Genomic DNA, 51676 nt, shown 5'->3' on the forward strand with positions numbered 1-51676 from the left:
TCGGCGTTCCACCACTTGGTGTCCACGCGCCGGTCCGGATACTCGTAGCCCTGGAACAGCATGAGCACCGAGCCGTCGGGCAGCCGGCTCGTGGTGCAGGCGTCGTGCGGGACGAAGACCTCGTCCGGGCAGGTCGTCGTCTCGCGGGCCTGCTCGCTGCCGGGCTCGACCCGGCCCAGGCCCACGGCGATCGCCGCCGCGCCCTGCCCGTCGTCGTACACGAGGCGCACGGCCGGGCCCAGCCGCTCCTTGGACCCCCGGGCCGTCTCCTGGCTGAACCGCCCCTCGGGGAGCAGGCCCTTGAGCGTACGGACGAGGTCGTCGCCGGAGAAGCTCTTGGGTGCCTGTGCCGGCGAGGCGGTCGGCGCCGAGGCGGTGGACGACCGCTGAGGACCGGCCGCGTCATCCCCGGGCAGGAGGAACACGCCGCCCACCCCCACCATCGCGATACCGGCGACACCCCCGGCCACGGCGGCCCGGCGCCGCAGCCGGAGCCGTCGCCCACGGGTCCGGCCGGCGGCGGTGAGGGCGTTCTGGTCGGCGTCGAATCCGGCACCGGTGTCGCGCAGGGCGGCGGCGAGCCGGTCCTCGAAAGGATCACTGTGCTGGTCAACGGGCATGGCGGTACCACCGTTTCCGCGAAGTGTGAGGTGAGGTGAAGGGGCCGTCGTGACGGGGCAGAGGACGGGATCGGGGTGCGGGGACAGGACATGGGGTCAGGGCGCGGCGTACTCCGCGAGCTCCTCGCCGAGCAGCTCCCGCAGCCGGGCGAGCGCACGGACGCAGCGGGTCCGCACCGCGGCCGAGCTGACGTTCATGACGTCGGCGGTCTCCTCGACGGACCGGTCCTCCCAGTACCGCAGGACGACGACGGCCCGGTCCTTGGCGGACAGCCGGGCCAGCGCCGCCAGCAGCGTCAGCCGCAGGGACGCGTCCCCGTCGGCGGCGCCGGGCAGGTCGGGAAAGACGTCGGTCGCCCGCTCGTTGCTGCTCCGGCGCCGCTGGTGGGCGAGGAAGGCACGGGTGAGGACGGTCTGCGCGTACCCGGCCGGGTTGCCGACCCGGGCCATGCGCGGCCAGCGGACGTACAGCCGCCCGAGGGTCTCCTGGACGAGGTCCTCGGCCAGGTGCGTGTCACCGGCGGTCAGCAGGCACGCGGACCGGTACAGATGCCCGGCACGCGCCGCCGCGAACTCGGCGTACTCGTCCGCGCGGACCTGTCTCATGTGCTCCCCCTGGGCCGGTCCCGCTCTGTCCTGTCGTCATCTCCTTGATGCGGTGGGCCCGGGGAAATGTTTCACTCCGCGCCCCGAGCCACGGAGTGACGCCCGTCACAGCAGGTGATCGGCTTTGCCCGCCTTGATGCCGAGGATCATGCGGCGCAGGGCCTCGCGGCTGTCGGTGAGGTAGGCGTCCTCGGCACCGGCTATGGCGATGTAGGCGTTGCCTTCGGGGTCGGTGCCGAGGCGGAAGCAGCTCGCGCCCTCACCGCAGAAGGGCTTTTCCCACGTGATGCCGTCCATCGGACTTCTCCTCACGGGCTGTCGATGATGCCGTGGATGAAGGCGCGCGAGTCCTCGGCCGAGAGGGCGATGCGCTCCATCCAGTCCAGTGGGGCACGGTACTTGGCCAACTGTGCCTCGTCCCCGAGGAAGTCCGGGCCGTGAGAGTTGTCGATCTGCACGGTATCGAGCCGGGGCACGGGTCCCTGGAGATAATTCACGGTCTGTCCAGCCCCCGGGAAGGTGCCGGCGGCGAACGGAATGACGTGGAGCCGCACGGCAGGCCGTTCGGAGAGAGCCAACAGGTGTTCGAGTTGGGCCCGGGCGACTTTCGGTCCGTCGAACTGCATACGCAGGGCCGCCTCGTGCACGAGGCCGACGTACTCGGGCGGGTTATCGCTCGCCAGCACCTGCTGCCGCTCCGCGCGGAACGCGAGCCGCAGGGCGATCTCGTGCTCGGGCAACGGCGGCAGGACGGCCCTGAACAGCTCCAGGGCATGGTCGCTGGTCTGTAGAAGCCCAAGGATGTGGGCGATGTGCGCCGTCCGCATCCGCACCGCGTGGGACTCCAGCTCGGCGATGTCCAGCAACCCGGGGGCGAGTGCGCCCCGGTACCGCTCCCACCAGCCGCGGCCGTTCGAACGGGCCATGCTCACCAGGGCTTCGACGTACGCCTGGTCCGAGCAGTCGCAGTTGCAGGCGAGCGTGCGCAGGCGCTCCGGGCCGATGGTGCGGATCCCCGTCTCGATATTGGAGATCTTGGCCCGGTCGAGGCCGAGCAGCCCGGCGGCCCCCACCCCCGAGACTTTTTTCTACAGCTTCACGCTCCCGGCCGCTCTGGCCACTCCGGCCCTGGCCAGAGCCGCGACGCGCGAGGTGCTGAAGGTGCACGGCCTGTCCGACATCACGGACCCGGCCCTGCAAGCCGTATCCGAACTCACCGCGACCGCGGCCCGGTTCACCGGCTCCCCGGACATCTACCTCTCCCCCCGCTACCGCGCCGCCACCCTCCGCGTGATCGTGTACGTCAGCCACCCGCGACACACCCACCCCCGCCTGGCCGACGCCTGCGACGCCCGCCGCGCGCGGCCCTGCGCGTCCTGGCCTGCGTCTGCCGGGCCTGCGTCTGCCGGGCCTGCGACGGGGCGTGGGGCTTCGGCGAGTCCTGCGAGCCGGGTGGCGGGACGCGCTCGTGGGCGACGCTGCCCAGGGCGAGCGCGGCACGGTACGGCGCGCCGTGACGGCGCCGGCGACGGACAGCGCACGACGCCCCACACGCGACAGGTGACACGCGCCCGCCCCACGGAAGCGCCCCCCACGGAAGCGCCCCCCACGGGAACGCCCCCCACGGGAACGCCCCGGCCCGCGACGAGCGGACCGGGACGGGGACGGGGACGGAGACGGAGATGGGGACGGGGACGGGGACGGGGACGGGGACGGTTCACCTAGGGAAGCGCGTGCACGTGCGGCCCCACCGCGTTCGACCAGGCGTTGCCGGTCGCCGCGTCCCAGTTGGTCGACCAGGTCATCGCGCCCCGCAGACCGGGATAGGTCTTGGCCGGCTTGAAGGAGCCGCAGCCGGTCCCCTTCGTCAGGCAGTCCAGCGCGTTGTTGACGACGCTCGGTGCCACGTACCCGCCCCCGGCGGCGCGGGTGGAGGCGGGCAGTCCGAGGCCGACCTGGGACGGGGCGAGCCCGCCCTCCAGCTGGATGCAGGCGAGGGCGGTCAGGAAGTCCACCGTCCCCTGGCTGTAGACCTTGCCGTCGCAGCCCAGCATGGAACCGCTGTTGTAGTACTGCATGTTGACGACCGTGAGGATGTCCTTCACGTTCAGCGCGGTCTGGAAGTAGGAGTTGGACGTCGACTGCATGTCGATGGTCTGCGGCGCCATGGTCAGGATCATGGACGGCCCGGCCTTCGCGGACAGCGCGCGCAGGGCCTGCGTCATGTACGTCGCGTTCAGCCCGTTCTCCAGGTCGATGTCGACGCCGTCGAAGCCGTACGTCCGCATGAGCGCGTACACGGAGTCGGCGAAGGCGGTCGCCGAGGCGGCGCTGTTCACCGTCACGGTGCCCTTCTCGCCGCCGACCGAGATGATGACCTTCTTCCCGGCGGCCTGCTTGGCCTTGATGTCGGCCTTGAACTGGTCGACGGTGTAGCCCTTGAGCCCCGCCGTGTCCAGGTTGAAGGTGACGGCGCCCGGCGTGGAGGTCGCGTCGGCGAAGGCGACGGCGATGATGTCGTAGTGGGCGGGCACGTCGGAGAGCCGCTGCACCGTGGCGCCGTTGTCGAAGTTCTGCCAGTAGCCGGTCACGGCGTGCTTCGGCAGCGTCCCGCCGCCATCCCCGCCTCCGTCCCCGGACTCCGCCGTCCGCCCGGTCACGGCCGCCGACTTCGCCGACTCGCCGGCCGCGTTGGTGGCGGTGACCTGGAAGGAGTACGAGGTGGAGGCCGCGAGCCCGGTCACGGTCGCGGACGTGCCGCTCACGGCGGTCACCTTGGTTCCGTCCCGGTAGACGTGGTAGCCGGTGGCCCCCGACACGGCGTTCCACCGCAGCGATACGGAGGAGGCGGTGACCGACGACACGCCCAGGCCGCCCGGCGCGGCCGGCACCGACGGCTCCGGTTCGCCGCCGTCCCCGCCGCCCCCGTCGGGGCCGTACACGGACACGTCGTCGGCGTAGTAGGCGGCCTGCCCGTACCAGCCGTGCGTGTACAGCGTCACGGACGTGGTCGACGGCCCGGTGGTGAAGCTGGTCCGCAGCTCCTTCCAGCTGCCCGCGTCCGGGGTCCACGTCGACACGTCCGTCGTACCGGTCCCCGAGACGCCCAGGTAGACGTACCCGCCCTGCACCCACGAGCTCAGCGTGTACGTCGAGTTCGGCTTGACGGCGACGGCCTGCGAGCACCGGGCGTTGTCCTGCCCGGACGGCGTCGCCTTCAGCGCGGCCGAGCCGCCGTGCACGGGCGAGGAGACGGTCGTCCCGCTGCCCGCGGAACACGTCCAGCCGCTCAGCCCGGCCTCGAACCCGGCGTTCCTGACGTTGTTGACGTCCGCGGCGGCCGCCTGCCCGACGGCCACCGTGCCGGTGAGCGCGAGAGCGGCGGCCACGGCACCCGACCAGACCCTCGTCCGTCTCGGGGTCCGTCCTCGGTGCCGTCTGTGTACGGGGTCCAGGTCCACTGGGGCCTCCGGTGGGGGAGTGGGGATGGGGGACGGTGGCCACCGCTGGAGGTACAAGTTGGTCCAGACCAATCGGCTTGTCAAGGCTTCGGTCCGGGCCAACCGCCCGAGCTGGTGGGGCATATGGTCGGCCGGTGCCAGGCGGAAGATGATTCGGGGCCCGGAAGGGTGGAGGGGATGAACAAGGAAATCCATGATCAGGTGCAACGGCACCTGCAGCCCGGAGAGCGACTCCATGTGGTCTGCGAGTGCGGTATGGCACCGGGGCCCGGGTACTTCCCTCACCTGCGCGCCCTGTGACCCGAGCGCCGGATGCTCGGAAGCCGGTCGATGCTCACCGCGTACGGGACCGCGGGAGTCTTTTCCTCACCTGGAACCCGTTCTGGGCGTTCTTCGAGGCAGTCTTAGGAGCGCCTTCCCACCTTGAGCTGAGACAGGGAGGTGAAGGACGGAGACGGCCTTGACCGCCTCGGCGATACGGGTGGTTCTGCAACGGAGCTTGTGTGGCAGCCGTCAGGACGTCGATTCGTCACGGCCCGCTCATCCGGCAGGTGCGAGCGGTTGTGGGCATGCTGCCCGGCTGGCAGTTCCTCTCAGTGCTCTCAGCAGGGCACACGGACGGAGTCGCCAGTGTGTTGCTACTCCTCGATTCACCATGAGCCGCAGCAGTTTCGGTCAGGATGCCGATGAGGTCGTGGGCGAAGGACATCTTGATGCCGTACGTCTCCCACCTCGTCTTGCCATCGCCTCACCTCTGCGTGACAGGCCGTGCTCCGGTGGGCGCGCGCCGTGTGTCCTGCCCTCGCGCGATGTGGTGGTCTGGTCGTCACAGGATCTCCAGAATCCAAACGGTAATCTGGCGCTCCGCGACCGGTACGGGGAGCCTATTCCGTCTCTTCCGTTCCGCTCGGTCGCTCTGTCGCGGCCAGGAAGGGGGCCCTCGTTGGGTGGGGAGTTCAAGGTCGATCTCGATCACCTGTAGTCGTTCGGTGACACCTTGAAACGGCCGGTCGAGGAACTGGAGGGGGCGCGCAGGGCGCTGGCGCATGTCCGTGCCGACCAGATCGGGACGGCGCGGTTGGACGCGGCCTGTGACACGTTCCAGGACCGGTGGGAGCACGGGACCGAGCAGCTGAAGGAACTGATCAAGACGGTCGGCGAGGGCGTGGAGACGACCATGCTCAGCTACAAGAAGTTCGAGGAGGAGCTGTCGAAGGCCCTCCGGCAGATGGGGGACACGGCAGCCGCGAACGCAGGGGGGACGCGCTGATGGCGGCCAACCCGTATCCGCATCTCGGCTGGAACCCGGTGCCCGGAGTACCGGAGGAAGTGTCCGCGCTGCACCGGAAGGTGAAGTCCGCAGCCGAGACGCTGGACAACTGCCACCGCCAGATCGAGCGGCTGCTCGCGGCCGGCTCCTCCTGGCAGGGCGACGCGGCGAGCGCCTTCCGGGACTCCCTCGACGGCGACCTCAGGGAATACATGAGGAACGCCGGACGGTCCCTGGGCAAAGCCGCGAGCTGGCTGGGGACGTGGGAAGGCGACCTGGAGTCCCACCGTGACCTGGCGAAGAAGTACGACGACGCCGCACGCGAGAAGAAGTCCGACGTCGACAAGGCCCGGCACCGCCATGACGAGGCCGGCAGACACCCCGACCTCCAGCTGGCCGGCAAGCAATTCCCCAGCCAGGAGGAAGCCGACGCCGCGACGGCGCGTCTGCGTGCCGCCGAGCGCGCGCTGAACGAGGCCGCGACCCAGCTCGACAACGCCACCACCGCGTACAACGACGTCATCGCCAAGGCGCGCACGCTGGAGGAGGAGCACTCCCGGCGAGCGGACTTCATCGCCGGCAAGCTGGACGAGGCCGACGACAAGCTGGCCCCCAAGGAGCCCGGGTGGCTGAGCGAGACCGTCCAGGCCATCGGCGACGGCATCGCGTGGGCCGGCGAGAAGATCATGGAGCACGCCGGAACCATCGGGGCCATCGCCGGCCTGCTGGCTCTCCTGCCGACACCGGCCGCACCGGTCTTCCTGGCGATCGCCGTCGGAGCGAGTGCCCTGTCCATGTCCAAGAATCTCGCGAGCGAAGATTTCAGGGACGCCCTGATGGGTGACTACGGGTGGAAGGAAGGTCTGACGGCAGGAGCCTCCCTGCTCGGTGACACCCTCGGCATGGTTCCTGGAGTCGGTGCTCTCGCAAGAGCCGGGAGCGAGGCAGGGCTCGCGGCGGCCGTTGCCCGAGAGAGCGGAGAGGCGATGTCGCTGGGCTCCAGGTTCGCCAAGTTCGGCAGTGAGATCGTGCCGGCCTTCTGTTGGCACAGGTTTCCTGATCGAGACCGAACGGCGCACGGTGGCTCCAGGTCTTCCACCGGAGGGACAGGAAGGTCCAAGGGAAGGAACGGTCTGGCAAGGTACCGTGGCGATACCGGACAGTCGTTCGTCGATCATCACCGTCCAGTTGGTGACGCCGTCTGTGGCGCTTGCCGATGAATACCGCGGTGTGCTGCTCGGTGTCGCGCGTACGGTGACCTTCACCGATCCGTCTGAGCCACCCGAAGCGAAGCGGGCTCCTGGGTTGTTCACGTCCTTCGAGCCGGCCTCAGAAGAGAGGAATCCCTTCGGGTGAGCACTTCCCACGTGCCCTACGCAACCGACGGAACAGACTTCCGGGGTGCATTGAGGTTTCACTATGTCACAGCATTGAAAAGATTCGCGAAGTACTTCGTGATCTTCGCGCCCTTGTGGCCCTTGGTCATCGTGACGAATCTCGGTTATCTGCTGCCGTTGGCGCTTGTGGGGATCGTCGGCTCTGCGTTCACGATGGCTTTCTTCTGGGGCCGTGTGCTGTGGATCTGGAAGTGCTCGCGGGTCTTCCGCGCGTATCCCTTGAAGTTCCGCGGGCCCGTCACCAAGGTGGCGATGGACGGCCACGATCTCTTCCTGCGTTTCCCCGGGCAGGGAGACAAAGCCACGATGCGGGCACGTAACCCCTTGATGCGAAGCGGGTGGCCCGAGGGCATTGCAAAGGGAGTCTGGTTTGCCGGTGACGATCCGTTCGGTGGTGCGGCCATCGTTCCCGGCACGGGGGAGTTGCTGTTCATGCAGCCGAAGGAGTGGGGACTTTTCGCGGAGGAACGGGGCCGTGCCGGGGCCGAACGCATCGGGCGGGCCAAGCGTGGCCGGATCAAGCGGGCGACTCGCTGGCGTGGCATCCGTATCGGGTGAAAGCGAACTCGTAGCCGACACCGCAGGCACGGGCGGAGGTTCAGCAGGCTTTCGGGCGGTCATCGCGCGTACCGCTCTGCGGCCGTCCCCGGCCACCCTCGCCGGCCGGGTACCGGCGCCCGGTGCCCCGGTCGGCAGGGTGGAGCCGGATGGTCTCAGCCGTCGATGGCCGGGGTGACGGCAGCGGTGGTGCGCGCATAGGTCAGGACGACCGCGCCGCTGTCCAGCATCGTGCAGTCGGTGCGCCGCCAACTGCGCGGATCGAACGTGGCCTTGTGGGAGAAGAGAGGGATTCCGGCACCGGCGGTCAGCGGTGCCACCTTCAGGATGAGCCGGTCGATCTCGCCGTACAGAGCGCCGGCCAGTTCGGCGCCGCCCACCAGCCAGATGTCCTTGCCGTCCTCCTGCTTCAGCTTCCGCACCGTGTCCACGGGGTCGTCGGCGACCAGTTCGACGGCGGGGGCCGGACTCTTGGTCAGAGTCCGGGAGAAGACCAGGTGGCGCAGGTGGGGATAGGCGTCGGCAACACCGGCCTTGAGACCGATCTCGTACGAGCGCCGCCCTTCCAGGACGGTGTCGAAGTGGGTGCCTTCCCCGGTGACGGACAGCGCCGCCCGGGCCTGGACGGGCAGGGTCTCCGGATACCGCTCCACGATGTGCCGGACGTAATCCTCGGGGATCGGCCAGAAGCCGTTGGGGCCTGTGGGGTCCGCGCCGTCCGGACCCGCGATGAAACCGTCCAGGGTGGTGCCGACGTAGTACACGAGCTTTCGCATGCGGTGCTCTCTCTTCTGGGCCGCGCTGTTCGGTGAGCGTGCCGGTGTGCAGAGGGTCGGCGCAGGTGCGGGGTGAGGAGATCAGGCGGGTGCGGTGCGGCCGTGCGGCGTACCGGGCGATCGCCCCCGCCAGGGACGAATGTCTGCGACGCGGCTGATCGAGTCGCGCAGCGGCGCGGCAGTCTCCCCCCTCCCGCCATGTGCTCGCGGCGCCTTACAGGTCCTGGCCCCGGCGGCCCGTCGCGGAGGCGAAGCCCAGCCAGGTGTGCCGGTTGCCGGCCCAGCACCAGCCGACCTTGGGGGCGTTGCGGCGCTCGCGGCCGTCCCGCCCCGTGCCGTTGCTGATCCAGATTGCCGGTGTACGGGCGTCCAGGGTGCCGTTGGCCTTGCGCAGCCGGGAGCCGATGGTCATGAAGCAGTGGTTGCGCTCCAGGGCGGCGGGCTGCTGCAGCACCCAGTGGATGCCCTCGGTCAGCAGCAGCGGGGTGCGGGCATCCGCCGTGAGGGCGGGCAGCGCCTCGTCCGGGCTCCAGTCGGCCATGTGGTCGCCGCGGTCGATGCCGGTGAGGAGGTAGAGCGAGGAGTCCGGCAGCGCGATGGTGTCGAGCGGGGTGAAGAGATCGACGTCGGACATGTCGGTGACGACGAAGCCCGGCTTGTCGTCGCGGCGGAGCAGCGGCGCGAGAGCGGACGCGGGCACCCTGTCCGGGTGAACGGCGAGCAGGGCGCCCTCGCCGCCCGCGGCGGCCTCACCGGCCGCGGCGAAGGAGCGGACCTCGGCGGTGGACAGCCCGGCCCGCTCGTGCACCCCCAGCTCGATCAGCCGCTCGGCCTGAGCGCTCAGGGCCGGGAGCCCGGGAAGAACGGTGGTGTCAACAGGCTTGATCTCGGTCACGATGCTCCAAGAGGCGCAGGGACGTTGAGGGGCGCAGAGCCAACGAAGCGGCCCGCCGGATCGTTCCCCCGGCCCCGGCTCCCGTTGCCGCCTTCGCCTCGGGGTGCCGGCGTCGGTGGGTGCCCCGGCCGGTCGAAGTACCCCGCCGGTCGCCGGTCTCTGGCCGGTCAGGACGCGGCCACCTTCCGCAGTCGCTCGTAAAGACGCCACCAAAGGGACCTGGAGAACCTCTGCCATTCACCGGTGCACCCCTGGGCTCTGCGTCACGGGCGGAACCGACAACTGATGCGGGGGTAGCATCATGAGACCGATCTGAAAGGTCATACCGCGGCGGACTCTGCAGACAGTCCGCCTCTGCCTCTCTCGAGAAACACGTCATGTCTCAGGTTCGCTTCTCCATCGCCCACAACAAGGCATCCCTTGAGGAATCAAAGCACTTGCCGTACAGCGTCTGGCACGCCGTTCTGCACAAGAAAGGCCGCGAACCTGACACAGTCGAGGCGTGGGTGGCTTATGGCGATCCCCTTACTCCTGCCCAGGCGGAGGCAGTACGAGACAAAAGTCGCTCCGCCGACGCAGCCGGCAACGCTCATCCGCTGCTGGCACAAGCCGCCAAGGCTCACCGTGACCGTATCGACGGAAAGCCTCCGACGTTTACGATCTACTCGCAGGAAAAGCCGCTGCGGCCGATGTGTGTCGTCCAGCCCGAGGCTCCGGCCGGGGAAAAGCGGGAGACATATGTGGTGAAGGACGAGCGTGGTCAAGCTCTGGCCCGTATCTCCAAAGGCCGGTCGCCGCTTGGCTTGCGCCGCGCCTGGCGTATCGAGCTCACGGGTGCGGGGGACGCTTTCGTCGGGTACCGGGGTACCTGGCACGGCTGGCTGTGGTTCCTTGTGTTCCTTCCGCTGTGGATTCCACTGACACTTGTGAGTATCGTGGTCGGCATCCTGGATTCGGGGAATTGGGACGATCTTACGTGGGAGCCTCCCAAGCGCACTGTCTGGCGTCAGCGTTCCGGCGGCCTTCTGGCTTCGGCTGTCCTCGATCGCCGCAGTTCCTCGTACCGTTGGGATTCCGCGAACCTCGATGCACGGGTCGCGTACGCCCAGGCCGTCTTGCGTCAAGCTCGCTGACCGAAACGTGGAGCATCCTTCCTGCCCCGGGAAGCCGCTCGTCCAGCGGTGACGGACGAGGAAACGCCGACCTCTCTTTACTCCAGTTGTAGATCGTGATCTTGTGTCGGCGAAGGTTGAGCGCGTGCCTTCCGGCAACGGGAGCGCCTCGACCTGGCCAAAGGCACCGTAGCGTTACATGTTCTGGCAGGCCCTGGCTTTGAACTCCGCTATGGGGAGGGTGACTTCGGATGCGTCACCCTTGTCGGAGATCTCTTCGTAGCGGACGTTTCCTGGGGTGAGCCGGTCCCGGTCGCTTAGGGTGAAGGAGACGCTGTTCGCTGACCACGAGTTGTCCTTGGTCCAACCGTAGAGGGCATACGTCGTCTTGGCGGTGAGCGGAGTCAGCGGTCTGGTCGCGGTCCAGCCGGGGGCAGGTGAATCGAGGGTCCAGGTGGCGAGACCGGGTGCGAGGGGGCGGTCGGCGGTCCATGAACCGATGGTCACCTCCTTGTTGACGTCGTCGCTGTCCACGTAGAGGGTCGCGCCATCGATGTGATGCCCGCAGACCATCATGACGCCGAGCAGATGGCCGTCACCGGTCACGGAGATGCCGGCGACGGCATCGACGGGAACCGTGCACCCCGAGGTTGCGGCCAGGGCCACGCCGACCGCGACGGTACCGACGAAGCGCCGGAACACCGGCCGCGAAGTGGTCGATCGCATGCTTACCCCTCTGCCCGGAGGCGCGCGTGAGCCTCTTGCCCCGAATGGTAGGCGGCGAGCGGTGTCGGGCCGCAGCTCGCAACTCATCCGTTGCGCGCTTGTTGTTTCCTTTGATCGGCGGCATGCGAAACGGGCGCGGCCACCGATGATCATCAGTGTGCGAAGACAGAAGATCAGGCGGTGGCCGCAGGTCGCAGCATAGATTCTGCCCGCTGGCAGGACATGTTCGAGGTTCTGATGGGCCGTATCGCGGGACGGTTCGCCAGGGTGGAACCGCGGCGGGGTGCGCGGGAGTTCGTGCTCGGGCTCCTGCCGGATCTGCCACGCAGGAACTGCTGGACGCTGGCCGAGCACGCCGGACATGCCACTCCGTACGGTCTGCAGCATCTGCTGTCGAGGGCGAAGTGGGATGCCGATGCGGTCCGGGACGATCTGCGCAGCTTCGTCGTCGAGTGACTGCATGATGAGGAGGCGGTGCTGGTGGTCGATGAGACCGGCGACCTGAAGAAGGGCACCGCCACGGTGGGCGTGCAGCGCCAGTACACCGGCACTGCCGGACGCATCGAGAACAGCCAGGTCGTCGTCTACCTCGCCTATTCCAGCCGACGCGGTCACGCGGCGATCGACCGGGAACTGTATGTGCCGCGTTCGTGGATCACGGACGCGGCCCGCTGCCGGTCGGCCGGGATTCCCGAGGAGGTCGGCTTCGCCACGAAGCCCGCCCTCGCCCTCCGTATGATCGACCGGACCCTGGATGCCGGGATCCGTGCAGCCTGGGTGACCGCAGACGAGGTCTACGGCGGCAATCCGCAACTGCGGAGCGCGCTGGAAGACCGTCAGGTCGGCTACGTCCTCGCGGTCGCCTTCGATCACCGGATCGCCACCCAGGCGGGCAGAGTGCGGGCCGATGCACTGGCCAAGAAACTGCCGAAGCGTGTCTGGCAGAAGTTCTCCGCAGGCCCCGGCGCCAAGGGACGCCGCTACTACGACTGGGCCCTGGCCGACGTTGCCGACGACCAGCCCGGTCACCGCCATCTACTCGTGCGCCGCAACCGCAACAGCGGCGAACTCTCTTTCTACCGCTGCTACTCGGCGGCCCCGGTGCCGCTGGCCACACTGGTGCGGGTGGCCGGGCACAGGCGGACCGGTTCCGGCCTTCCCTGATCGATGAGCGCATTGCCTTCGCCCAAGCGATTCTGGACCTGTAGATGCGCCGGTGGTGAAGGGGTGGGTCGAGGTGGCCGGCGTCCGGCGGAGCGGTGGGTGCCGCGTCGGCGTTGCACCTCCGGCGCCGCGCGGCCACGCCATGGGCGGGTGACCGGTGCCTCCCGCGCGGCCGGTGCCGTGCGCGCCCGCGTGGGGGCGGGGAGAACCAGAAGCTGGGCGGCGCCCGGGAGGCGGTGCCGTGCGCGCCCGCGTGGGGGTGGGGCGAGCGCCGGGACGGCCGCCCTGTCCCGTTTTGATGCACCTTGTGCAACAGGAGTTCCTCCAGAGGTACACAAACGCTGTTCTCCGGCCACAGACGCGTGGATACAGTGCTGAGGTAGTCACGCAGTGAAGTCGTCCGGTTGTGCCGGAGTCACGCCCGGCCGACCGACGGGCGTGGGGGGAATGGGGAGCTGCGCGTGCCAACTGCCATTGCCGTGACCAGCGCCGACATGGCGCTGCCGCCGCAGGACGAGCGGACCCTGCCCGCTGCCGTGCTCCGGGACGTCGACAGACGGCCGCTGGAGCAGGTGCTCGCCGAGATGCAGACGCTCGTCGACCAGCACGGGTATGTGATCGTCGTGTGCTCGCAGGCCGTGCCCGTCGCCGTGGAGCGGCGCCTGTACACCGTGCGGTCCCTGCTGGAGAGCGACCGTATCGCCGTGTTCCGCCCGCCGCTGCCGCCGCTCGCGACAGCCGTCCTGGCCCGGCAGTTACGGCAGCTGGCCTCCTGCGACCTCGGCCCCGGCGTCCTCGCCTCCGCCGGCCGCCTCCTCACCCACTATCTCCACGCCGGGGCACTGCTCGGCTCGGTCGCGCGGCTGGACCGCGTGCCGGTGGGGCTGAAGGCGCACGCCAAGTCGTGGGTGCCGGGCAGCCAGTTCGGCGTCCTCGCCCATCCCGAACCGCAGCTGGTGAAGGTCGCGCCGGGGGCGGCCCTGACCGGGCCGGAGTTCGGGACGTGGCTGCTGGTTGCCAAGGGGCAGTTCCAGTCCGACTGGGTGACCGGCACCCTCGCGCCCTCCTGGCGGACCCTCGGACTGCGCGAGGCCCCCCTCCCGGCCGAGTCCTCCGCCTGGTGGGGGACCGGCAAACTGATCGAGTTCTGCGCCTTCCTGCCGGACCTGTCGGTCCTCTACCAGCTCGTCACCTCCGTACGGCAGAGCGCCTGCCGCTGGTGCGGCATCGACCTCATCGGCGACCGCTGCGTGTTCTGCTCCGTCGCGCCACCGGTCCCCGACCACCTCCCCGACGCCCGCCGTGACGGCCACCGCGACGGCCGTCCCGCGGAGTACCACGGGAGCCGCGACCGCATCCGCCGGGCGAGCCGCGCGGGCGCCGGGTGAGCCCCGGACCGCGGACGGCGCACGGCTCGTCCGGGACGGCGCGCGGTCCGTGCGGGTTCGGCTCACGGCCCGTCCGGGACGGTGCGTGGTCCATCCGGCCCCGGCCCACGGGCACGCTGTACGCCGCCTGCCCCGCGGCCGCCCACCGCCCGCCCCCCGGCCCCTCCGCTCCCCCCGCCCCCGCTCGCCCGACACCCCCAACGAGGTTGCACGGCTCATGAACTCCCGTCAGCGCCGCGGCGTGATCCTGCTGATCCTGTCGGTCGTCTGCGCCCTCGGTGCCTTCGCCGGCGTGCTGTCCGTCATCAACGACGTGAAGTCCAAGGTCGGGCCCGAGGTCACCGCGTACCGGCTGAAAGCGGACGTCGAGCCCTACACGGAGCTGAACGCGGGCCAGTTCGAGAAGATCACGATGCCCGAGCGCTGGCTGTCGGAGACCGCGGTCACCGATCTCCGCCGGATCCAGGGCAAGATCGCCGTGACCACCCTCAAGGCGGGCTCGCTGCTGCAGAGCGACATGATCGTCGACCGGCCCGCCCTCAGACCCGGTCAGCAGGAGGTCGCCATCATGGTCGACGCCGCGACCGGGGTCGCCGGCAAGATCACGCCGGGCTCCTCCGTCAACGTGTACGCCACCTTCGAGGGACAGCGCGAGGGCGACCCCGACCAGTCCAAGATCATCGTGACCAACGCCAAGGTGCTCGACATCGGGGAGATCACCGCGCTGGAACCCGACGAGAAGAGCCGGAGCCGGCAGCCCGCCGACGCCGTGCCCGTCACCTTCGCCCTGTCCGCCATCGACGCCCAGCGCATCACCTACGCCGAGTCGTTCGCCCAGCGGGTCCGGCTCGCGCTGGTCGCGCCCGGCGGCGACGCCACCGTGCCGGACGAGGACCGGACGTACGAACTCGCGAAGGACAAGTGAGAGGCCCGCATGCCCACGAGGATCCTCCCGGCGGTCGGCGACGCGGACGCCGTCCGGTCCATCACGACCCTGCTCAGCCAGCTCCCGGACGCCGAACCGGTGGCCCCGGTCACCGACTCCACCCAGCTCGTCGACACCCTCGCCCGCCTGGCCGCCGAGTCGGTCGACGAACTGCCCGAGGTCGTCGTCGTCCACGAGCGGATCGGCCCCGTTCCCGCACTGGAACTGATCCGCGAGGTGGCCCTGCGCTTCCCGGCCGTCGGCGTCATCCTCGTCACCTCCGACGCCGGCCCCGGCCTGTTCCAGGCGGCCATGGACTACGGCGCCCGCGGCCTGGTCGCCCTCCCTCTCGGGTACGAGGAACTGGCCAGCCGCGTCCAGGCGGTGGCCCAGTGGTCGGTGGGCGTACGGCGCCACCTGGGCACCGGCGGCGACGTCTTCACCGGCGCCGGCGGGACCGTCGTCACCGTCAGCGGCGCCAAGGGCGGGGTCGGGGCGACCCTGACGGCCGTCCAGCTCGCCCTCGCCGCGCAGGCGTCCGGCCGCACCGCCGCCCTGGTCGACCTGGACCTCCAGACCGGGGACGTCGCCTCCTTCCTGGACGTCCAGTTCCGCCGCTCGGTCGTCGACCTGGCCGCCGTCGACGACATCTCCCCGCGCGTCCTGGCCGACGCCGTCTACCGCCACGACACCGGCATCGCCCTGCTGCTCGCCCCCGGCGAGGGCGAACGCGGCGAGGACGTCACCGACCGCGCCGTCCGCCAGATCGTCAGCGCCCTGCGCTCCCGCTACGAGGCCGTCGTCATCGACTGCGGCGCCCAGCTCAGCGGCGCCGGCGCGGCGGCGGTGGAGATGGCCGACACCGCGCTGCTGGTCACCACCCCGGACGTCGTCGCCGTCCGCGGCGCCAAACGCGCGGTGCGGATGTGGGAGCGGCTGCAGATCCGCAAGGCGCAGGAGACGACCGTCGTCGTCAACCGCCACGGCAGGAACGCGGAGATCCAGCCCCCGCTGATCCAGAAGATCACCGGTACGGCGGTCGCCGCCACCACCGTCCCCGCCCACTTCAAGGAACTCCAGAGCGCCGTGGACGCGGGCCGCATCCACGAGCTGGACGCCAAGAGCACGGTGAAGCAGGCGCTGTGGACGCTCGCGGGCGAGCTGGGGCTGGCGCGGGCCGCCGAGGGCGCCCACCGGGCGGGCGGCCGGCTGCGCGGCGACCGGGGAGCGGTGAGTTTCCGGCGTCGCAGGGACGGAGGGGGATGAGGGTGCCGGCGGGCCGGAGGGGGTTGAGGGTGCCGGCGGGCCGGAGGGGGTTGAGGGTGCCGGCGAGGCGGAGGGGAACGAGGGGGACGAGGGGGATGAGGGGGACGAGGGGGATGAGGGTGCCGGCGGCCCGGGCGAGGCGGCGGGACGACGGCCAGGTCACCCTCGAATTCCTCGGCATGACACCGGTGATCGTCGTGACGCTGGTGGTGCTGTGGCAGCTCGTCCTGGTGGGCTACACGTTCACGCTCGCGGGCAACGCCGCCGACGAGGCGGTGCGGGCCGGGACGGCCGCGTCCCCGGGGGAGCGGCAGGGGGCGTGCCGGCAGGCGGGCCTGGAGAAACTGCCGGGCGCCTGGGAGGGGAAGGCCGACGTGGCCTGCGCCACCGCGAACGGCTACGTCACCGCCGACGTGGACCTGAGGGTCCCCCTCCTCTTCCCGGGCACGGTCAGCTTCCCGTTCGACGTGCACGGTCACGCCGGCGCGGTGGAGGAGGAGACGGACTGAGATGCCGTACGACCGACAGCGCCGACGGCGCCCCCCGGGCGGGGCGGGCCGTGACCGGGGGCAGGTCGCCCTCGAGTACCTCGGCTTCCTGCCGATCCTCGTCGTCGTCGCCCTGGCCGCCGTACAGCTCGGCCTGATCGCCTACGCCGCCCAGCAGGCGGGCACCGCCGCCCGGGCCGGTGCGCGCAGCGCCTCCCTCCAGGAGAGCGCCCAGGACGCGTGCGCGGCGGCCGTCAGCAGCTGGCTGGCCGACGGCACCGACTGCCCGCCGTCGTACGGCGGCGACGAGGTGAGCGTCACCGCCACCGTGGACATCCCCTCGATCGTCCCCGGCTGGGACTTCGGGGACGCGACCAGGACCGCGACCATGCCGCTCGACCACTGAACGACCCACGCGGACAAGGAGCGAGGAGCACCGGACCATGAGCCTGCGCGCACGCATCCACACCCCCGACGAGCACGTCGGCGGCCGGGGTGAGGACGGTCACCTGGTCGCCTCCTACCGGGCCAAGCTGCTGGAGGAGATCGACCTCGCGGAGATGAGCTCGCTGGCCGCCGCCGAGCGCAGGGCGCGGCTGGAGCGGGTGCTCGGGCACATCATCAGCCGCGAAGGCCCGGTGCTGTCCACCGTCGAGCGGTCGCAGCTGATCCGCCGGGTCGTCGACGAGGCCCTCGGCCTCGGCATCCTCGAACCCCTCCTCGAAGACGCGTCGATCACCGAGATCATGGTGAACGGCCCCGACGCGATCTTCGTCGAGCGCGGCGGCCGGGTCGAGCAGCTCCCGCTCCGCTTCGCCTCCCACGACCAGCTCATGCAGACCATCGAGCGGATCGTCTCCACGGTCAACCGCCGCGTGGACGAGTCCAACCCGATGGTCGACGCCCGCCTCCCCTCCGGCGAACGCGTCAACGTCATCATCCCGCCGCTGTCCCTGACCGGCGCCACCCTCACCATCCGCCGCTTCCCGCGCTCCTTCACCCTCCAGGAGCTGATCGGCCTCGGCTCGCTCGACGAGCACATGCTGTACCTGCTGGCCGGGCTGGTGCAGGCCCGCTTCAACATCATCGTCTCGGGCGCCACCGGCACCGGGAAGACCACCCTCCTCAACGCCCTGTCCGGCCTGATCCCCGCCCACGAACGCATCATCACCATCGAGGACTCCGCCGAACTCCAGCTCCAGCAGGCACACGTGATCCGCCTGGAGTCGCGGCCCGCGAACGTCGAGGGCAAGGGCCGCATCACCATCCGCGACCTGGTCCGCAACTCCCTGCGGATGCGCCCCGACCGCATCGTCGTCGGCGAGGTCCGCGGCGGCGAGTCCCTCGACATGCTCCAGGCGATGTCGACCGGCCACGACGGCTCCCTCGCCACCGTCCACGCCAACAGCGCCGAGGACGCCCTGACCCGGCTGCAGACCCTGGCCTCCATGTCCGACGTGGAGATCCCCTTCGTCGCCCTGCACGACCAGATCAACAGCGCCGTCGACGTCATCGTCCAGCTCACCCGCTTCGCCGACGGCGCCCGCCGCATCACCGAGATCGCCCTGCTCGACAGCCACGGCGGCGAGCCGTACCGCCTGGCCACGGTCGCCCGCTTCCACGCCCGGCCGATGACGGCCGACGGCCGCGTCCACGGCGTCTACGAGCACCACCCGCTCCCGCGCCGCACCGCCGACCGCCTCCACCTGGCCGGCCAGCCCGTCCCGCAGGCCTTCGGCGTCGCCCAGTCCGCAGACCAGCTCGCCACCCGAGAAGCCAGGTAGGTAGGTACCGCCCATGGAGCTCATGGACCTCACGGATCTGCACACCCTCGTCCCGCTCACCACGGGCGTCACCCTGCTGACCTGCGTCCTCGCCGTGCTCGGCGTGCACTCCTACGCCGCGGGCAAGGCGCAGCGCCAGGCCCTGGTGGACCGGCTCACGGCCACCGGCCAGGCCCCGGCCGGCGGCCGCCGGCGCCGCTTCTCCGCCCTCGACCGCCGCCTGCGCCGCACCCGGGCGGGCAGGAAACTGGAACGGCGGCTGGCGGCCACCGGCCTGGACATCACCCCCGGCGAGTTCTCCGTCGCCCTGCTCGCCGCGGTCGCCGGCCTCTGGCTGATCGGCCAGGCCGCCCTGGCCCCCTTCTTCGGCCCGATCGCCGGGCTGCTGGGCGTGTGGGCGGCGGCGCAGTTCCTCGACTGGCAGCGGCAGAAACGCATCGAGAAGTTCATCAACCAGCTCCCCGAACTCGCCCGCATCCTCGCCAACGCCACCCAGGCGGGCCTGGCCCTGCGTACGGCGATCTCGATGGCGGCGGAGGAACTGGAGGCCCCGGCCGGTGAGGAACTCGGCAAGGTGGCCGCCCAGCTCGCCGTCGGCGCCTCCCTGGACGACGCCCTCGGCGAACTCGCCGACCGCCTCCCCTCCCGCGAACTGGTCGTCCTCGTCACCACCCTGGTGCTGTCCAACCGGGCGGGCGGCCAGGTGGTCAGCGCCCTGCGCAACCTGACCGAGACGCTGGAGGAACGCAAGGAGACCCGGCGCGAGATCCGCACCCAGCTCGCCCAGGTGAGCATGACCTCGTACGCCGTCCCCGTCCTCGGCGTCGGCTCCCTGTTCCTGATGAACGGGGTGAAGGACGGCGCCCTGGAACGCATGACCGGCTCACCGGCCGGGCAGGCCGCGGTGATCATCGCGTTCGCGCTGTACGCCGTCGGCTTCGTCCTCATCCGCCGCCTGTCCCGCATCGACGTCTGACCGCCCGCGCAGGAACCACGCGGGAATTACGCAGGAACCCGCGACGAAAAGGAGGGAAACGGACCGTGGCACTTCTCCTCGCCGCCCTCATGGGCCTCGGCGTCTGGGGCGTCTTCGCCGGCATCCGCATGTACCGGGCCGACGCCAGACTCCCCGCCGACCTCGCCCTCGCCCTGGAGGTCGGCGCCACCCGCACCGGCACCGTCGACTCCCTCGTCGACCGCCTGGGCATGCGCTACGCCCCCGCCGTCCTGCGCCTGATGGGCCCCGGCCTGGTGGCCAGGTACCGCCGCAAGATCGACCTGGCGGGCAACCCCGGCGGCCTGACCATCGACCGGTACGCCGCCCGCCGCGCGGTCTACGGCTTCCTCGGCGCCCTCGGCTTCCTGGTCTTCCTGCTGCGCGGCCAGTTCCTGGTCGCCCTGCTCCTGCTGGCCTTCGGCGCGTTCTGGACGGAGGTCGGCATCTGGGCGGCCATCCGGATCCGCAAGGACGTCATCGAGCGGACCCTGCCCGACTTCCTCGACGTCCTGGCCGTCGTCGTCAGCGCGGGCCTCGGCTTCCGCCAGGCCCTGGACCGCGTCGCCTCCCGCTACGAAGGCCCCTGGGCGGACGAACTCCGCATCACGCTGCGCCAGATGGACCTCGGCATGAGCCGCCGCCAGGCCTTCGCGGAACTGCGCCGCCGCAACGACTCCGAACAGGTCGCCATGTTCGTCACGGCCCTCCAGCAGGGCGAGGAACTCGGCGCCCCCATCGTCGACACGCTGGTGTCCCTGGCCAAGGACATGCGGCGCACGGACGCGCAGAACGCCCGCCGCAAGGCGGCCCGCGCGGTCCCCAAGGCCACCATGATGATCACCACGTTCATGGTCCCGGCCACGATGATCCTCCTCGGCGCCGGCCTGATCCTCGGCTCCGGTACGGACTTCGGGACGATCACGGGGGAGTAGGTGCGACGGGTGAGGACCACACCGACACCGGGAGCACCGGGAGCACGGGAGGCACCGGGGGCACCGGAGGCACCGGGGGCACCGGGAGCACCGGCAGAGCCGGGAGCGCAGGGAGCGCCGGACACCCCGATGACGTACGCACCGTCCGCGCCGCCCCCCGGACCTCCGGCCGCCCCCACAACCGCCCCCCTGCCGCTCCCACCCCCACCCCCTACCGAATCCCTCACCGAATCTCTCACCGGACCCCTTGCCGAGCCCCCCGCCGAATCCCCCACCCTCCCCATCCAGATCAACGCCCTGCAGGCGATGTGCCGGCAGGTCTTCGGCTTCCGCCTCGCCATGATCGCCCTGGCGGCCCCCTCCGCCCTGCTCAACGCCAACCCGGGCCTGGGCGCCCGCCTGGTCGGCGCCGCGGTGGTCGTCACCTTCATGGGCTCCTACGTCCTCTTCCGCGACTGGGAGCGCTTCGGCCCCCTTCTCCTGCGCCACCCCTCCCTCCTGGCGCTGGACACCCTCTTCGGAGCCCTGCTGCTCGTCTCGGCCGGCCCGGACACCACCCTCGCCTACGTCAGTGTCTGCACCCCGCTTCTCGCGGGCCTGGTCTACGGCTGGCGCGGCGCGGCCGTCTTCGCCTCGCTCCAGTCGCTGATCCTCCTGCTGGCCCACACGGCCCTGCGGGACCCGCACCCCGGACCGGGCCCAAGCCCCGGCCCCGCGGAGTCGCTGCTCCTCCCCGGTCTGTGCGTCATCGCCGGAGCGGTCGGCTCCAGCCTGCGCAACCTGATGCTCCGCTTCGGCGCGGCCACCCGCGCCCTGACCGCCGTACGGGCCCGCCTGGCCGTCGCGGAGGCGGTGAGCGCCGAACGCGCCCGCCTCGCCCGCGAGCTGCACGACTCGGTCGCCAAGACCCTCCACGGCGTCGCCCTGGCCGCCGACGGCCTCGCCGGTTCCGCGGGCGCGGACCGCATGGACCCGGCCCTCGTCAGGCAGCAGGCGGAACTGATCGCCCGCTCGGCCCGCCGCGCCGCCGCCGAGTCCCGCGCGCTCCTGACCGACCTGCGCCGCGAGGCGGACCCGGCCCACACCACGGACGTCCTGACGGAACTCGCCGCCCGCACCCGCGACTTCGCCGCCCGCACCGGTCTGCGGGCCACCTACCACCCGACCGGCGCCGCCGCCACGTCCGTACCCGTATCCCTGCCCCCTGTCCCGCCCGCCGTGGCCCGGCAGCTCCTCACCATCGCCTCCGAGGCCATGGAGAACGCCCACCGCCACGGGTCCCCGACCCGCGTCGAGGTACGGGCCGGCGTACACGGCGGCCTGCTCCGCATCAGCGTGTACGACGACGGCCGCGGCCTCCCCCCGGACACGACCCTCGAACAACTCCGCCGGTCCGGGCACTTCGGTCTGGTCGGCATGGTCGAGCGGGCCACTTCGGTGGGCGCCCGCATCCACATCGGCCGGGGCGGTCACCCGAAGGGCACGGAGGTCCGCGTGGAACTGCCGCTCGCGGCGCCGCCCACGACCACCGCCCCGGACGCGACAGCCTGAACCGCGGACCACGTCCGCCCCGAGGACAGACAGGAGAGGAGGCCACAGATGCCGGACCCCACGGACTCCACGGCTCCGACGACCCCCAGGGCACCCCGCATCGGCGCTCCACCGCCACCACCGGTACCGTCACCGCCGTCACCGCCGCCCCAGGACCCCTTCCCCGGCCTGCCGGTGCCCGCCCGCCCGGCCTGCCTCCGGGTCCTCGTGGCGGACGACAACCCGGTGGTACGCGCCGGCCTCACCGCCCTGCTGTCCGGCCGGGAGGACCTCACGGTCGTCGCCGAGGCCGCCGACGGCCGCGCCGCCTGCGAGGCCGCCCTCGAACACCGCCCGGACGTGGTCCTCCTCGACGTCCGCATGCCGGGCGTCGACGGCATCTCCGCACTTCCGTACCTGGTACGGATCGCCCCGGTGATGATGCTGACCTACAGCGGGGAGTCGGAGACCGTACGGGAGGCGCTGCGCCGAGGCGCCGGGGGCTACCTGGTCCACGGGGAGTTCACTGCGGACCAGCTCGCCGACGCCGTACGGGGCATCGGCCGAGGCAGGCCCCACTTCACACCGACGGCGGCGGAGGCGCTGCTGGCGCAGCTCCGACGGGAGCCGGACCCCGCGGCGGGAACGGACGGCGACGATCCAGCTGCAACTGCATACAGCAACTACTCGCCGGTGGACTCGCCGACCAGCGAGGAACAACCCCTGACCACACTCCACTTGGCGCCACTCAGCCCTTCGCCGCCGAATTTACCCCCAGGAGGTCTTTCGCGAATGCAACCACCTATGGGACAGTCGTCGTCCGGACGGGCAAGCGGCGGGGGGCGTCCGGCCGCTCCGGACCGGTCGGTGTTCCACCTGAGCAGGAGGGAGGCGGAGATCATGGACCTCATCGCCTCCGGCATGACCAACCACCAGATCGCCGGCGCCTGCTTCATCAGCGAGAAGACGGTCAAGAACCACATCAACCGCATCTTCGCCAAGCTCCACAGCACCAGCAGGGCCGAGGCGGCGGCGAAGTGGCTGGGCACCGCACCGGACTCCCCCCGGGGACTGGGGTGACGCGTGGTGGCCGAACGGGGGAGGGGGAAACGGCGTTGGGCCCGGAAATGGGCCCTCGGACCCTCTGAAAGGCGCGCGGTCGGGCCGTACCGTGCCCGGGTCGAAAGCGGCATCGGCATCGGCCACCGTGGAGGGGAACAGCATGAGCAACTGGGCCAACACCGTCGTCTCGTACCTGAAGAACCGCGCCGCCCGCAACGACCAGGGGCAGACGGCGGTGGAGTACCTGGGCATCATCGCGGTGGTGGTGGCGATCGTGCTGGCGATCACGGGAACGGACATCGGCCAGTCGATCTACAACGCGATCACCGACAAAATCACCGAGGTCACCGGCGGCTGATGCGGCTCCGTAGGTATGGCGACACAGGGCAGGCGTTCCCCATCTACATCACGGTGGTGGGGGGCCTGCTCTTTCTGGCGTTGGCGTACCTGGCGGTAGGGCAGGCGGCGGCGAACCGCAATGGCGCTCAGACGGCTGCCGACGCCGCGGCGCTCGCGGCAGCTCAGGACACCCGGGACCAGCTCACGGCCGCTTGGACGCAGGACGTTCTCGATCCGTCCAAGTGGCAGGACATCTTCGACGGCGATGTGCCCGGACTCGGGCCTTCGTGCTGGCGTGCCGATCAGCTGGCTGCACAGAACGACGCCCGTGTGCTGAGCTGCGCGCCTGCGGGGCCCTTGGATTTCGTCGTCGAAGTGGAGAGCAACAAGACCGTCGGTGATTCCATCATTCCCGGTACCGAGAACAAGAAGTCGGTGGCGGCCGCCAAGGCCGTGATCGAGCCCCGCTGCACGATCGACCTGCCCGCTGATGACGCGGGAAAGGACGCGCTGCCAAGCCTCGGCTGCCAGGACAAGGACTGGGACCTCGATCCGAAGGACTTGACGAACCTGCCCAAAGCCGAGGACCTCTTTGATGTCCACCTGGCCGACTGAGAAGCGAACGACGAGGGATGAAGGAAGAAGAGCCATGAGCGTACGGTTCACAGCGCAGGCCCGTAAGGGAATGGTTGCGTTGACCGTAGCGGCCGGACTGGCCCTCGGCGTAGCCGGGTGCGGCGGAAGCGACGACGGGGACAAACCCGAAGCTTCACCGTCTGCCTCCGGGAATGTTGGTTCGGGGCCGAGTGCTCAGGAAGGAAAGGCGGAGGCACCCCTGGCTGAGCTGAAAGGCCCCGACGGTCTGCTGCTGACGGTTACCGCCGCACAGCGCGATTCAGGCGGATTTGTCACGGTGAGTGGTGACCTGAAGAACGACGGCGGCAAAACGGTCAACGTGCCGGCTCAATTGAGCGGAAATGAGACGGAGATCATCCGAAACGGCAGGTCGCTCGGCGGAGCCACCTTGGTGGACTCCAAAGGCAAGAAGCGTTACTACGTCTTGCGGGACACGGACGGCCGACCGCTCACCACGACCAACTTCCCTGCCATGAAGGCCGGTGAGTCCCTTCCCGTCTTCATGCAGTTCCCGGCACCTCCGGCCGATGTCTCCGAGGTGACCGTCCAGCTGCCCATGTTCTCGCCTGCCACCATCACGATCTCCGGGTGAGGCGGCCGAGAATGACCCACACCCGCCTGCTCCTCGCCACCCTCACCACCACCTCCCTCCTCCTTGCCACCCCAGGCCTGGCCCACGCCGACGAAAACCCCGGCGTCCCCCCGGGCACCGAGCCCTCCGCCTCCGCCCCCGTCGAACCGGACCCCAACGACCCGGACCTCAAACTCCCGGACGGCGCCACGCTCGCCGAGGCCAAGGTCCTGGACATCAAGTCGGTCGTGGAGGACCAGAGCGGTGACGAACGCCGTGAGGACACCAACGCGGACGTGAAGTTCGCGCTCCAGGCCGAGGTGCTGTTCGGCAAGGACAGCGCGAAGCTGAGCGCCGAGTCCAAGGCCCGCATCGCCGGTATCGCCGAGGAGATCGAGGCGCAGAACGCCACGAGGATCCGCGTCTTCGGCTTCACCGACGACCTCGGCTCCTCCGCCCACGGCGACCTGCTGTCCAGGCACCGCGCGAACGCCGTACAGAAGGTCCTGGACCAGGAACTGAACGACGCGGACATCACGTACGAGGTGCGCGGCTACGGCGAGCAGTACCCGATCGCCGACAACTCGACGGAGGCGGGACGGAAGAAGAACCGGCGGGTGGAGGTCTCCTTCCCCCGCTCGGAGAGCTGACCGCAGGCCGACCGTGCAGAGGGTCGGGAGAGCCACCGGACACGGGCGTATACGTAACGTATACTCGCGGTATGTCCGATGTCATGATCCGCGTGCCCGCAGAAGTCCGTGATCAGCTCGCGGCCGTGGCGGAGGCGCGGGGGACCAGTCTCCGGGCCCTCATGCAGGAGATAGCCGCTCAGACCCTGACGCCCGAGCAGATCAAGGAACGGGCCGATCGCACGCGCTCCCTGCTCGCGGAGCGGTTCGGGCACTATGTGACGGACGAGGAGTCCGCGGAGATGCGGCGGAAGATGCGCGAGGCCACCGCCGCCTACCGGGCCGCACTCGCGGAGGGGGAGCCCGGCCGGTGAACGCGGCCGAACACTACGTTCTCGACAGTCCCACACTCCTGGCGATGGGCGGGAACAAGCAGGTGTCCGGCCTGATCCATGCCGCGGCGGCCAGTGACGACGTCCGCCTGTGGGCGCCCGTGCTCTGCCTTCTGGAGGCCGAGCGCGAGCGTCCCGGAGTCGTCGCTCATGCGGGCGTGCTGCCGGATGTGCTGCGGGTGATCGACGACGACTACGCCCTGGCCGTGACCGTCGCGGACCTGTGCCGGACCGGCGTCCCCTTCGGCGTCGCGGCCGCCGTCCACGCGGCACTGCCGAATCCGGTGCACCCCGAAGGGGCACTGGTGGCCACCGTCGCGCCGCAGGCCTACGAGGGCCTCGGCGTCGGGGTCATGGATCTGAACCGCTGAGGCCGAACTCCGGCCGACGGCGAGCAGAAGCCCGCGTGCGCGGCTCTACAGCAGATGGTCGGCCTTCCCGGCCTTGATCTCCCGGATGAGGGCGGCCAGGGCTTCGCGGCTGTCGGTGAGGTGGTGGTCCTCCTGCCCGGCGACGGCGATGTAGGCGTTGCCTTCGTCGTCGGTGCCTATGCGGAAGCAGTTGGCTCCCTCGCCGCAGAAGGGCTCTTCCCAGGCGATGTCAGACATGGTGAACGTCTCCTACAGATCGCTGACGAGGGTGCGGATGAAGTCCCGGGAGGCGTCCGGCTCGAGTGCCACACCGTTCGCAGCGTCGAGATGGGCTCGGTACTTGTGGAGCTGCGTCTCGGCGTGGATGAACTCCGGGCCGTGTGTGCTGTCGAGTTCGACTGTGTCGAGTTGAGGTACGGCTCCCTCGGCGTAGAGGACGGACTGTCCTGCTCCGGGAAAGCCGCCCGCCTTGAACGGAATGACGCGGATCGTCACGGCTTCCCGGCCCGACATCAGCAGCAGGTGCTCCAACTGCCGCCGTGCCACGGCCGGCCCTCCGAACTCCATCCGCAGCGCGGCCTCGTGGACGATGACGTCCAGGTCCGGTGGGGGCGTGCGTTCGAGTACCTGCTGCCGGTCCAGCCGATGCGCGACGCGTACTTCCACGTCTGCCGGGGCGAGCCGGGGGATGACCGCCTCGAAGACCGCGCGAGCGTGCTCTTCGGTCTGCAGCAATCCGGGCAGGTGCACGCTCACGATGATGCGTACCCGCCGGGCATGCCACTCCATCTCGGCGATGTCCAGGAACGGGTCGGGCAGTTGTCCCCTGTAGGACTCCCACCAGCCCTTGTCGCGTTCGGAGGCCATGGATGCCAGGGCATCGACGAGGGCTTGGTCGGTACAGCCGTAGTTGGCCGCCAAGGTGCGTACCCGCTCCGGGCTGATGCCCGAGCGCCCGGACTCCATGTTGGGCACGTTCGTACGGGGTACGCCGAGCAGCCCGGCAGCGTGCTCGGTGGTCATCCCGGCCGCCAGCCGCAGCTTGCGCAACTCGGCACCGAGGCGTCGTTGGCGCTCTGTCGGGGCGCTTCTCGGCGCCATGTTCCCTCCCCGTCCGATTCTCTGACGGCCTCAGTCTGCCGTCATGCCGGTGGCCGATCCACCATGCGCGACACCGTTTCGGCAAACAGGTAGTACACGTACTCCCGATGCTCTACTGTCGGTGATGGGTCGACCACGACCCGCCACCGACCCGGAAGCGCATCGCGCGAGCCTGCCCGCACTCTCCTTCCCTGGGAGGGGCGGCCCGCGTCAGGGAGACGAGCCACCGGTCGGACACCAGCCCACCCCCCGACCAAGGGATCGCCATGTCCGGAACCGTGACCACCTGCCCGGCCCCGACCCCGCTCGACCCGCCGCCCGCACCCCCGGCTCCCGAAGCCCTCTCCTACAGCCTCACCCTCCCCGCCGGCCTCCACAGCCCGGCGATCGCGCGCAGCGCGACACGCACGATCCTCCGGGCCCACGGCCTGGAGGACGTCACGGACGCGGCCGTGCAGGTCGTGGGCGAACTGGTCGGCTGCGCCTGCCGCCTGACACCCACGGCCGAGGTGTACGTCTCCCTCCGCTACCGGGACGCGGCCCTGCGCGTGATCCTCTACGACGGCCATCCCCGGCACACCCACCCCCGCCTCGCCGCCGCCTGCGAGGCCCGCCGCCGCGCGGCCCTGCGGGTGCTGGCCTGCGTGGTCCGCGCCTGTGAGGGCGACTGGGGCTTCGGGGACGCACGGGAACCGGCCGGCGGCACGCGGATGTGGGCGGTCCTGCCGAGGCAGGGCGCCCGGGCCTACCTCGGAGGGTGACCTGAAGCGGGCGGCCGGGAGGCGCACCGGGCGCTCGCGCCTCGCCCTGTCCACCCGGCCGCCGCACTGGCCTGCACAGGGCCTTGGCGCAGCGCGCCCTCAGCCTGCGGACCCGACTGACGGCATGTACCCCGCGCATACCTGGAGTTCACGAAACAGCCGGCATTTCAGCCTGTGTGCGGTCGCACGATGCGGGAGAGGCGGAGAGCCCCCGGGTTCCACTGGTCCCGCCCGCCACTCTTCAGCTCCGCGGACCAGCCCTCGGACGCCGCGATGGCCATGGCGCGCTCCGGGCCGATACCACGGAAGTGCCGGGCAGGGACCGTGACGGAGAGTTCGTAACTGCCGTCCGGGTTGTCCTTGCCCTTGTACAGCCCGTGGTTGCCCTGGGCGCGGGCGATCTTCTTACGGATTTTCTCCTGCGCGTACGCGTCCCAGAGTGCGGCGTCCCAGAGCCATTCGGCGCGGAAGCGGCGCCATGACAGAGTGCCGAGCCACGGGTTGAACCATCGCAGTGGAGGATTGAGGCCGGCTGACGCCGCAGCGACGACAAGCCCGAGTGCTACGGCGAAGGCTCCCCATACGGGAAGATAGATCCACTGCAGAATCAGCTGAAACAACAGCGAGGTCTTGGACCTGCGTTCCGCGACGAGCTGGTCTGGCGGCGGCAAGGAGGTCATCGAAGTCACCCGAAAACATCGCGCACACTCAGCGTGCTGGGATGGGCATCTGTTGGTCGGCGCTGGGCGGGGCCAGCCGGCTTTTGCTCCATGTTCACCTTGACCGAGTCTGTGACACGCGCAAGCACACCGACGTAGTCGGGAAAATCCTGGATGCTCGGCGTAGTGAGCGTCAGTACCACCAACTGTGATACCGGCAGGCATGGAACGTAAACTGTTGCCTGCGCCAATTCGAGGGTCACTGGCGCCACGGAATCCTCGACTCCTTGCCGGGCAGTCATGTGCATCCCGGAAAGTGTGAGCACCGCAGGGCCGCTCTCGGCATTGACCTCCATGACCTCGTTCAGCGGATCGTTTGAAAGTGCTTCAACGAGTCCAGCTATCACGGTCTGCGCATCACCAGGTGAAGCGATGGGCTCAGCCATGACGGACAAGGTTGCAGTCGTGACCCTGCCTTCTTCCGTGCGAAGCATGCAAAATGCTGCTTCCAGAGCGCCGTCGTCCGCAGCGGCTTCTGCAATTTCCTTGTACCAGTATGCGACGGTCTCTCGTTGGTAGTCCGTGCCGTTAGCCCAGATTTCGGCAGCCATTGAGTCGAGATAGGCGGAACGCTCGGCTGCTTCCAACTCCAAGCCCAGTGAGTAGAACTCCTTGGGGATCTGCCACTGGATCGACGCAGGTGACCCGGCGTCAAACTCCGTTGCTGTTTCTGTCACGGTCTACCTCCCTGCCGCCGGCGGGTCGGAGTCGAGGAGACCTGGCACCTTCAGGGCTGTGCCCACTCCGGTGATGCCGGCCCAAGAACCGCGGTACCACCACTCCTGGGGTTTCATCGGTAGATTGTCGAGAGTGCTGGTGACTCTACTCAAGGGGGTTCTGGCAAACGAAAGCATCTCACTCTTCTGCATCATGTTTGCCAACTTTGAAGCACCCTGGACCGGCAGCTTGCCAGTGAGTGTAAATTTTAGTCCGCCGGTGATGGCGGCGTCTGCTTTTACTGCATTGAAAGCCTTGCCGATTTTCCCCGTGGCGCCAATGGCGATGAATTTTCCTCCTGGAATAGCGGAAACCGCATCCATTCCGAGGCTCGTCCAGCTTACGTCGGCTCCGCCCAGTTTTGCCGCACCATGAGCGCCCAGTGCACCAAGCGCGGTGACTCCTCCGGCGAGAGCAAGAGCGCCAGAGAGCGGAGGGCACCACATCGTCAGCAGCGAAGCAACGGCCAACGCGCCGGATACCGTGCTGAGGATGTCGCCGATCTTCTTCAGCAAGTCGGCATGCTCCGTGCACCAGTTCTGGATGTTGTGCCCGAGCCGGGTAAACGCATCGGCAAGCCCCTCGAAGAAGCCAGAGTCCGGTGCTTTTGCGTTCGCCTTCGTAAGCTTGTCCGCGATGGCCCGGGCGTCGCTTTGGTGGTGCTCTAGCAGCTCTTCGGCCTTCTTGACGATCTCCTCGAACTGGGCACGTGCGGCATCCAGCTGCCTAGATGCCGAATCGAGATCGACCCCGGCTTGCTTCAGTCGACTATTGGCAGCATCAATCTTCGCCTGGGCGTTGTTGAGGTCGGCCTGGTTTGTGTAGTACTGGCCACTCAAGCGGAAAGCTGGATCGTTTGCTGCTTGATTGTATGCGGCGGTTGCCTGATCCTGGGCTTTCTCGCGCTCCTTCGCCTTCTCCTTGGCGATCCTGGCTTCAGCTTCGTATTGTTTTGCCTTTTGCTTGTACTCGGCGAGCTTGGATTGCCAGAGTGAGAGTTGACCTTGTGCCGAACGCAGTGCATCGCGACTGTCGCCGAGGTATTTCGGCAGGTCGCCGACTTTCTCGCTGAACGCACTCGCGGCCTTTCCCTCCCAGGACTTGCCGCCCTTGCTGATACTGGTCAGTGTGGCGTGTGCGTTCTCCAGGCTGGTTGCGGCCTTTGTCAGCTTGTCCGTGAGGTCTTCGACGCTTTCCAAACGTCCGGGTGCCGGATCAAAGCCGATAGCGGGGAAATCTTGAGCGCTCATCGTGCTCCTGCAGCAGGGCGGGCCTGTGGGGATGGCGAGGGGGTCGGCTGTTGAGCAGCGCCCTTTTGCATCGCCTCTCTGATGGCCTGCTCGGTGGCTTCGTAGTTGCTTTTCGTCAGCCTGAGTTTCTCTTCGATCTTTTCCGTGCCGTCAGCGATCTTTTTGATCGCGCTGTCCCAGCTGTCATGGAATTCGTCACAGGAATTGTCCAGCGCCTCGCTTCCTGTGCTCTTCGGCCCTACTTCTTTCAAAGCACTCAGAGCCTTGCGCATCTCTTCCTGACTTTCGTGCAAGTGCTTGAGGAGCTGGTCCAGATCTTGAACTTCTACCTTGAAGTGGTCTCCCATTACGCCCCCGTGTGGATGCCCCGGTGGTTCCAGCGGGGCAAGCGTCCTTCAGGTTGACCTTGCGAGGCTACCCGCCACTGATCTGTGCTTCCAGTCACGCTTTCCTTGTCATTCCGCTGATATGGGACTATTCCGGAGGAGCCCGAAGATTCTCGCTCGGTACCCATGCGACTTCGACACTCACATGATCACCGGCTTTGTGTCTGCACTCGCATCCGGGACAACAAACCGGTCTGTCAGGAGGATTGGCGGGGCGGCACCGATAACCGTCACGGACGGGACCGATCGTCTTCACCCAATGCCCCTGGCCATGAACCGCTGACCCCGCGGGCCCGACGAGGACGTCAGCGCCCAGGCCGTCGGCCGGACCGCCCTCCGATCGGCTCGGGGCGGCCCAGAGACGGCCGGATGGGAAGCCGTACGTCAGCGCGCCGCCGCCCGCTCGATCAGCCTGGCGGCGGTGCGCAGCCCGTCACGGGCCCGGATGGTCCGGGCGGCCTCGGCCAGGGCGGTGCGCGCCCGGACGTCGTCGAGCAGGCCGGACACGGCACCGTGCAGCTGGGCGTCGGTGCAGCGGTAGGGGTCGAGCCGGACGCCGAAGCCCAGCTCGGCGACCCGCTGGGCGTTGTCGTACTGGTCCCAGAACAGCGGGAGGAGCACCATCGGCCTGCCGAAGTGGAAGCACTCGGTGACGGTGTTGTTGCCGCCATGGGTGATGACGAGGTCGACCAGCGGCAGGATCCGCGTCTGCGGGACGAACTCGGCTCCCCACATGTTCGGCGGCAGCTCGATCTCCTCGTGCAGCGGCCCCTTGGAGACGATGTAGCGGTGCGGGGTACGGGCCAGCGAGGCGATGATCCGGCGCATGAGGTCCACGTCGGCGGAGCCGAGCGAGCCGAGGCTGAAATAGATCAGCGCGCTCTCCTCCGCGTCGGTGGCACGCCCGGCGAGCGCCGCCGGCAGCGTGAACGCCTCGTCGGTCTCGCGCACCGAGGAGTCCAGCCGGTGCCAGGCGGGACCCAGCGGCCGGGCGCCGGTGTAGTCGGCGATCTCCGGGTAGACGTAGAGGTTCAGGTCGCCTTCGTGGATGAACTCCAGGTCGGGCAGCGGCCGTGCGCCCTGTTCGACGACCCAGTCGTCGAACCCGGTCCACAGCTCCCGGTGGGTACGGTCGTACTCGGCACGGAACTCCGCCCAGCCGGTGCGGTCGTCGGCCGGGTAGCCGGAGAAGGGCGGGGGGACGCCGTCCCCCTTCAGCTCCAGCGGGTTGCACGAGACGACCCGCACGAACGGCGCGCCCGCCGTGGTGAGCGCGGGGAAGCAGACGACGTTGTCCTCGACGATCACGTCCGGCCGGACCCGCTCGACGATCTCCCTGAGCTGCGGCTCGCAGTACCGGGCGCCGGAGACCAGTTCCTCCCGGACGGGCCGCACCCAGGTCCCCAGCTGCTCGATCGTCGGCTTCCTGAACTCCGGTGCGGTGTCGCGCACGAACTCCTTCCAGAACTGCCCCGCCTCCTGCGGCCGGTCCGGCGGCGGCGCCAGGTCGATCAGTTCCTCCTCGAAGCCGAGCCCGGTGAGCCTGCCCTTCCAGGACGCCTCCGCGGCGAACACCACCCGGTGTCCCCGGCGGCGCAGTACGTCGCCCATCCCGACGCAGTTGTTCGTCGGGCCGTACGCGCTCTCCGGCGCGAAGAGGATCGTCAACGGTCTCACGAAGGTCCCCCCTGACTGGACGACCGGTCGCGGCACCGGCGGGGCACCGCGCGGGCGACCGGTCCCACCGGTCGCCCACATGACCGTTCACCGGTCCATGCCCTCGGTCAAGGCGTATACCGGCCGATGCGCCACCACCGCAGGGACCACCGCCGACACCCTCACAGGAACCACCACGGGGGCCCTCGTCCGGATCGTCTCCGGACCCCTGTGACAGCGAGCGGGGAGAAGCGCCGGCTCCCTAGCCGGACGCCTCCTCCCCGTCCGGCTTCCGTTCCTCTTCCTCTTCCACTTCCACCTGCCTCCCGGCCCGCACGCCCCACCCCTCCATCGCCCCGGCCTCCGCCTCCAGCACATGCCGGGCACGGACACGCGGCAGCCCCAGGCGGCCCGGCCGCATGGTCCGTACCGCGACGACGGTGAGGTGCCGGTCCAGGTAGGCCACGTCGATGGGGAACCGCATGCGGAAGGTGTGCACACTGTTGGCAGGGGACAGGAGCATCGCCCCGTCGACGGAGTCCCGGCCCAGCAGCCCCTTCCGCCGGGCACGGTAGGACGCGGCGATCTCCAGCGGCACGCGCACCGGCGCTGCTCCGGCTTCTCCGCGCACGATCAGCACGCCCCGCCCGTCGGACCACCGCCGCCCCATACGCCCCACCTGTCCCATGCCCGAGCCCTCCACCCCCACGTACCGCCGCCCGCCCCAAAACCCGTTGCGCGCATCCCCTACCCCAGGTAGGAACACTCCATGACCCCACTCGGCGCCGTGTTCCGCCCGCAGCCGGCACCCGAACGCCGGCGTGCCGTCACCCGCATCGCCGACGAGACCGCCCTCGACGCGCTCCGGCTGTGGGAGAACTGCTTCCGGGAGGGCGGCGTCTCCACGGCCGCCGCCCCCGCCTGAACCGAACGGACCTCGTCGCCGGGCCCGCCCGCCCCGACCACTGCGCAAGGAGCACATGCCATGCCTCCCCACCCGCCCCGCACCTACGAGGACCTGGTGGCCGAGGCCGTCGCCGCCCCCACCGAGGGCTGGGACTTCTCCTGGTTCGAGGGGCGGGCCACCGAGGCGCGGCCCTCCTGGGGATACGCGCGGTCGATGGCCGGCCGGCTGGGCGGCGCGCAGGCCGTGCTGGACGCGCAGACCGGGGGAGGGGAGGTGCTCGACTTCGCGCTCGGCGCCGCCCCGCGCCGTCCCCGGCTCGTCGTCGCCACCGAGGGCTGGCCGCCGAACGTCGCCAAGGCCACCACCCTGCTCCGCCCGCACGGTGTCGCGGTCGTCGCCTCGCCCGAGGACGCCCCGTTCCCCTTCGCGGACGAGGCGTTCGACCTGGTCGTGAGCCGGCACCCCGTCGAGCCCCACTGGACGGAGATCGCCCGCGTCCTGGAGCCGGGCGGCACCTACTTCGCCCAGCACGTGGGCCCGGCCAGCGTCTTCGAGCTCGTCGAGTACTTCCTCGGGCCCCTGCCGGAGGAGAACCGCACCGCCCGCCACCCCGACCGCGAGCGCGCCGCCGCCGAGGCCGCCGGGCTGGAGATCGTCGACCTGCGGGCGGAGCGGCTGCGGATGGAGTTCCACGACATCGGCGCCGTCGTCCACTTCCTGCGCAAGGTGGTCTGGATGGTGCCGGACTTCACCGTCGAGGCGTACGAGCCCCGGCTCCGCGCCCTGCACGAGCGGATCGAGTCCGAGGGCCCCTTCGTCGCGTACAGCGCCCGGCAGCTCTTCGAGGCACGCAAGCCCGGCCGGTGACCAGCTGCTGACCGGCCGGCGGGCTCACGCGTGCGGGCCCACCGTCACCTCCCCCACCACCAGCTCCGCCTCCGCCTCCAGCACGGCCCCCACGCGGGCCGCCCGCTCGCCCAGCTCCCTCTCCTGCCGCGCCGTCAGGCGCCCGAGCGGCTCCACCGTGACGGTCGTACGCCGTCCCCGGCGCCGCTGGTGCCAGACCCCCGCCACCACGCCGTCCACCAGCAGCACCGGGAAGTTGCCCGCCTGCCCGCGTGCCAGGGCCCGCTGCCGGGCGGCCCCGGGGAACAGCAGCTCGCGCGGCTGGGCGGCGATGGCGTACGCGTCGAAGTACGGCAGCAGCCGCACCCCCCGCGCCGGTTCCTCCGGGAAGTCCGTGTCCCCGTCCACCACCCAGGCCGGCGCGCCCTCGAAGAGGACCTCCTCGATCTCACCCGCCGCGGCCAGCTCGCCGAACAGACGCGTGGCCCAGCCGGCCGGCGCCGCCAGCCACTTGGCGAAGTGGTGCGGGGCGGCGGGGCCGTAGGCGTGCAGGTAGCGGCGTACGAGGGTGCGCAGTGCCCGCTCGGGCGGCAGCGGGACGAAGTGCGGCGGGCGGGTGTACGTCACCTTGCGGCCGCGGTTCGGGCCGAAGCACAGCGCGCCCGCCTGGCCCGCCCGGTGCATCACCTGCCGCCAGCGCGGCCACATGCCCTGGAAGGCCGGCATCACCGGGTCGCCCGCCCAGGGACCGGTGCGGGCGACGACCTCCTCGCCCAGCTCGTCGATGGTCAGGTGCACGCCGTCGAGGGCCTCGCCGATCGCCGTCACCACCTGCCCGGCCCGCTCCCCGGTCAGCCGCGCGCCGGGCGGGGGCAGGGGCGGACCGGTGGGCACCGCGGGCAGCGCGGCGCACCACAGCGGCAGATCCCGGGCGGGCAGCAGATGCACGGTTCCGCGCGGGCCGTACGTCTTCACCAGTGAGCGCTCCGCGCCCCACAGTGCGGCCCGTACGTCCGCCCGGGTCACCCCGGCGTCCGCCCGGACCCCGACGGACACCTCGGCCGCCGACAGCACCTGCGCGTGCGCGGCGAGCATCGCGCCGACCACGTCGGCGAGCGGCGCTCCGGGTGCCGCGGGAGAGATGGCCAGGAACTGCCGTTCGAGCCGCCGCGCGCTCGCCGCGGCCCAGGTGATCCTCGCGGTTGTCTTCATGGAGGGACGGTAGGAGGGAAAGAGGTCAGATCCCGTCCTCATCCGCCGTCGGCTGCCGGAGACCGCCGTCGGCTGCCGGGGACTGCCGACAGTTGCCAGGCACCGCCGTCGGCTGCCGGCGCACGCCGGGCGAGGTCCGCGGACCTCTGCGGCCCGGGCCCTCGGCCGCACCCCGGGAAGGAGTGCGGCAAACAAGGGCAACCGGTGCCGAAGCACCCGCCGAAGCCTTGCACAGTTTCCACATCGTTATGGCATGCGGCTCCCCCTGGCCTTCGTGATCGCATAAGTTCAGACCAATGCATTCGCGTCAGCAAAGCTGCGCGAGGGGTACCGCGCAGTGGAGGGGGCTGCGCGGTGCCGCACCCCCCTCGTCGGCCCCGGTCGGCCTCAGTCGGCCCCGGCTGGTCCCGGTCAAGGGGGCGCGTGCCGCTCGGGTCACCCGGGCGGGGGTAACGGGCGCGTAGGCGCATCAGGCGGGCTTCCGGCGCACCGATGGCTCCAGATGTTTCCGAATGCCCCCGGTTGACGCCAGACACCTTCGAATACCCCCGTATTTCCTGCCGATGCCCTGGGAATCCGCTGTCTTTCGGCCATGTTCCCGCTGTGAATCGCAGCTTCCGCGGCGAGCGTGGCGTCGCCGGATGGTTCCGGAGAGTAGTTGTTGCCCGCCGATGCACGCAGCATCACTTACGAAGGGTTATGGTGGAAGCCCCCCCTCGGGCCGGTCCGTCTCCCCCCCACGGACCGGCCCGTTTTTTCTTCCCCCTCTCTCTGTCCGCCCGCTTCCCGTTTCTCCCCGGTCAGCGGCCTCCCCGTCCTCCCCACGCCACCCCGGACAACGGCTTCCCCGCCCTCCCCGCGCCGCCCCGGCCGCGCCCCCTCGTCTCCCGCAGCGGTAGGCTTCGCCTTCGGGGGACCGCCATACGGACAGAGACCGCCCTCGGCCGCGCCTGGGCCGACGCCGCGCCTGTCCGATCCGTACGGAGGGGCTGACAATCACGTGAACCTGCGCGACACACTGCGCAGCCTGCTGGTCCGGCTGTACGCACGCCGGGTGGAAGGCCACCTGGACCACGCACAGGTGCCCAAGCACATCGGCGTCATCATGGACGGCAACCGCCGCTGGGCGAAGGCCGCCGGCTCCACCACCGCCCAGGGCCACCGGGCCGGCGCGGACAAGATCGAGGAGTTCCTCGGCTGGTGCGCCGAGACGGACGTCGAGGTCGTCACCCTCTGGCTGCTGTCGACCGACAACTTCGACCGGCCGCAGGAAGAACTGGTCCCGCTGCTCGGGATCATCGAGGACGTCGTCCGCTCACTGGCCGCCGACGGCCGCTGGCGCGTGCACCACGTCGGCGCGCTCGACCTGCTGCCGGCGCAGATGCAGACCACCCTGAAGGAAGCAGAGGAGGCCACCGCGCACGTCGACGGGATACTCGTCAACGTCGCCATCGGCTACGGCGGACGTCAGGAGATCGCCGACGCGGTCCGCTCCATGCTGCTGGACGCCGCCGGCAAGGGCACCTCGGTCGAGGAGCTCGCCGAGGCCGTGGACATCGACATGATCGGCCGGCACCTCTACACCAGCGACCAGCCCGACCCGGACCTCGTCATCCGCACCAGCGGCGAGCAGCGGCTGTCCGGCTTCATGCTCTGGCAGACGGCGCACTCCGAGTACTACTTCTGCGACGTCTTCTGGCCCGCCTTCCGCAAGGTCGACTTCCTGCGCGCCCTGCGCGACTACGCCGCCCGCCACCGCCGGTACGGCGGCTGACCGCACCCGCCTGGGAAACGGCCGGCGCGCCCGCCCTACGAAATGGCCGGCGCGCCCGCCCGGGAAAACGGCCGGTGAGCCCGCCCGGCGGGAGCGGACCGCCCGGCACGCCCCGGCGCGGAGGGCGCCCGGTCGGCGTGGAGGGTGCCCGGCCGGCGCGGACCCGCCCCGTTTCACGAGGAGTTCACCGGCGCGCCGTCATATGCCGTGGCATGGCCGCGCCGGTTCGAGGGCATAACCCAGGCAGGTCGACACCCGAACCACGGGTGTCGGATCTCAGCGGGCGGCACGGGGCCGTCCGCCCGGGAGGCCCTTTGCACCAGCCCGACCGTGTGTCACCACACGGACGAAGAGGCGACAGGGCCGGTCCCCGGCCCGTGCATCGCGGCCGTCGACCGGTCCAGCTCGCTCTCGTCGCTCCCCGACCTCATCCGAGGGGGTACGTCCTTCCGTGGTGACCAGCACAAAGCGCCACAAGCCAGACCGGCGCACCTATGTCCTCGACACCAGCGTCCTGCTGGCCGACCCGAACGCCCTGAACCGCTTCGACGAGCACGAGGTCGTGCTCCCGGTCGTCGTGGTCACGGAGCTGGAGGCCAAGCGGCACCATCCCGAACTCGGCTACTTCGCCCGGCAGGCCCTGCGCCTGCTCGACGACTACCGGGTCCGGTACGGACGCCTCGACGCCCCCGTCCCGACCGGGGACCTCGGCGGAACGCTCCGCGTCGAGCTCAACCACTCGGACCCCAGCGTCCTGCCCACCGGCTACCGCCTGGGGGACAACGACTCCCGCATCCTCGCGGTCGCCCGCAACCTGCAGGCCGAGGGGTTCGACGTCACCGTCGTGTCGAAGGACCTCCCGCTCAGGATCAAGGCGTCCTCCGTCGGGCTGCTCGCCGAGGAGTACCGCGCCGAGCTCGCCATCACGGACGCCTCCGGCTGGACCGGCATGGCCGAACTCACCCTCTCCGGTGAGCAGGTGGACATCCTCTTCGAGGAAGGGCACCTCCACGTCCCCGAGGCCGCGGACCTGCCCGTGCACACCGGTCTGACCATCCACTCCGAGCGCGGCCGGGCGCTGGGCCGGGTCACGCCCGACGGCATGGTCCGCCTGGTGCGCGGCGACCGGGAGGCGTTCGGCGTCAAGGGGCGCAGCGCCGAGCAGCGGATCGCGCTCGACCTGCTCCTCGACCCGGAGGTCGGGATCGTCTCGATGGGCGGCCGGGCCGGCACCGGCAAGTCGGCGCTGGCGCTGTGCGCGGGCCTGGAGGCGGTGCTGGAGCGCCGTCAGCACGAGAAGATCATGGTGTTCCGTCCGCTGTACGCGGTCGGCGGGCAGGAGCTCGGCTACCTCCCCGGCACCGAGGCGGAGAAGATGAGCCCCTGGGCGCAGGCCGTCTTCGACACCCTGTCGGCGGTCACCAGCCGGGAGGTCATCGAGGAGGTCACCGCCCGCGGGATGCTGGAGGTGCTCCCGCTCACCCACATCCGCGGCCGCTCCCTGCACGACGCGTTCGTCATCGTGGACGAGGCCCAGTCCCTGGAACGGAACGTCCTGCTGACCGTGCTGTCCCGGATCGGCGCCAACTCGCGGGTCGTGCTGACCCACGACGTGGCCCAGCGGGACAACCTCCGGGTCGGCCGGTACGACGGGGTCGTCGCCGTCGTCGAGAAGCTGAAGGGGCATCCGCTGTTCGCCCACGTCACGCTGACCCGGTCCGAGAGGTCCCAGATCGCGGCCCTTGTGACCGAAATGCTGGAAGACGGGCAGATCTGAGAAGAATCCGGGAAAAACCCCGAGGAGCCTGAGAAGCCCGAGAGTCCAGAGAGGCCCGAGAAGCCCGAGAAATCTGCGAAAGGGGCTCATCGAGGGCCGGTTGCGTAGCAGTTGGCGCCGTCCGGAAAGGCGTAGAGCCTAGCCGGGCGGCGCCTTCGCGCGTACCGCTTTCCGTGAATCCCCAGGGGCAAACGGGATGTGAGCTTTCCCACGCAACGCGGAATTGCCTCACGGCGTCGGGTTACGGCAGAGTCTCACTCCTGTCAGGCCCCGCATACGACACAGCTGTGCCCCCAGCGGTACGGCGCCACACGCAGAGCATCAACTCCATAGCGATGTCGTATGCCGCCCGAGCACCACGCGGCGCTCCCGGAAGGGGAGTTGCCTACCGGGCCCGCGCCTCCCGTGACCCCGTAGTTGGGGAGGCCAGTGCCAGGGGCACGATTGCGTCCGCCAGGGTCACCGAGGCGGGCGATGCTGGAAGGAAACCGTGTGAGCCGGATCTCGGTCCGGGGATTCGCAGTGGCCTCGGCCACGGCGGTCACCGCTGTCGGAAGCGTCGTCGGCGTTGCCTCGGGCAGCACCGCGCAGAACAACGACGCGGAAGCGACGACGGCTGCGGGCACGACGCTGCTCGCGGACATCCCCGCGGGACAGCAGGCCCAGGTGCAGACCGCGTCCCTGACGCAGCAGGCCGACGCACAGGCCATCGCGGCGGACGCGAGCGCCAGGAAGGAAGCCGAGGAGGCGGCCCGCAAGGCGGCCGCCGAGACCGCCATCGCGAAGAAGGAGGCCGCCGAGAAGGAGAAGGCGGCCAAGGAGGCGGCGGAGCGCGAGCGGGAGAAGAAGGAAGCCGCCAGCCGCAGCGCCACCCGCGACGCCACCACCTTCGCCGTCCAGAGCTCGTACTCCGTCGCGCAGATCCAGGCGATGGCGCGTCAGATGGTGCCGGGCGGCCAGTTCCAGTGCTTCAGCAACATCGTGAACCACGAGTCGAGCTGGAACTACAAGGCGGTCAACCCTTCCTCCGGCGCCTACGGTCTCTTCCAGGCCCTGCCCGCCGGCAAGTACGCCTCCGCCGGCGCCGACTGGCAGACCAATCCGGCCACCCAGATCAAGTGGGGCCTGAACTACATGAACGAGCGGTACGGCAGCCCCTGCGACGCCTGGTCGTTCTGGCAGGCCAACCACTGGTACTGAGCCGCCCGGCCCACGGCCGCTCAACCCCGCGCAGCCCCTCGCCGTCCTACGGCGGGGGGCTTTCGCCCTGTACGGTCGGACCCGACGACTCCAGGGGGGAGTGGTGCGGAGAGACGGGGGAAGAGGACGGATCATGTCGCGAGTGCCAGGGTGGCTGGGCCGGCTCGGTGCCGGGCTGACGGAGATGAGCCGGCGGATCGATCAACGCCGGGCCGAGGCGGAGGCGGAGGACACCGGACCCGGATCGTCCGCCCACTCCGCCACGGCGTACGCCGAGCACGTCCCGCCGCCCCCGGACTACGCTCCCGCGGTCCGGCCCCGGCCCGACCCCGCGCAGGCCGTGCCGTGGGGCGTGCGGGTCGCGGCGGAGGCCGGCTGGCGCCTGCTGGTGCTCGCGGGCACCCTGTGGGTGCTGATGCGGGTGATCAGCGCCGTGCAACTGGTCGTGCTGGCCTTCGTGGCCGCGCTGCTGATGACGGCGGTGCTCCAGCCGACGGTGGCGCGGCTGCGGCGGGCGGGGGTGCCGCGCGGGCCGGCCACGGCCCTGACGGCGTTCCTCGGCTTCGTCGTGATGGGGCTGATCGGCTGGTTCGTGACCTGGCAGGTCATGGAGAACATCGACACCCTCTCCGACCAGGTCCAGGACGGCATCGACGAGTTGCGCCGCTGGCTGCTGGACAGCCCGTTCCATGTGACGGACAAGCAGATCAACGAGATCGCCAAGAACCTGCGCGAGGCGGTCGGCGCCAACACCGAGCAGATCACCTCGGTGGGCCTGGAGGGCGTCACGGTCGTCGTCGAGGCGCTGACCGGGCTGCTGCTGGCGGTCTTCTCCACGCTGTTCCTGCTCTACGACGGCAAGCGCATCTGGGAGTGGACGCTGAAGCTGGTGCCGGCGGCGGCCCGGCCGGGCGTGGCCGGTGCCGGCCCGCGCGCCTGGCGCACGCTCACCGCGTACGTCCGCGGCACGGTGATAGTGGCCCTGATCGACGCCATCTTCATCGGCCTCGGCATCTACTTCCTGGACGTGCCGATGGCCGTGCCGCTGGCCGTGTTCATCTTCCTGTTCGCGTTCGTCCCGCTGGTCGGCGCGGTGGTCTCGGGCGCGCTCGCGGTCGTCGTCGCGCTGGTCACCCAGGGCGTCTTCACCGCCGTCATGACCCTCGTCGTCGTCCTGGCGGTGCAGCAGATCGAGGGGCACATCCTCCAGCCGTTCATCCTGGGGCGCGCGGTGCGGGTCCACCCGCTGGCGGTGGTGCTCTCGGTCTCCGCCGGCGGCATGGTGGCCGGCATCGGCGGCGCGGTGGTCGCCGTACCGCTGGTCGCGGTGACGAACACCGTCGCCGGCTATCTGCGGGCGTACTCCCGTGAGGCCGCCCTGCGCCAGACCCCGAAGCCGCACGGCGCCACGGCGACGGACGCCGCCCCGGCGGCGGACGCCCCGCCCGCCGAACCCGAGGCGCCGGGACCGCAGGAGACGCCGCCCCGGTGAGCCGTGCGGGCGGACACACACGAGACCCCGCTCACCGGTGAGGTGAGCGGGGTCTCGTGTGTGTCCCGCGGGGCGGGAACGACTACTCGGCGAGGACCGCCTCGGCGTCCAGCGTGGCGCCCACGGCCTGGATCACAGCGGCGATCTTGAAGGCCTCCTGGATCGTGTCACGGTCCAGGCCCGCCTTGCGCAGGACCTGCTCGTGCGAGTCCAGGCACATGCCGCAGCCGTTGATCGCGGAGACCGCGAAGGACCACAGCTCGAAGTCGACCTTGTCGACGCCCGGGTTGCCGATGACGTTCATCCGCAGACCGGCGCGCAGGGTGCCGTACTCGTGGTCCGACAGCAGGTGCCGGGTGCGGTAGAACACGTTGTTCATCGCCATGATGGCGGCGGCCGACTTGGCGGCCGTGTACGCCTCGGGCGTCAGGTTCGCCTTCGCCTCCGGCTCCAGCTCGCGCAGCACGATCGGGGAGCGCGAGGCGATGGCGGTCGCCAGCACGGTGCCCCACAGCTGCTGGGCCGGCAGGTCGGAGTTGCCGATGACCGAGCCCAGGTTGAGCTTCAGGTCCTTGGCGTAGTCCGGTATGGCGGACTTCAGGGAGTCGAGCGACATGTCAGGTCACTCCCCGGCCAGCAGCGCGACCGGGTCGAGCGTCTCGTCGCCCTTGGTCCAGTTGCACGGGCACAGCTCGTCGGTCTGCAGGGCGTCCAGGACCCGCAGGACCTCCTTCGGGTTCCGGCCGACGGAGCCCGCGGTCACCATGGTGAACTGGATCTCGTTGTTCTGGTCGACGATGAAGACCGCGCGCTGCGCGAAGCCGTCCTCGCCCTCGATGCCGAGCGCGCGCATCAGCTCGTGCTTGGAGTCGGCCATCATCGGGAACGGCAGGTCGGTCAGGTCCGGGTGGTCCTTGCGCCAGGCGTGGTGGACGAACTCGGAGTCGCCGGAGAAGCCCAGGATCTGCGCGTCGCGGTCGGCGAACTCGTCGTTCAGCTTGCCGAAGGCCGCGATCTCGGTCGGGCACACGAAGGTGAAGTCCTTGGGCCAGGCGAAGACGACCTTCCACTTGCCCTCGTAGGTCTTGTGGTTGATCGTCTCGAACTCCTTGCCCTTCTCCAGCGAGACGCAGGCGGTCAGTTCGAACTCGGGGAACTTGTCACCGACAGTGAGCACACGCTCTCCTTGCAGCGAAGAAACACTCCGTTTGCGAGTGTTTCCCATGGGTTGGACGTCGCCGATGTTGGCACAGGCTGCATTGATTAGGGAAATAGCTACACTCGGTCGAGTTGATCGGAGGTTGCTATTAGTGTCCGCGAATGTGCGTACGAATCCTGGGGGTCCGGCTGTGGGAATGACCGCGGGAAAGAAGCGTCAGCCCAGCCTGGCCCAGCTCCGCGCCTTCGCGGCCGTCGCCGAGCACCTGCACTTCCGCGACGCCGCCGCCGCGATCGGCATGAGCCAGCCCGCCCTGTCCGGCGCCGTCTCCGCCCTGGAGGAGACACTCGGTGTCACCCTCCTGGAGCGTACGACGCGCAAGGTGCTGCTCTCGACCGCGGGTGAGCGGCTCGCCGTACGGACCAAGGCGGTGCTGGCGGAGGTCGGGGCGCTGCTGGAGGAGGCGGAGGCGGTCCGGGCGCCGTTCACCGGCGCGCTGCGCCTCGGCGTGATCCCGACCGTGGCGCCGTACCTGCTGCCGACCGTGCTGCGCCTGGTCCACGAGCGCTACCCGGCCCTCGACCTCCAGGTCCACGAGGAGCAGACCGCCAGCCTGCTCGACGGGCTGGCCGGCGGGCGGCTGGACCTGCTGCTCCTCGCCGTGCCGCTCGGCGTGCCCGGCGTCACCGAGCTCCCTCTGTTCGACGAGGACTTCGTGCTCGTCACGCCCCTGGACCACCCGCTCGGGGGCCGCGAGGGCATATCCCGTTCGGCGCTGCGCGAGCTGAAGCTGCTCCTCCTCGACGAGGGACACTGCCTGCGCGACCAGGCGCTGGACATCTGCCGGGAGGCCGGACGCGAGGACGTCCCGGCCACCACCACGGCGGCCGGGCTGTCGACGCTGGTGCAGCTGGTGGCGGGCGGCCTCGGCGTGACGCTGCTGCCGCGCACCGCCGTCCGGGTGGAGACCACCCGCTCCAGCCAGCTCCTCACCGGCTCCTTCGCCGACCCCGCGCCCGGCCGCCGCATCGCCCTCGCCATGCGCACGGGCGCCGCCCGCGCCGCGGAGTACGAGGAGCTGGCGGCGGCCCTGCGCGAGGCCCTGCGCGATTTGCCGGTACGGACCGTCGGGTCCTGAGGCCCGGAGGGGACCTGCGCGGGGCCCCGCGCGGCCGGCACCGTACCGGCCCGGCCTCGGCCGCTACTCCGTGCGCAGCCCGTCCGGCCGCATCAGCCGCAGCAGCGGCGGCAGGCTGAGCAGCGTCACCACCAGGACGACCGCCGCGCCGACGCCGGTCATCCCCAGCACGCTCGCCCAGTCCACGCGCACCGGCGTGGCCGTCATCTTCAGCAGCACCGTGCCCAGCGCGATCCCCACCACCGAGGCCAGCAGCAGGCCGAGGGTGATCGGAACGGCCGTCTGCCACAGCACCGACAGGCTCAGCGTGCGCCGCCGCGTGCCGAACGCCACCAGCGACGACAGCAGCTTCCTGCGCTCGCGCAGCTGCTCCAGCTGCGAGACCAGCAGACTCGCGCCGATCAGCGCCAGCACGCACGCGGCGCCGACGAACAGGCCGGTGCGGATGGAGGTGAAGCGACCGGACTGCCGGGTGTCCGACCAGGTCGTGGCGTTCGCCAGCGGGCCGATGGCCGCCGCGGTGTTGCGGACGTGCTCCCGCGCGTCCTTCACCGACTCGTCCAGCGCCAGGTACACCTGCCCGGACAGCGCCGGGACGGCCGCGGCGGGCAGCGCCCCCCGGGTGAGGAGGAAACCGCCCCGGTCGGAACCGGTCAGCCCGGTCCGCGGACGGGCCTGCTTCAGGTCCCCCGGCACCGGCCAGGCGACCTGAGTGGTCTTCGGGTCGCCGCCGTAGGCCGGGTCGAGGTACAGCGTGCGGCCGGACTCGGCGAGCTCGGGCATGTCGGTGTCCCACTGCGCCCCCGCGACGGCGAACACGTCGCCGTCCCGGCAGGACGGCAGCTCGGCGACCTCCCGCAGGGCCGCGCAGTCGCCGACCGTCGCCCACGTGCTGCGCTCCGGGTCCTTGCGCCGGTCGCCGAGGGTCCCCTCGTAGTAGGCGTACACCGCGCGCACGCCCTCGGTGTGCCGCAGCTTTTCGGCGGCGTCGTCCAGCGGCGCCGTCCCCGGCACGTCCACCTGCATCTGCGCCCGGGTCAGGTCCCGGCCGGTGCTCTCCGTGTAGTCGTCGTCGACGCCCGCGAACAGCATCTGCAGCGCGATCGCCCCGGCGACGGCCACCGCGATGCCGTTGACCATGCGGGCCGCCGTACCGCTGCCGAGCTGGAGCCGGCGCACGGCCAGCTGCCAGGAGACCGCGCCGCCGCCGAGCCGGGCGACGACCGTCTCCACCACCCACGGCAGCAGCGCGGTCACGCCGACCAGCAGCAGCATCACGCCGCCGACGACGAGGTACTGGTTGAAGTCGCCGTGGGAGCGGCCCTTGCCGATCATCGGGTAGAGCATCGCGAGGCCGGCCAGCGGCAGCAGCAGCCGCCACCACAGCCGGCGCCGCGCGGGCCTGACCGTGCGGACCACGCCGAGCGGTTCGATGACCACGCCGCGCAGCGCCAGCAGCGTCACCAGGACGGCCGCCGCCGGGACCGCCACCGCGACCAGCAGGGCCAGCAGGGGCGAGGGGTCGAGGTAGCTCGGGAACACACTGACGTCGAACACCTCGGCCCGGCCCGCCGCCTGGCGCCCGATCAGGAAGAAGACCGCGCCGAACACCAGGCCCAGCACCGAGCCCGCCAGCGCCTCGCCGGCGGCGATCCGCCGGGTCATCCGGCCGTCGGCGCCCACCAGCCGCAGCGCCGCCAGCCGCCGGTCGCGCCGCTCGCCGCCGAAGCGGACGGCCGCGGCGATGAAGACGGCCACCGGCATCAGCAGCACCACGAAGACGACCAGGACGAGCAGGAGCAGGACCGGGTCCATCCGCTCGGTGGAAGCCTCCGCGAACCCGAACTCCTCCAGGCGGACCACCCGGCCGCCGTCGACGTGCGGGGCGAGCCCCTCGGCGCCCCGGTAGAAGGCGAGCTCCGCCGAGCCGACCAGTCCGCTCTCGCCGATCGTGCCGACGATCCGGTCCGGCAGCCGCTCGCGCAGCAGTTTCCCGGAGTCCGACTCCAGGAAGTCCTTCAGGGCGGGGGAGACCACCATCTCGCCGACCGCCGGGAGCTTCTCCACGCCCGGCGGCAGTGGCGCCCGCGGCCCCTCGGGCTCCAGCGCGCGGCCCCGCACGGTCTTGTCGCGGAAGTCCGTGTCGGCGTGGGCGACCACCACGGTGCCGTCCCCGGCGGGGAGCCGCTCGTCGCTGAAGCTGATGTCCGCGCGGGCCATCTCCCGGTCGTGCCGGACGTCGAGCGCGTTCGGGATCGCCGTCGTCAGCAGCAGCAGCGCCACGCCGAGCCCCACGCCGACGGCCGTCAGCAGCGCCCGGGTCCAGCCCTCACGCCCGCCGGTGAACGCGAACCGGACGCCCAAAGCCAGGTCCGCGCCCCACTGCCGGGCGCTCATATGGCGCGCTCCATGTCCCGGGACTTCCCGTCCCGTACGACGATCTCGCGGTCGGAGTAGGCGGCCACCCGCGCCTCGTGCGTGACCAGGACGACGGCGGTGCCCGCCGACCGGGCGGCCTCGGTGAGCAGCTCCATCACGCGTTCGCCGTTGAGGGAGTCCAGCGCGCCGGTCGGCTCGTCGGCGAACAGCACCCGGGGACCGGTGACCAGCGCCCGCGCCACGGCGACCCGCTGTCCCTGACCGCCGGAGACCTCGCCGGGCCGCTTCCTGCCCAGGTCGTCGACCTCCAGCCGCTCCATCCAGGACAGGGCGGCCCGCTCGGCCTGCTTGCGGGGCGTGCCGTTCAGGCGCAGCGGCAGGGCGACGTTCTCCACACAGGTCAGCTCCGGCACGAGCTGCCCGAACTGGAACACGAACCCGAACTCGCTGCGCCGCAGCGCGCTGCGCCGGGCGTCGTTCATCGCGGACAGCTCGCGCCCGTCGTAGGTGATCGTGCCCGCGTCGGGGGTGACGATCCCGGCCAGGCAGTGCAGCAGCGTCGACTTGCCGGACCCGGAGGGGCCCATGACGGCGACGACCTCGCCGGGGTGGATGGAGAACTCGGCGCCGTCGAGCGCCAGGGTCGGCCCGTAGGCCTTGCGCAGCCCTTCGGCGGCGAGCAGCGAACCGGCGGGGAACGTCATCGGGTCACCGCCGCACGGAGCTTGTCGAGTCGCGCCGCGGTCAGCTCCAGCCAGCGCAGGTCGGCCTCCAGGTGGAACAGGGCGTGGTCGCAGACGAGCTGGTCGGCCAGGTCGCCCTTGCGCTTGCGGTCGGTGAGGATGCGCATGCTGCGCAGGTGCTCCGAGCGCTGGGTGTCGAGGATCCCGGCCGCGTCGCGGTCGGTGAGCAGGGCCAGGACGACCTTGGTGTAGAGGGTCGACTGGAGGTACGGCTCGGGCTTCTCGGGCGTGGCGAGCCACTGCGCGACGTCGGTGATCCCGGCGTCGGTGATCGCGTACCGCTTGCGCTCGGGCCCGTCGCCCGCCTCGATGCCGTCGACCTCCACGAGGCCGTTCTTCAGCAGGCGGGACATGGTCGAGTAGACCTGTCCGTAGTGCAGCGGCCGGTCGTGGCCGAACTTCTCGTCGAAGGCCCGCTTGAGGTCGTAGCCGTGGCGGGGCCCGGACTCCAGGAGTCCGAGGAGGGTGTGACCGATGGACATGCCGCTCACTCTACACACGGTGTATACGCCGTGTGTATACGCGGAGTGTGTAGAGGGGGAGGGAGGGGGTGAACGCGCAGGCCAGGGCCGTTTGTCACGGTTCCGCTACGGGCGCCCGGTCCTTTTCCGGTGCCCGTGGCGGAACCGGTCGCCGCCCCGGTCAGTCCTCCGGTTCCGCCGGGCGGTCCGGCGGCCCGGAAGCGGCGGGCGGCCGTCCCCGGCGGGGGATCGGGGCGGCGCCACCGGGCAGGCGGCCGGCCTCCGCCAGGGCCCGGCGCAGCAGGAACTCGATCTGCGCGTTGGCCGAGCGCAGCTCGTCGCCCGCCCAGCGGGCCAGTGCCTCGTACACCAGCGGGTCCAGCCGCAGCAGCACCTGCTTGCGCTGCTGCGGCCGGCGCCGCGGGGTGGGGTCCTCGGACGGTGCGGTCACTGGTAGAGCGTCCCGGTGTTGAGGACGGGCTGCGCGGCGCGGTCCCCGCACAGCACCACCATGAGGTTCGACACCATCGCCGCCTTCCGCTCCTCGTCCAGCTCCACGATGTCCTGCTGGGCGATCCGGGCGAGCGCCGCCTCGACCATCCCGACCGCCCCGTCCACGATCTGCCGCCGCGCCGCGACGACGGCCCCGGCCTGCTGGCGCTGGAGCATCGCCGAGGCGATCTCCGGAGCGTAGGCGAGATGCGTGAAGCGGGACTCGATGATCTGCACACCGGCCGCCTCCACGCGCGCGTGCAGCTCGACGGCGAGCTTCTCGGTGATCTCCTCGGCGTTGCCGCGCAGCGACAGGCCGTCCTCGTCGTGGGCGTCGTAGGGGTACTCGATGGCGATGTGCCGCACGGCCGCCTCGGTCTGGGTGGAGACGAACTCGACGTAGTCGTCCACCTCGAAGGTGGCCTGCGCGGTGTCCTCCACCCGCCACACCACGACGGCGGCCAGTTCGATCGGGTTGCCGTAGGCGTCGTTGACCTTCAGGACGGCGGTCTCGTGGTTGCGCACCCGCGTGGAGATCTTGGTGCGCGAGGTGAACGGGTTCACCCAGCGCAGCCCGTCCTGCCGGATCGTGCCGCGGTACCGCCCGAAGAGCTGGACCACCCGCGCCTCGCCCGGCGCGACCATGTTCAGCCCGCACATCGCGACGAACGCGGCGAGGGCCACCAGGACGCCGGCGACGATCAGCGCGGCCTTGGCGCCGGCCGCCGGGACCGCCGTCGCGGCGACGGCCAGGCCGACGCCGGCCAGCAGCCCGACCAGGCCCAGCAGCAGGGCGAGCCCGCCGCCGATGCTGTGCGCCGGGAACTCCCGGACGCGCGGCGCCGGCATCTCCGGGACGTCGGCGGTGGCCTGGGCTTCGTGTGTGGACATGGGCGGGTCCCCCGTTCTCGTGCTGCCTCGTACTGTCTTGTGCTGCTTTGTGCTGCCTTGTATTGCCTCGTACTGCTTGTGTTGTCGCGTGTCGCGTGTCGCGTGTCGCGTGCCGCGGGCCGCGCGTGCGGTTCCGGCATAGCGTGCGACTATCTAAGTGATAACACTTTACCCCGCTGCGACAACCCTCACACCCCCTCGCGCGTCGGTTCCGTTGGAGCGGGTGCTGATTGTCACGTCCGTAAAAGACCGGATCGGGAGCCCTTTGTCGTATCTGACGGTGTTAGCTTTCTGAGCTGACCTGAGCCTGAAACCTGTGTGACTGCTGAGCGCACGTGAACGAATCGGAGCGGATCGGACCGATGGGACGAGCGGAAGAGAGACGAGCGCGGCAGCGCGCCGGCCGCCGCGCGGCGCCGAGGCGTCGCCGCTCGTCGGGCGCGGCCGGCAAGGGCGGCATACGCCGGCTGTTCACCTGGAAGAAGATCCTCGGCACGGTCTTCGGCCTGTGCCTGCTCGGCATGGGCGCCTTCATCGTGCTGTACATGATGATCGGCATCCCCGAGGGGAACGCCGACGCCAAGCTGCAGAGCAACGTCTACAAGTACGACGACGGCAGCATCATGGCCCGCACGGGCGAGCGCAACCGGGAGATCGTCGACCTGGCCAAGGTGCCCAAGGACGTCCAGCGCACCTTCGTGGCCGCCGAGAACAAGACCTTCTACAAGGACTCCGGCGTCGACCTCAAGGGCACCGCGCGCGGTGTGCTCAACACGCTCGCCGGCAAGGGCGCGCAGGGTGGTTCCACGATCACCCAGCAGTACGTCAAGAACTACTACCTCACCCAGGACCAGACCGTCTCGCGCAAGCTGAAGGAACTGGTCATCTCTCTGAAGCTGGACCGCGAGAAGTCCAAGGACTACATCCTCGCCGGGTACATCAACACCAGCTACTACGGCCGCGGCGCCTACGGCATCCAGGCTGCCGCCCAGGCCTACTACCACGTCGACGCCGAGGACCTCACCGTCGAGCAGGGCGCCTACCTGGCGGCCCTGCTCCAGGCGCCGAACCAGTACGACTGGGCGATCGCCTCCGACACCGGCAAGCGGCTGGTCCAGGAGCGGTGGAACTACGTCCTGGACAACATGGTCGAGCAGCACTGGCTGGACGCGGCCGAGCGCCGGGCCATGAAGTTCCCGGTGCCGAAGGAGCCCAGGCCCGCCCCCGGGATGGGCGGCCAGACCGGCTACCTGGTGAACGCGGCCAACGCCGCGCTGGAGCGGCAGCTGGTCGCGCAGGGCAGCGCCGAGGACATGAAGCAGGCCCAGGCCATGGTCGAGGCCGGCGGCTGGACCATCACCCTCAACATCGACAAGAAGAAGCAGGCGGCGCTGGAGCGGTCCGTCAAGACGCAGCTCACCAGCGAGCTGGACCCCGAGGGGAACAAGGCCGACGCCAACGTCCAGGCGGGCGCGGTCTCCGTCGATCCGAAGACCGGCGCGGTCGTCGCGATGTACGGCGGCACCGACTACCTGAAGCACTTCACCAACAACGCCACCCGCGACGACTACCAGCCCGCCTCCACCTTCAAGCCGGTCATCCTGGCCGCCGCCGTCGAGGAGGACGCCACCACCCAGGACGGCACGCCGATCACGGCGAACACGGTCTACGACGGCACCAGCAAGCGCCCGGTCGTCGACCACGGCCGCCGCGTCGGATTCGCCCCCGAGAACGAGGACGACCAGGACTACGGCGACGTCACCGTCCAGGAGGCGATGAACCAGTCCGTCAACTCCGTCTTCGCGCAGATGGGCGTCGACGTCGGCATGGACAAGGTGGTGGAGGTCGCCGGCAAGCTCGGCATGGAGACCGAGGGCATGGAGGCGGTGCCCGCGCAGACCCTGGGCTCGATGGGCGCGAGCCCGCTGGAGATGGCCGGGGTCTACGCCACCCTCGACAACCACGGCAAGAAGGTCACCCCGGCCGTCGTGAAGTCGGTCGAGCACAACTCCCGCAAGGTGGAGTTCCCCGACCCGGTCGGCGAGCAGGTCATCAGCCGGGAGGCCGCCGACACGGTCACCTCCGTGCTGACCGGCGTGGTCGACGACGGCACCGCCCAGAAGTCCGTGCGGGACAACCCGCTGCGCGGCGGCCGGCAGGTCGCCGGCAAGACCGGCACGTCCGACAACAACAAGTCGGCCTGGTTCACCGGCTACACCCCGGACCTGGTCACCTCCGTCGGCCTGTTCGGCGAGGACCCCGAGCCGCCGCACCCGCAGGTCACGCTGCACGGCGTGGCCGGCGAGAAGCGCATCAGCGGCGGCGGTTTCCCGGCGCGGATCTGGGCGGCGTACACCTTCGGCGTGCTGGACGGGGTCAGCCGGTTCGACCTGGAGACCAAGCAGGGCGCGGCGGTCCAGCCGACCCGGACGGTGACGCCGACGCCGACGCCGACCCCGACGCCCACCGAGGAGCCGACGACCGAGGAGCCCACCTCCGCGCCGCCGACCTCCGAGTCGCCCACCGAGACGCCGACGACCGAGCCGCCGAGCCGGACGCCGACGCCGACCGCGTCGGTCACGCCGACGACTCCGTCGCCGACGGCGGAGGAATCGGAGAACCCGCTGTTCCCGGGAGGGGACGACGACGAGGAGCGGTAGGCGCAGGCACGGACGAGACGGCGGGGGGGGGGCGCGGGGGGGGGGCGGGCGCGGGGCCCC

Annotated in this window: 52 protein-coding genes and 2 pseudogenes (1 of these 54 only partly in view); 30 read left to right on the top strand and 24 right to left on the bottom strand. The window is 70.5% G+C overall.

Annotated elements, in window-relative coordinates:
• The 5 genes from ABZ340_RS20185 to ABZ340_RS20205 all read right to left on the bottom strand — a co-directional run.
• Positions 1–620, bottom strand: partial view of a hypothetical protein gene (locus ABZ340_RS20185; RefSeq protein ID WP_358783150.1) — the 5' end (the start) only. Its footprint begins 631 nt before the window's first position; only the first 620 of its 1251 coding nucleotides appear in the window; it begins with the start codon at positions 618–620; its stop codon lies off the left edge, out of view.
• Between the two features lie 96 nt (positions 621–716).
• Entirely contained in the window at positions 717–1226 is a 510-nt protein-coding gene (locus tag ABZ340_RS20190) for a SigE family RNA polymerase sigma factor (protein WP_358783151.1), read from the bottom strand.
• Positions 1227–1331: 105 nt separating this feature from the next.
• Positions 1332–1523, bottom strand: coding sequence for a hypothetical protein (locus ABZ340_RS20195; protein ID WP_358783152.1), 192 nt, complete (start codon positions 1521–1523; stop codon positions 1332–1334).
• A gap of 11 nt (positions 1524–1534) precedes the next feature.
• Positions 1535–2299, bottom strand: a complete 765-nt coding sequence (locus ABZ340_RS20200; RefSeq protein ID WP_358783153.1) for a helix-turn-helix transcriptional regulator — start codon at positions 2297–2299, stop codon at positions 1535–1537.
• A 648-nt stretch (positions 2300–2947) separates the two neighbouring features.
• Positions 2948–4681 carry a glycoside hydrolase family 18 protein gene (locus ABZ340_RS20205; RefSeq protein WP_358783200.1) on the bottom strand — a complete coding sequence of 578 codons (1734 nt, stop codon included), beginning with the start codon at positions 4679–4681 and terminating at the stop codon, positions 2948–2950.
• Positions 4682–5684: 1003 nt separating this feature from the next.
• On the opposite strand from ABZ340_RS20205, the gene ABZ340_RS20210 reads away from it, so the two are divergent.
• From ABZ340_RS20210 to ABZ340_RS20220, 3 genes are all read left to right on the top strand, one after another.
• Positions 5685–5957 (top strand): hypothetical protein, encoded by a 273-nt coding sequence (locus tag ABZ340_RS20210; protein ID WP_358783154.1) that lies wholly within the window; start codon positions 5685–5687, stop codon positions 5955–5957.
• Positions 5957–7177, top strand: coding sequence for a WXG100 family type VII secretion target (locus ABZ340_RS20215; RefSeq protein ID WP_358783155.1), 1221 nt, complete (start codon positions 5957–5959; stop codon positions 7175–7177). The genes ABZ340_RS20210 and ABZ340_RS20215 overlap by 1 nt, the downstream gene beginning before the upstream one ends.
• 132 nt (positions 7178–7309) lie before the next feature.
• On the top strand, positions 7310–7912 hold the full coding sequence (locus ABZ340_RS20220) for a hypothetical protein (RefSeq protein WP_358783156.1): 603 nt from the start codon (positions 7310–7312) through the stop codon (positions 7910–7912).
• Between the two features lie 155 nt (positions 7913–8067).
• Here the strand turns inward: ABZ340_RS20220 and ABZ340_RS20225 are convergent, their stop codons facing one another.
• Together ABZ340_RS20225 and ABZ340_RS20230 are read right to left on the bottom strand one after the other, a co-directional pair.
• Positions 8068–8688: a dihydrofolate reductase family protein gene (locus ABZ340_RS20225; protein ID WP_358783157.1), complete on the bottom strand. Its 621-nt coding sequence runs from the start codon at positions 8686–8688 to the stop codon at positions 8068–8070.
• Positions 8689–8902: 214 nt separating this feature from the next.
• On the bottom strand, positions 8903–9583 hold the full coding sequence (locus ABZ340_RS20230) for a DUF5701 family protein (protein WP_358783158.1): 681 nt from the start codon (positions 9581–9583) through the stop codon (positions 8903–8905).
• 377 nt (positions 9584–9960) lie between these two features.
• On the opposite strand from ABZ340_RS20230, the gene ABZ340_RS20235 reads away from it, so the two are divergent.
• Positions 9961–10716: a hypothetical protein gene (locus ABZ340_RS20235; RefSeq protein ID WP_358783159.1), complete on the top strand. Its 756-nt coding sequence runs from the start codon at positions 9961–9963 to the stop codon at positions 10714–10716.
• A gap of 174 nt (positions 10717–10890) precedes the next feature.
• Here the strand turns inward: ABZ340_RS20235 and ABZ340_RS20240 are convergent, their stop codons facing one another.
• Complete coding sequence (locus ABZ340_RS20240) at positions 10891–11421, bottom strand: hypothetical protein (RefSeq protein ID WP_358783160.1); 531 nt, start codon at positions 11419–11421, stop codon at positions 10891–10893.
• A 237-nt stretch (positions 11422–11658) separates the two neighbouring features.
• Between ABZ340_RS20240 and ABZ340_RS20245 the strand changes: the two are divergent.
• The 17 genes and pseudogenes from ABZ340_RS20245 to ABZ340_RS20325 form a co-directional block, all read left to right on the top strand.
• Positions 11659–12561 (top strand): annotated as a pseudogene (locus tag ABZ340_RS20245) (IS701 family transposase); the annotation flags it as partial.
• 518 nt (positions 12562–13079) lie between these two features.
• Positions 13080–13973 (top strand): hypothetical protein, encoded by an 894-nt coding sequence (locus ABZ340_RS20250; RefSeq protein ID WP_358783201.1) that lies wholly within the window; start codon positions 13080–13082, stop codon positions 13971–13973.
• Between the two features lie 217 nt (positions 13974–14190).
• Complete coding sequence (cpaB, locus tag ABZ340_RS20255; protein WP_358783161.1) at positions 14191–14898, top strand: Flp pilus assembly protein CpaB; 708 nt, start codon at positions 14191–14193, stop codon at positions 14896–14898.
• A gap of 9 nt (positions 14899–14907) precedes the next feature.
• On the top strand, positions 14908–16164 hold the full coding sequence (locus ABZ340_RS20260) for an AAA family ATPase (RefSeq protein ID WP_358783162.1): 1257 nt from the start codon (positions 14908–14910) through the stop codon (positions 16162–16164).
• 113 nt (positions 16165–16277) lie between these two features.
• Entirely contained in the window at positions 16278–16673 is a 396-nt protein-coding gene (locus ABZ340_RS20265) for a pilus assembly protein (protein WP_358783163.1), read from the top strand.
• A 1-nt stretch (position 16674) separates the two neighbouring features.
• Positions 16675–17058, top strand: coding sequence for a TadE/TadG family type IV pilus assembly protein (locus tag ABZ340_RS20270; RefSeq protein WP_358783164.1), 384 nt, complete (start codon positions 16675–16677; stop codon positions 17056–17058).
• Between the two features lie 37 nt (positions 17059–17095).
• The gene (locus ABZ340_RS20275; RefSeq protein ID WP_358783165.1) at positions 17096–18436 is read left to right on the top strand and encodes a CpaF family protein; all 1341 of its coding nucleotides are present in this window, start codon (positions 17096–17098) and stop codon (positions 18434–18436) included.
• A gap of 22 nt (positions 18437–18458) precedes the next feature.
• Positions 18459–19412 (top strand): type II secretion system F family protein, encoded by a 954-nt coding sequence (locus tag ABZ340_RS20280; RefSeq protein WP_358783202.1) that lies wholly within the window; start codon positions 18459–18461, stop codon positions 19410–19412.
• Between the two features lie 65 nt (positions 19413–19477).
• The gene (locus ABZ340_RS20285) at positions 19478–20365 is read left to right on the top strand and encodes a DUF5936 domain-containing protein (RefSeq protein WP_358783166.1); all 888 of its coding nucleotides are present in this window, start codon (positions 19478–19480) and stop codon (positions 20363–20365) included.
• Between the two features lie 306 nt (positions 20366–20671).
• On the top strand, positions 20672–21916 hold the full coding sequence (locus tag ABZ340_RS20290) for a histidine kinase (RefSeq protein ID WP_358783167.1): 1245 nt from the start codon (positions 20672–20674) through the stop codon (positions 21914–21916).
• Positions 21917–21964: 48 nt separating this feature from the next.
• Entirely contained in the window at positions 21965–22975 is a 1011-nt protein-coding gene (locus ABZ340_RS20295; protein ID WP_358783168.1) for a response regulator transcription factor, read from the top strand.
• 142 nt (positions 22976–23117) lie between these two features.
• The gene (locus tag ABZ340_RS20300; RefSeq protein WP_358783169.1) at positions 23118–23315 is read left to right on the top strand and encodes a hypothetical protein; all 198 of its coding nucleotides are present in this window, start codon (positions 23118–23120) and stop codon (positions 23313–23315) included.
• Complete coding sequence (locus ABZ340_RS20305) at positions 23315–23911, top strand: pilus assembly protein TadG-related protein (RefSeq protein ID WP_358783170.1); 597 nt, start codon at positions 23315–23317, stop codon at positions 23909–23911. The genes ABZ340_RS20300 and ABZ340_RS20305 overlap by 1 nt, the downstream gene beginning before the upstream one ends.
• 34 nt (positions 23912–23945) lie before the next feature.
• On the top strand, positions 23946–24524 hold the full coding sequence (locus ABZ340_RS20310; protein ID WP_358783171.1) for a hypothetical protein: 579 nt from the start codon (positions 23946–23948) through the stop codon (positions 24522–24524).
• A gap of 11 nt (positions 24525–24535) precedes the next feature.
• Positions 24536–25153, top strand: a complete 618-nt coding sequence (locus tag ABZ340_RS20315) for an OmpA family protein (RefSeq protein WP_358783172.1) — start codon at positions 24536–24538, stop codon at positions 25151–25153.
• 71 nt (positions 25154–25224) lie between these two features.
• Positions 25225–25506, top strand: coding sequence for an Arc family DNA-binding protein (locus tag ABZ340_RS20320; protein WP_358783173.1), 282 nt, complete (start codon positions 25225–25227; stop codon positions 25504–25506).
• Positions 25503–25895, top strand: coding sequence for a hypothetical protein (locus tag ABZ340_RS20325; protein ID WP_358783174.1), 393 nt, complete (start codon positions 25503–25505; stop codon positions 25893–25895). The genes ABZ340_RS20320 and ABZ340_RS20325 overlap by 4 nt, the downstream gene beginning before the upstream one ends.
• Before the next feature lie 45 nt (positions 25896–25940).
• Here the strand turns inward: ABZ340_RS20325 and ABZ340_RS20330 are convergent, their stop codons facing one another.
• Together ABZ340_RS20330 and ABZ340_RS20335 are read right to left on the bottom strand one after the other, a co-directional pair.
• Positions 25941–26132 carry a hypothetical protein gene (locus tag ABZ340_RS20330; protein WP_358783175.1) on the bottom strand — a complete coding sequence of 64 codons (192 nt, stop codon included), beginning with the start codon at positions 26130–26132 and terminating at the stop codon, positions 25941–25943.
• Between the two features lie 12 nt (positions 26133–26144).
• Positions 26145–26996, bottom strand: a complete 852-nt coding sequence (locus ABZ340_RS20335) for a helix-turn-helix transcriptional regulator (protein WP_358783176.1) — start codon at positions 26994–26996, stop codon at positions 26145–26147.
• 266 nt (positions 26997–27262) lie between these two features.
• Here ABZ340_RS20335 and ABZ340_RS20340 point away from each other — a divergent pair, with 266 nt between their 5' ends.
• Positions 27263–27757: an ATP-binding protein gene (locus tag ABZ340_RS20340; RefSeq protein WP_358783177.1), complete on the top strand. Its 495-nt coding sequence runs from the start codon at positions 27263–27265 to the stop codon at positions 27755–27757.
• Positions 27758–27924: 167 nt separating this feature from the next.
• On the opposite strand, the gene ABZ340_RS20345 is transcribed toward ABZ340_RS20340, so the two are convergent.
• The 6 genes from ABZ340_RS20345 to ABZ340_RS20370 form a co-directional block, all read right to left on the bottom strand.
• Positions 27925–28437, bottom strand: coding sequence for a hypothetical protein (locus tag ABZ340_RS20345; RefSeq protein WP_358783178.1), 513 nt, complete (start codon positions 28435–28437; stop codon positions 27925–27927).
• A 5-nt stretch (positions 28438–28442) separates the two neighbouring features.
• Positions 28443–29153 carry a hypothetical protein gene (locus ABZ340_RS20350; RefSeq protein ID WP_358783179.1) on the bottom strand — a complete coding sequence of 237 codons (711 nt, stop codon included), beginning with the start codon at positions 29151–29153 and terminating at the stop codon, positions 28443–28445.
• Between the two features lie 3 nt (positions 29154–29156).
• A complete protein-coding gene (locus tag ABZ340_RS20355; protein WP_358783180.1) occupies positions 29157–30443 on the bottom strand; it encodes a putative T7SS-secreted protein in 1287 nt (428 codons plus the stop codon).
• Positions 30440–30790 (bottom strand): type VII secretion target, encoded by a 351-nt coding sequence (locus ABZ340_RS20360; protein ID WP_358783181.1) that lies wholly within the window; start codon positions 30788–30790, stop codon positions 30440–30442. Before ABZ340_RS20360 ends, ABZ340_RS20355 begins: the two co-directional genes overlap by 4 nt.
• Before the next feature lie 423 nt (positions 30791–31213).
• On the bottom strand, positions 31214–32506 hold the full coding sequence (locus ABZ340_RS20365) for a nucleotide disphospho-sugar-binding domain-containing protein (RefSeq protein WP_358783182.1): 1293 nt from the start codon (positions 32504–32506) through the stop codon (positions 31214–31216).
• A 241-nt stretch (positions 32507–32747) separates the two neighbouring features.
• Positions 32748–33155, bottom strand: a complete 408-nt coding sequence (locus ABZ340_RS20370; RefSeq protein ID WP_358783203.1) for a DUF192 domain-containing protein — start codon at positions 33153–33155, stop codon at positions 32748–32750.
• 99 nt (positions 33156–33254) lie between these two features.
• Here ABZ340_RS20370 and ABZ340_RS20375 point away from each other — a divergent pair.
• Together ABZ340_RS20375 and ABZ340_RS20380 are read left to right on the top strand one after the other, a co-directional pair.
• Positions 33255–33407, top strand: a pseudogene (locus tag ABZ340_RS20375) (LLM class flavin-dependent oxidoreductase); the annotation flags it as partial.
• Positions 33408–33470: 63 nt separating this feature from the next.
• Entirely contained in the window at positions 33471–34259 is a 789-nt protein-coding gene (locus ABZ340_RS20380; protein ID WP_358783183.1) for a class I SAM-dependent methyltransferase, read from the top strand.
• 24 nt (positions 34260–34283) lie between these two features.
• Here the strand turns inward: ABZ340_RS20380 and ABZ340_RS20385 are convergent, their stop codons facing one another.
• Positions 34284–35450: a winged helix DNA-binding domain-containing protein gene (locus ABZ340_RS20385; protein ID WP_358783184.1), complete on the bottom strand. Its 1167-nt coding sequence runs from the start codon at positions 35448–35450 to the stop codon at positions 34284–34286.
• A gap of 1000 nt (positions 35451–36450) precedes the next feature.
• Here ABZ340_RS20385 and ABZ340_RS20390 point away from each other — a divergent pair.
• The 4 genes from ABZ340_RS20390 to ABZ340_RS20405 all read left to right on the top strand — a co-directional run bounded on the left by ABZ340_RS20390 (position 36451) and on the right by ABZ340_RS20405 (position 41693).
• On the top strand, positions 36451–37224 hold the full coding sequence (locus ABZ340_RS20390; RefSeq protein WP_358783185.1) for an isoprenyl transferase: 774 nt from the start codon (positions 36451–36453) through the stop codon (positions 37222–37224).
• 451 nt (positions 37225–37675) lie between these two features.
• Positions 37676–39001: a PhoH family protein gene (locus tag ABZ340_RS20395; protein ID WP_358783186.1), complete on the top strand. Its 1326-nt coding sequence runs from the start codon at positions 37676–37678 to the stop codon at positions 38999–39001.
• Between the two features lie 492 nt (positions 39002–39493).
• Complete coding sequence (locus ABZ340_RS20400) at positions 39494–40201, top strand: transglycosylase SLT domain-containing protein (protein WP_358783187.1); 708 nt, start codon at positions 39494–39496, stop codon at positions 40199–40201.
• 133 nt (positions 40202–40334) lie between these two features.
• Positions 40335–41693, top strand: a complete 1359-nt coding sequence (locus ABZ340_RS20405; RefSeq protein WP_358783188.1) for an AI-2E family transporter — start codon at positions 40335–40337, stop codon at positions 41691–41693.
• An 82-nt stretch (positions 41694–41775) separates the two neighbouring features.
• On the opposite strand, the gene ABZ340_RS20410 is transcribed toward ABZ340_RS20405, so the two are convergent.
• Together ABZ340_RS20410 and ABZ340_RS20415 are read right to left on the bottom strand one after the other, a co-directional pair.
• Positions 41776–42309 (bottom strand): alkyl hydroperoxide reductase, encoded by a 534-nt coding sequence (locus tag ABZ340_RS20410; RefSeq protein WP_188183888.1) that lies wholly within the window; start codon positions 42307–42309, stop codon positions 41776–41778.
• A gap of 6 nt (positions 42310–42315) precedes the next feature.
• A complete protein-coding gene (locus ABZ340_RS20415) occupies positions 42316–42870 on the bottom strand; it encodes a peroxiredoxin (RefSeq protein ID WP_358783189.1) in 555 nt (184 codons plus the stop codon).
• Between the two features lie 178 nt (positions 42871–43048).
• Between ABZ340_RS20415 and ABZ340_RS20420 the strand changes: the two genes are divergently transcribed.
• Positions 43049–43990, top strand: a complete 942-nt coding sequence (locus ABZ340_RS20420) for a LysR substrate-binding domain-containing protein (RefSeq protein ID WP_358783190.1) — start codon at positions 43049–43051, stop codon at positions 43988–43990.
• Between the two features lie 63 nt (positions 43991–44053).
• On the opposite strand, the gene ABZ340_RS20425 is transcribed toward ABZ340_RS20420, so the two are convergent.
• From ABZ340_RS20425 to ABZ340_RS20445, 5 genes are all read right to left on the bottom strand, one after another.
• Entirely contained in the window at positions 44054–46387 is a 2334-nt protein-coding gene (locus tag ABZ340_RS20425; RefSeq protein ID WP_358783191.1) for an FtsX-like permease family protein, read from the bottom strand.
• The gene (locus ABZ340_RS20430) at positions 46384–47073 is read right to left on the bottom strand and encodes an ABC transporter ATP-binding protein (protein WP_358783192.1); all 690 of its coding nucleotides are present in this window, start codon (positions 47071–47073) and stop codon (positions 46384–46386) included. The genes ABZ340_RS20425 and ABZ340_RS20430 overlap by 4 nt, the downstream gene beginning before the upstream one ends.
• On the bottom strand, positions 47070–47594 hold the full coding sequence (locus ABZ340_RS20435) for a PadR family transcriptional regulator (protein ID WP_358783193.1): 525 nt from the start codon (positions 47592–47594) through the stop codon (positions 47070–47072). The genes ABZ340_RS20430 and ABZ340_RS20435 overlap by 4 nt, the downstream gene beginning before the upstream one ends.
• A 160-nt stretch (positions 47595–47754) precedes the next feature.
• Complete coding sequence (locus ABZ340_RS20440) at positions 47755–48024, bottom strand: hypothetical protein (RefSeq protein ID WP_358783194.1); 270 nt, start codon at positions 48022–48024, stop codon at positions 47755–47757.
• Positions 48021–48956, bottom strand: coding sequence for an SPFH domain-containing protein (locus tag ABZ340_RS20445; protein ID WP_358783195.1), 936 nt, complete (start codon positions 48954–48956; stop codon positions 48021–48023). The genes ABZ340_RS20440 and ABZ340_RS20445 overlap by 4 nt, the downstream gene beginning before the upstream one ends.
• Before the next feature lie 362 nt (positions 48957–49318).
• Here ABZ340_RS20445 and ABZ340_RS20450 point away from each other — a divergent pair, with 362 nt between their 5' ends.
• Positions 49319–51616, top strand: a complete 2298-nt coding sequence (locus ABZ340_RS20450; protein ID WP_358783196.1) for a transglycosylase domain-containing protein — start codon at positions 49319–49321, stop codon at positions 51614–51616.
• Positions 51617–51676 lie beyond the last annotated feature (60 nt).

The sequence above is a fragment of the Streptomyces sp. NPDC006134 genome (assembly GCF_040628835.1).
Classification (GTDB): Bacteria; Actinomycetota; Actinomycetes; order Streptomycetales; family Streptomycetaceae; genus Streptomyces.

Excerpts from the sequence above, each read along its gene's own strand:
- ABZ340_RS20265 (WP_358783163.1), top strand. The coding sequence starts at position 16,278 with ATGAGGGTGCCGGCGGCCCGGGCGAGGCGGCGGGACGACGGCCAGGTC.
- ABZ340_RS20355 (WP_358783180.1), bottom strand. The coding sequence starts at position 30,443 with ATGAGCGCTCAAGATTTCCCCGCTATCGGCTTTGATCCGGCACCCGGA.
- ABZ340_RS20290 (WP_358783167.1), top strand. The coding sequence starts at position 20,672 with ATGTGCCGGCAGGTCTTCGGCTTCCGCCTCGCCATGATCGCCCTGGCG.
- ABZ340_RS20420 (WP_358783190.1), top strand. The coding sequence starts at position 43,049 with ATGACCGCGGGAAAGAAGCGTCAGCCCAGCCTGGCCCAGCTCCGCGCC.
- ABZ340_RS20450 (WP_358783196.1), top strand. The coding sequence starts at position 49,319 with ATGGGACGAGCGGAAGAGAGACGAGCGCGGCAGCGCGCCGGCCGCCGC.
- ABZ340_RS20270 (WP_358783164.1), top strand. The coding sequence starts at position 16,675 with ATGCCGTACGACCGACAGCGCCGACGGCGCCCCCCGGGCGGGGCGGGC.
- ABZ340_RS20250 (WP_358783201.1), top strand. The coding sequence starts at position 13,080 with ATGGCGCTGCCGCCGCAGGACGAGCGGACCCTGCCCGCTGCCGTGCTC.
- ABZ340_RS20295 (WP_358783168.1), top strand. The coding sequence starts at position 21,965 with ATGCCGGACCCCACGGACTCCACGGCTCCGACGACCCCCAGGGCACCC.
- ABZ340_RS20330 (WP_358783175.1), bottom strand. The coding sequence starts at position 26,132 with ATGTCTGACATCGCCTGGGAAGAGCCCTTCTGCGGCGAGGGAGCCAAC.
- ABZ340_RS20240 (WP_358783160.1), bottom strand. The coding sequence starts at position 11,421 with ATGCGATCGACCACTTCGCGGCCGGTGTTCCGGCGCTTCGTCGGTACC.
- ABZ340_RS20410 (WP_188183888.1), bottom strand. The coding sequence starts at position 42,309 with ATGTCGCTCGACTCCCTGAAGTCCGCCATACCGGACTACGCCAAGGAC.
- ABZ340_RS20425 (WP_358783191.1), bottom strand. The coding sequence starts at position 46,387 with ATGAGCGCCCGGCAGTGGGGCGCGGACCTGGCTTTGGGCGTCCGGTTC.
- ABZ340_RS20430 (WP_358783192.1), bottom strand. The coding sequence starts at position 47,073 with ATGACGTTCCCCGCCGGTTCGCTGCTCGCCGCCGAAGGGCTGCGCAAG.
- ABZ340_RS20435 (WP_358783193.1), bottom strand. The coding sequence starts at position 47,594 with ATGTCCATCGGTCACACCCTCCTCGGACTCCTGGAGTCCGGGCCCCGC.
- ABZ340_RS20215 (WP_358783155.1), top strand. The coding sequence starts at position 5,957 with ATGGCGGCCAACCCGTATCCGCATCTCGGCTGGAACCCGGTGCCCGGA.
- ABZ340_RS20310 (WP_358783171.1), top strand. The coding sequence starts at position 23,946 with ATGAGCGTACGGTTCACAGCGCAGGCCCGTAAGGGAATGGTTGCGTTG.
- ABZ340_RS20340 (WP_358783177.1), top strand. The coding sequence starts at position 27,263 with ATGTCCGGAACCGTGACCACCTGCCCGGCCCCGACCCCGCTCGACCCG.
- ABZ340_RS20190 (WP_358783151.1), bottom strand. The coding sequence starts at position 1,226 with ATGAGACAGGTCCGCGCGGACGAGTACGCCGAGTTCGCGGCGGCGCGT.
- ABZ340_RS20445 (WP_358783195.1), bottom strand. The coding sequence starts at position 48,956 with ATGTCCACACACGAAGCCCAGGCCACCGCCGACGTCCCGGAGATGCCG.
- ABZ340_RS20405 (WP_358783188.1), top strand. The coding sequence starts at position 40,335 with ATGTCGCGAGTGCCAGGGTGGCTGGGCCGGCTCGGTGCCGGGCTGACG.
- ABZ340_RS20335 (WP_358783176.1), bottom strand. The coding sequence starts at position 26,996 with ATGGCGCCGAGAAGCGCCCCGACAGAGCGCCAACGACGCCTCGGTGCC.
- ABZ340_RS20260 (WP_358783162.1), top strand. The coding sequence starts at position 14,908 with ATGCCCACGAGGATCCTCCCGGCGGTCGGCGACGCGGACGCCGTCCGG.
- ABZ340_RS20225 (WP_358783157.1), bottom strand. The coding sequence starts at position 8,688 with ATGCGAAAGCTCGTGTACTACGTCGGCACCACCCTGGACGGTTTCATC.
- ABZ340_RS20300 (WP_358783169.1), top strand. The coding sequence starts at position 23,118 with ATGAGCAACTGGGCCAACACCGTCGTCTCGTACCTGAAGAACCGCGCC.
- ABZ340_RS20370 (WP_358783203.1), bottom strand. The coding sequence starts at position 33,155 with ATGGGGCGGCGGTGGTCCGACGGGCGGGGCGTGCTGATCGTGCGCGGA.
- ABZ340_RS20235 (WP_358783159.1), top strand. The coding sequence starts at position 9,961 with ATGTCTCAGGTTCGCTTCTCCATCGCCCACAACAAGGCATCCCTTGAG.
- ABZ340_RS20385 (WP_358783184.1), bottom strand. The coding sequence starts at position 35,450 with ATGAAGACAACCGCGAGGATCACCTGGGCCGCGGCGAGCGCGCGGCGG.
- ABZ340_RS20315 (WP_358783172.1), top strand. The coding sequence starts at position 24,536 with ATGACCCACACCCGCCTGCTCCTCGCCACCCTCACCACCACCTCCCTC.
- ABZ340_RS20280 (WP_358783202.1), top strand. The coding sequence starts at position 18,459 with ATGGACCTCACGGATCTGCACACCCTCGTCCCGCTCACCACGGGCGTC.
- ABZ340_RS20345 (WP_358783178.1), bottom strand. The coding sequence starts at position 28,437 with ATGACCTCCTTGCCGCCGCCAGACCAGCTCGTCGCGGAACGCAGGTCC.
- ABZ340_RS20195 (WP_358783152.1), bottom strand. The coding sequence starts at position 1,523 with ATGGACGGCATCACGTGGGAAAAGCCCTTCTGCGGTGAGGGCGCGAGC.
- ABZ340_RS20320 (WP_358783173.1), top strand. The coding sequence starts at position 25,225 with ATGTCCGATGTCATGATCCGCGTGCCCGCAGAAGTCCGTGATCAGCTC.
- ABZ340_RS20275 (WP_358783165.1), top strand. The coding sequence starts at position 17,096 with ATGAGCCTGCGCGCACGCATCCACACCCCCGACGAGCACGTCGGCGGC.
- ABZ340_RS20305 (WP_358783170.1), top strand. The coding sequence starts at position 23,315 with ATGCGGCTCCGTAGGTATGGCGACACAGGGCAGGCGTTCCCCATCTAC.
- ABZ340_RS20360 (WP_358783181.1), bottom strand. The coding sequence starts at position 30,790 with ATGGGAGACCACTTCAAGGTAGAAGTTCAAGATCTGGACCAGCTCCTC.
- ABZ340_RS20380 (WP_358783183.1), top strand. The coding sequence starts at position 33,471 with ATGCCTCCCCACCCGCCCCGCACCTACGAGGACCTGGTGGCCGAGGCC.
- cpaB (WP_358783161.1), top strand. The coding sequence starts at position 14,191 with ATGAACTCCCGTCAGCGCCGCGGCGTGATCCTGCTGATCCTGTCGGTC.